The sequence below is a fragment of the Pseudomonas sp. SAS7 genome (genome assembly GCF_052112345.1).
Classification (GTDB): Bacteria; Pseudomonadota; Gammaproteobacteria; order Pseudomonadales; family Pseudomonadaceae; genus Aquipseudomonas; species Aquipseudomonas putida_Q.
This window is the reverse complement of the sequence record NZ_JBEGGO010000010.1, coordinates 168894-226564: the sequence shown is the minus strand read 5'-3', so window position 1 is coordinate 226564 and position 57671 is coordinate 168894. Positions and strand designations below refer to the sequence as shown.

General features: G+C 63.2%; 49 protein-coding genes (1 of these 49 only partly in view). 15 read left to right on the top strand and 34 right to left on the bottom strand.

Going from position 1 to position 57671, the window contains the following annotated elements; genetic code table 11:
• The 6 genes from ABI582_RS18010 to ABI582_RS17985 all read right to left on the bottom strand — a co-directional run.
• On the bottom strand, positions 1-248 hold the 5' portion of the coding sequence (locus ABI582_RS18010) for a protein-L-isoaspartate(D-aspartate) O-methyltransferase (protein WP_015269209.1). It extends 391 nt beyond the left edge of the window; 248 of the gene's 639 nt are visible here — the first part of the coding sequence; the start codon lies at positions 246-248; its stop codon lies off the left edge, out of view.
• 35 nt (positions 249-283) lie between these two features.
• A complete protein-coding gene (gene surE, locus ABI582_RS18005; protein WP_059396237.1) occupies positions 284-1033 on the bottom strand; it encodes a 5'/3'-nucleotidase SurE in 750 nt (249 codons plus the stop codon).
• Positions 1021-2079 carry a tRNA pseudouridine(13) synthase TruD gene (gene truD / locus ABI582_RS18000; protein ID WP_258655532.1) on the bottom strand — a complete coding sequence of 353 codons (1059 nt, stop codon included), beginning with the start codon at positions 2077-2079 and terminating at the stop codon, positions 1021-1023. The genes surE and truD overlap by 13 nt, the downstream gene beginning before the upstream one ends.
• A complete protein-coding gene (gene ispF, locus ABI582_RS17995; protein ID WP_019472208.1) occupies positions 2076-2549 on the bottom strand; it encodes a 2-C-methyl-D-erythritol 2,4-cyclodiphosphate synthase in 474 nt (157 codons plus the stop codon). The genes truD and ispF overlap by 4 nt, the downstream gene beginning before the upstream one ends.
• Positions 2550-2723: 174 nt before the next feature.
• Complete coding sequence (fghA, locus tag ABI582_RS17990) at positions 2724-3578, bottom strand: S-formylglutathione hydrolase (RefSeq protein ID WP_442119857.1); 855 nt, start codon at positions 3576-3578, stop codon at positions 2724-2726.
• A gap of 8 nt (positions 3579-3586) precedes the next feature.
• Positions 3587-4699, bottom strand: a complete 1113-nt coding sequence (locus ABI582_RS17985) for an S-(hydroxymethyl)glutathione dehydrogenase/class III alcohol dehydrogenase (RefSeq protein WP_110746066.1) — start codon at positions 4697-4699, stop codon at positions 3587-3589.
• A 107-nt stretch (positions 4700-4806) separates the two neighbouring features.
• Between ABI582_RS17985 and ABI582_RS17980 the strand changes: the two genes are divergently transcribed.
• On the top strand, positions 4807-5703 hold the full coding sequence (locus ABI582_RS17980) for a LysR substrate-binding domain-containing protein (RefSeq protein ID WP_338746313.1): 897 nt from the start codon (positions 4807-4809) through the stop codon (positions 5701-5703).
• Positions 5704-5835: 132 nt separating this feature from the next.
• On the opposite strand, the gene ispD is transcribed toward ABI582_RS17980, so the two are convergent.
• From ispD to rpsB, 23 genes are all read right to left on the bottom strand, one after another.
• A complete protein-coding gene (ispD, locus tag ABI582_RS17975) occupies positions 5836-6543 on the bottom strand; it encodes a 2-C-methyl-D-erythritol 4-phosphate cytidylyltransferase (protein ID WP_442119856.1) in 708 nt (235 codons plus the stop codon).
• Positions 6540-6821 (bottom strand): cell division protein FtsB, encoded by a 282-nt coding sequence (gene ftsB / locus ABI582_RS17970; protein WP_004375443.1) that lies wholly within the window; start codon positions 6819-6821, stop codon positions 6540-6542. Before ftsB ends, ispD begins: the two co-directional genes overlap by 4 nt.
• Positions 6822-6988: 167 nt before the next feature.
• A complete protein-coding gene (gene eno / locus ABI582_RS17965) occupies positions 6989-8278 on the bottom strand; it encodes a phosphopyruvate hydratase (protein WP_019472204.1) in 1290 nt (429 codons plus the stop codon).
• A gap of 154 nt (positions 8279-8432) precedes the next feature.
• Positions 8433-9278: a 3-deoxy-8-phosphooctulonate synthase gene (gene kdsA, locus ABI582_RS17960; RefSeq protein ID WP_012270852.1), complete on the bottom strand. Its 846-nt coding sequence runs from the start codon at positions 9276-9278 to the stop codon at positions 8433-8435.
• 3 nt (positions 9279-9281) lie between these two features.
• A complete protein-coding gene (locus tag ABI582_RS17955) occupies positions 9282-10910 on the bottom strand; it encodes a CTP synthase (RefSeq protein WP_016501153.1) in 1629 nt (542 codons plus the stop codon).
• A 269-nt stretch (positions 10911-11179) separates the two neighbouring features.
• Positions 11180-12463: a tRNA lysidine(34) synthetase TilS gene (gene tilS / locus ABI582_RS17950; RefSeq protein WP_442119855.1), complete on the bottom strand. Its 1284-nt coding sequence runs from the start codon at positions 12461-12463 to the stop codon at positions 11180-11182.
• Between the two features lie 140 nt (positions 12464-12603).
• Positions 12604-13551 (bottom strand): acetyl-CoA carboxylase carboxyl transferase subunit alpha, encoded by a 948-nt coding sequence (gene accA / locus ABI582_RS17945; RefSeq protein ID WP_338746310.1) that lies wholly within the window; start codon positions 13549-13551, stop codon positions 12604-12606.
• Between the two features lie 107 nt (positions 13552-13658).
• Positions 13659-17183, bottom strand: a complete 3525-nt coding sequence (dnaE, locus tag ABI582_RS17940; protein ID WP_442119854.1) for a DNA polymerase III subunit alpha — start codon at positions 17181-17183, stop codon at positions 13659-13661.
• 210 nt (positions 17184-17393) lie between these two features.
• A complete protein-coding gene (rnhB, locus tag ABI582_RS17935; RefSeq protein WP_442119853.1) occupies positions 17394-18017 on the bottom strand; it encodes a ribonuclease HII in 624 nt (207 codons plus the stop codon).
• A gap of 1 nt (position 18018) precedes the next feature.
• Positions 18019-19146 (bottom strand): lipid-A-disaccharide synthase, encoded by a 1128-nt coding sequence (gene lpxB, locus ABI582_RS17930; RefSeq protein ID WP_338746307.1) that lies wholly within the window; start codon positions 19144-19146, stop codon positions 18019-18021.
• Position 19147: 1 nt separating this feature from the next.
• On the bottom strand, positions 19148-19924 hold the full coding sequence (gene lpxA, locus ABI582_RS17925) for an acyl-ACP--UDP-N-acetylglucosamine O-acyltransferase (RefSeq protein ID WP_019473001.1): 777 nt from the start codon (positions 19922-19924) through the stop codon (positions 19148-19150).
• Positions 19921-20361 carry a 3-hydroxyacyl-ACP dehydratase FabZ gene (gene fabZ, locus ABI582_RS17920; RefSeq protein ID WP_008094893.1) on the bottom strand — a complete coding sequence of 147 codons (441 nt, stop codon included), beginning with the start codon at positions 20359-20361 and terminating at the stop codon, positions 19921-19923. The genes lpxA and fabZ overlap by 4 nt, the downstream gene beginning before the upstream one ends.
• Positions 20362-20475: 114 nt before the next feature.
• Positions 20476-21531, bottom strand: coding sequence for a UDP-3-O-(3-hydroxymyristoyl)glucosamine N-acyltransferase (lpxD, locus tag ABI582_RS17915; protein ID WP_338746306.1), 1056 nt, complete (start codon positions 21529-21531; stop codon positions 20476-20478).
• 1 nt (position 21532) lies between these two features.
• Entirely contained in the window at positions 21533-22036 is a 504-nt protein-coding gene (locus ABI582_RS17910) for an OmpH family outer membrane protein (RefSeq protein WP_012270843.1), read from the bottom strand.
• A gap of 44 nt (positions 22037-22080) precedes the next feature.
• The gene (gene bamA / locus ABI582_RS17905; protein ID WP_442119852.1) at positions 22081-24444 is read right to left on the bottom strand and encodes an outer membrane protein assembly factor BamA; all 2364 of its coding nucleotides are present in this window, start codon (positions 24442-24444) and stop codon (positions 22081-22083) included.
• Between the two features lie 73 nt (positions 24445-24517).
• On the bottom strand, positions 24518-25870 hold the full coding sequence (rseP, locus tag ABI582_RS17900) for an RIP metalloprotease RseP (protein ID WP_338746304.1): 1353 nt from the start codon (positions 25868-25870) through the stop codon (positions 24518-24520).
• 70 nt (positions 25871-25940) lie between these two features.
• A complete protein-coding gene (gene ispC / locus ABI582_RS17895; protein WP_442119851.1) occupies positions 25941-27131 on the bottom strand; it encodes a 1-deoxy-D-xylulose-5-phosphate reductoisomerase in 1191 nt (396 codons plus the stop codon).
• Positions 27128-27943, bottom strand: coding sequence for a phosphatidate cytidylyltransferase (locus ABI582_RS17890; RefSeq protein WP_442119850.1), 816 nt, complete (start codon positions 27941-27943; stop codon positions 27128-27130). The genes ispC and ABI582_RS17890 overlap by 4 nt, the downstream gene beginning before the upstream one ends.
• Complete coding sequence (uppS, locus tag ABI582_RS17885) at positions 27943-28698, bottom strand: polyprenyl diphosphate synthase (protein WP_016485210.1); 756 nt, start codon at positions 28696-28698, stop codon at positions 27943-27945. Before uppS ends, ABI582_RS17890 begins: the two co-directional genes overlap by 1 nt.
• 15 nt (positions 28699-28713) lie before the next feature.
• A complete protein-coding gene (gene frr, locus ABI582_RS17880; RefSeq protein WP_016501165.1) occupies positions 28714-29271 on the bottom strand; it encodes a ribosome recycling factor in 558 nt (185 codons plus the stop codon).
• Positions 29268-30011 carry a UMP kinase gene (gene pyrH / locus ABI582_RS17875; protein ID WP_009686950.1) on the bottom strand — a complete coding sequence of 248 codons (744 nt, stop codon included), beginning with the start codon at positions 30009-30011 and terminating at the stop codon, positions 29268-29270. Before pyrH ends, frr begins: the two co-directional genes overlap by 4 nt.
• Positions 30012-30190: 179 nt before the next feature.
• The gene (gene tsf, locus ABI582_RS17870; protein WP_016485208.1) at positions 30191-31054 is read right to left on the bottom strand and encodes a translation elongation factor Ts; all 864 of its coding nucleotides are present in this window, start codon (positions 31052-31054) and stop codon (positions 30191-30193) included.
• Positions 31055-31239: 185 nt separating this feature from the next.
• Positions 31240-31977 carry a 30S ribosomal protein S2 gene (gene rpsB / locus ABI582_RS17865; RefSeq protein ID WP_016501167.1) on the bottom strand — a complete coding sequence of 246 codons (738 nt, stop codon included), beginning with the start codon at positions 31975-31977 and terminating at the stop codon, positions 31240-31242.
• 345 nt (positions 31978-32322) lie between these two features.
• On the opposite strand from rpsB, the gene map reads away from it, so the two are divergent.
• From map to dapC, 3 genes are read left to right on the top strand one after another with little or no spacing between them, the layout of a single operon-like run.
• Positions 32323-33105 carry a type I methionyl aminopeptidase gene (gene map, locus ABI582_RS17860; protein WP_258655522.1) on the top strand — a complete coding sequence of 261 codons (783 nt, stop codon included), beginning with the start codon at positions 32323-32325 and terminating at the stop codon, positions 33103-33105.
• Positions 33106-33146: 41 nt separating this feature from the next.
• A complete protein-coding gene (locus tag ABI582_RS17855; protein WP_442119849.1) occupies positions 33147-35849 on the top strand; it encodes a [protein-PII] uridylyltransferase in 2703 nt (900 codons plus the stop codon).
• Between the two features lie 30 nt (positions 35850-35879).
• Positions 35880-37076 (top strand): succinyldiaminopimelate transaminase, encoded by a 1197-nt coding sequence (gene dapC, locus ABI582_RS17850; RefSeq protein ID WP_442119848.1) that lies wholly within the window; start codon positions 35880-35882, stop codon positions 37074-37076.
• 142 nt (positions 37077-37218) lie between these two features.
• On the opposite strand, the gene ABI582_RS17845 is transcribed toward dapC, so the two are convergent.
• On the bottom strand, positions 37219-38865 hold the full coding sequence (locus ABI582_RS17845; protein WP_442119847.1) for a Na+/H+ antiporter: 1647 nt from the start codon (positions 38863-38865) through the stop codon (positions 37219-37221).
• Between the two features lie 561 nt (positions 38866-39426).
• On the opposite strand from ABI582_RS17845, the gene ABI582_RS17840 reads away from it, so the two are divergent.
• The 4 genes from ABI582_RS17840 (at position 39427) to ABI582_RS17825 (ending at position 42530) form a co-directional block, all read left to right on the top strand.
• The gene (locus tag ABI582_RS17840) at positions 39427-39774 is read left to right on the top strand and encodes an ArsC family reductase (RefSeq protein ID WP_003252272.1); all 348 of its coding nucleotides are present in this window, start codon (positions 39427-39429) and stop codon (positions 39772-39774) included.
• 31 nt (positions 39775-39805) lie between these two features.
• Positions 39806-40840, top strand: coding sequence for a 2,3,4,5-tetrahydropyridine-2,6-dicarboxylate N-succinyltransferase (gene dapD, locus ABI582_RS17835; RefSeq protein ID WP_016485200.1), 1035 nt, complete (start codon positions 39806-39808; stop codon positions 40838-40840).
• A 77-nt stretch (positions 40841-40917) separates the two neighbouring features.
• Positions 40918-42123 carry a cysteine desulfurase gene (locus ABI582_RS17830; protein WP_258911999.1) on the top strand — a complete coding sequence of 402 codons (1206 nt, stop codon included), beginning with the start codon at positions 40918-40920 and terminating at the stop codon, positions 42121-42123.
• The gene (locus tag ABI582_RS17825) at positions 42120-42530 is read left to right on the top strand and encodes a SufE family protein (protein WP_258912000.1); all 411 of its coding nucleotides are present in this window, start codon (positions 42120-42122) and stop codon (positions 42528-42530) included. The genes ABI582_RS17830 and ABI582_RS17825 overlap by 4 nt, the downstream gene beginning before the upstream one ends.
• 160 nt (positions 42531-42690) lie before the next feature.
• Here ABI582_RS17825 and tcdA read toward each other — a convergent pair whose 3' ends face one another.
• On the bottom strand, positions 42691-43500 hold the full coding sequence (tcdA, locus tag ABI582_RS17820) for a tRNA cyclic N6-threonylcarbamoyladenosine(37) synthase TcdA (protein ID WP_442119846.1): 810 nt from the start codon (positions 43498-43500) through the stop codon (positions 42691-42693).
• Between the two features lie 119 nt (positions 43501-43619).
• Here tcdA and ABI582_RS17815 point away from each other — a divergent pair, with 119 nt between their 5' ends.
• The 4 genes from ABI582_RS17815 (at position 43620) to ABI582_RS17800 (ending at position 48770) form a co-directional block, all read left to right on the top strand.
• Positions 43620-46211: a glycosyltransferase gene (locus tag ABI582_RS17815; protein ID WP_016501175.1), complete on the top strand. Its 2592-nt coding sequence runs from the start codon at positions 43620-43622 to the stop codon at positions 46209-46211.
• A gap of 200 nt (positions 46212-46411) precedes the next feature.
• Entirely contained in the window at positions 46412-47563 is a 1152-nt protein-coding gene (gene dapE, locus ABI582_RS17810; RefSeq protein ID WP_338746296.1) for a succinyl-diaminopimelate desuccinylase, read from the top strand.
• The gene (locus ABI582_RS17805; protein WP_338746295.1) at positions 47563-48375 is read left to right on the top strand and encodes a putative RNA methyltransferase; all 813 of its coding nucleotides are present in this window, start codon (positions 47563-47565) and stop codon (positions 48373-48375) included. Before dapE ends, ABI582_RS17805 begins: the two co-directional genes overlap by 1 nt.
• Positions 48376-48392: 17 nt before the next feature.
• Positions 48393-48770: a hypothetical protein gene (locus ABI582_RS17800; protein WP_019471071.1), complete on the top strand. Its 378-nt coding sequence runs from the start codon at positions 48393-48395 to the stop codon at positions 48768-48770.
• A 122-nt stretch (positions 48771-48892) separates the two neighbouring features.
• Here ABI582_RS17800 and ABI582_RS17795 read toward each other — a convergent pair whose 3' ends face one another.
• Positions 48893-49102: a cold-shock protein gene (locus ABI582_RS17795; protein ID WP_016501179.1), complete on the bottom strand. Its 210-nt coding sequence runs from the start codon at positions 49100-49102 to the stop codon at positions 48893-48895.
• A 232-nt stretch (positions 49103-49334) separates the two neighbouring features.
• Here ABI582_RS17795 and plsB point away from each other — a divergent pair, with 232 nt between their 5' ends.
• The 3 genes from plsB (at position 49335) to ABI582_RS17780 (ending at position 53020) form a co-directional block, all read left to right on the top strand.
• Positions 49335-51821 (top strand): glycerol-3-phosphate 1-O-acyltransferase PlsB, encoded by a 2487-nt coding sequence (gene plsB, locus ABI582_RS17790; protein WP_442119845.1) that lies wholly within the window; start codon positions 49335-49337, stop codon positions 51819-51821.
• Positions 51822-51898: 77 nt separating this feature from the next.
• Positions 51899-52297 carry a YbaY family lipoprotein gene (locus ABI582_RS17785; RefSeq protein ID WP_300024963.1) on the top strand — a complete coding sequence of 133 codons (399 nt, stop codon included), beginning with the start codon at positions 51899-51901 and terminating at the stop codon, positions 52295-52297.
• A gap of 33 nt (positions 52298-52330) precedes the next feature.
• Entirely contained in the window at positions 52331-53020 is a 690-nt protein-coding gene (locus ABI582_RS17780) for a DUF4197 domain-containing protein (RefSeq protein WP_234227319.1), read from the top strand.
• Positions 53021-53154: 134 nt separating this feature from the next.
• Here ABI582_RS17780 and ABI582_RS17775 read toward each other — a convergent pair whose 3' ends face one another.
• Positions 53155-56220: an efflux RND transporter permease subunit gene (locus ABI582_RS17775; RefSeq protein WP_442119844.1), complete on the bottom strand. Its 3066-nt coding sequence runs from the start codon at positions 56218-56220 to the stop codon at positions 53155-53157.
• Positions 56221-56226: 6 nt separating this feature from the next.
• Positions 56227-57327, bottom strand: a complete 1101-nt coding sequence (locus ABI582_RS17770; protein ID WP_442119843.1) for an efflux RND transporter periplasmic adaptor subunit — start codon at positions 57325-57327, stop codon at positions 56227-56229.
• Between the last annotated feature and the right edge of the window lie 344 nt (positions 57328-57671).

Sequence of the window (57671 nt, the reverse complement as noted above, 5' to 3'; positions counted from 1 at the left end):
TCCAGCACCTTGTCCAGCGGACCGGCTTCGAGCAGCAGCTCGCTCATGTGGGCAACCATGAATGGCTGGGAGATGGTCTGGTTGTGGCCGATCGGCAGCGCGGTGTCTTCGTAGGCACGATGCGCCAGTGCCTCGTCGACGAACAGGTGGCGCGGGGTACGGCGGATCACGTCGAGCACCTTGGTATTCGACACACCCTCTTCGCACAAGCGCTGGATCAGCCGCTCCCGGGTACGCTGGGAGGTCATGCCGATGCCACGCCGCAGCATATCGTCCTCGCGCATCAGAGCAAGCCCTCCAGCCAACCGTCGAGCTGCTCGAAGGCATCGTTGAAGGTGCGGTCGAGCTGCAACGGAGTGATCGATACGAAGCCTTGCATCACCGCATGGAAGTCGGTGCCCGGGCCGCCATCCTCGGCATCACCGGCCACGGCGATCCAGTAGCCTTCCTTGCCGCGCGGGTTGACCACCTTGGTCGGTGCCGCCGCCCGCGCCCGGTGACCGAGGCGGGTGAGCTGGATGCCACGGATGTGCTCCAGCGGCAGGTTGGGGATATTGACGTTGAGCACGGTACGCGGCGGCAGCACCAGACGCGACTGTGCCTCGACCAGACGACGGGCGATGTAGGCCGCCGTCGGCAGGTTGTCCGGCTGACGCGACAACAGCGAAAACGCCAGTGATGTGGTGCCCAGGAAACGGCCCTCCAACGCAGCGGCGACCGTACCGGAGTACAACACGTCATCACCCAGGTTGGCACCGAGGTTGATCCCCGACACGACCATGTCCGGCACCTGCGGCAACAACCCATTGAGCCCCAGGTGCACACAGTCGGTCGGTGTGCCGTTGAGGCTTATGAAGCCGTTGGCCAGGGTCTGCGGGTGCAGTGGCCGGTCCAGCGTCAGTGAGCTGCTGGCGCCGCTCTTGTCTTGATCCGGGGCAATCACCGCGCACTCGGCGTAATCCGCCAGCGCAGCGTGCAGCGCGGCGAGGCCGGGTGCGGTAACACCGTCGTCGTTCGAAATCAGAATACGCATGGGCTGTCCGTCTGCCCTGCCGACACCAGATCCAAGACTTCGCGCACAACTACGGTGGCGAAGCATCCGGCCGGCAGGACGAATTCCAGTTGCAGGATATCAGGCTCGGGATAATGCCATGTCAGGCCGCCAATAGGGAGCCGCAAAATACGCCGTTCGTGATCCATGCCCGCCTGGGCCAACCACTGGCAAAGTGCCGGCTGCCGTGCGCCGACGGCATTTTCCAGCTGCGCGGTGGCGCCGCCTGCAGGCGAGTCGCCCTCGCCCCACATCGGGCCGGTCGGGTGCAGGTCGAGAATCGCCAGGCGTGGGTCGGCGCATTCCGCCTCGCCAGCCGGGAAGAAGCTACGGCTGTCGGTGAACGCCAGCAGGTCGCCGACCTGGGCCTGCGCCCAGCTACCTTCGGCGACACGTGCCGCCAGCACCTGGTTGAACAGGTAGCTGCGCCCTGCCGAAAGCAGCCGCGAACGCACGTTGCGCTGCTCGGGTAATGCTTTGCGCGCGGCCCAGTCGAGGGCGTCATGGACGTTGCCCCCGCCGTGACCGAAGCGCTGGGTGCCGAAATAGTTGGGCACACCGTGCTGCTTGAGCTGTGCCAGGCGTGCATCCACAGCCTGGTGGTCCGCAGCCAGGGCCGTCAGGCGCAGGGTGAAGCCGTTGGCCGAATGCGCACCACGCTGCAGCTTGCGCTGGTGGCGCACCTGCTTGAGCACGCGCAGGCTGGCATCTTCAGCGCGCGACAGGTCCGGGTCGGCCTTGCCCGGCAGGTGCAGGCTGAACCACTGGCGGGTCAGGGCCTGACGGTCCTTGAGCCCGGCGTAGCTGATCGAGCGCACCGGCACGCCTGCGGCGCGCGCCAGGCGGCGGGCAGCCTCTTCGGTGTTCAGGTCACGCTTTTCGACCCACAGCCACAGGTGCTCGCCCTGGCCGGACAGCGGAATGTCCAGCACTTCGTCGACCTGGAAGTCTTCAGCCACCGCCTTGAGGACGGCAGTGCCCAAGGGTTCGCCCGATGCGCGCGGGCCCAGCAGTTCCAGTTCGGTCATGCTGCCAGCAACAGGGCGACCGAATGCACGGCAATCCCCTCCTCACGGCCGGTGAAGCCCAGCTTTTCAGTGGTGGTGGCCTTGACATTGACCTGGTCGAGTTCGACCTGCAGGTCTTCGGCGATCAGCTGGCGCATGGTCTCGATGTGCGGGGCCATCTTCGGCGCCTGGGCGACGATGGTGGCGTCGACATTGCCGACCTTCCAGCCCTTGGCCTTGACGATGCCGACTACATGGCGCAGCAGCACGCGGCTGTCGGCACCCTTGAATTGTGGGTCGGTGTCGGGGAAGTGCTTGCCGATATCGCCCAGCGCCGCGGCGCCCAGCAGGGCATCGCTCAGGGCGTGCAGCAGCACGTCGCCGTCGGAATGGGCCAGCAGGCCGTATTTGTGGGGGATACGCACCCCGCCCAGGGTAATGAAATCACCGTCGCAGAAACGGTGCACATCGTAGCCATGGCCAATACGCATAGAAAAACGCCCTGAATGAGTCAGGGCGTGATTCTACCTGCTTTTGAAGCATTGGGGCTGCTTCGCAGCCCATCGCCGGCAAGCCAGCTCCCACCTGGACCCCATGGCCCTCGAGCCATGCACAGTACCTGTGGGAGCTGGCTTGCCGGCGATGGGGCAAACCCCAGCTATGCCTTACACCCGCCCCAGTGCCACCGCATGATGGCGCAGGTGATCCTCGATGAAACTGGCAATGAAGTAGTAGCTATGGTCGTAGCCCGGCTGCAAACGCAGGGTCATTTCATGGCCCCCTTTGCGTGCCGCCTGCTCCAGCGCTTCAGGCTTGAGCTGCTTTTCAAGGAAGTCGTCACGGTCGCCCTGGTCGACCAGCAACGGCGGGCATTGGCCAGCAGGGGTTTCGGCCAGCAGCACGCTGGCATCCCACTCGCGCCAGCGCGCCCGGTCTTCACCCAGGTAGCGGCTGAAGGCCTTCTCGCCCCACGGGCAATCCATCGGGTTGCTGATCGGCGAGAACGCCGACACCGAGCGGTAGCGCCCCGGGTTGCGCAAGGCGCACACCAGTGCGCCGTGCCCACCCATGGAGTGGCCGCTGATGCTGCGCTCGCCCGACGCCGGGAAGTGCGCCTCGATCAGCGCCGGCAACTCCTCCACCACATAGTCGTGCATGCGGTAGTGCTGGGCCCAGGGTTGCTGGGTGGCGTTGAGGTAGAAGCCGGCCCCCAGGCCGAAGTCCCAGGCGCCATCGGGGTCGCCCGGCACCTGCTCGCCACGCGGGCTGGTGTCGGGGGCCACGATGATCAGCCCAAGCTGCGCAGCCATGCGCTGGGCGCCGGCCTTCTGCATGAAGTTCTCGTCGGTGCAGGTGAGGCCGCTAAGCCAGTACAGCACCGGCAGCTTCTCGCCCTGCTCGGCCTGCGGTGGCAGGTACACGGCAAACACCATGTCGCAGCCCAGCACCTTGGAGTGATGCCGGTAACGCTTGTGCCAGCCGCCGAAACTTTTCTGGCAGGAGATGTTATCCAGGCTCATGGCATACCTCAGAAGTGGATCACGCTGCGGATGCTCTTGCCTTCGTGCATCAGGTCGAAGGCTTTGTTGATGTCCTCCAGGCCCATGGTATGGGTGATGAAGGTATCCAGCGGAATCTCGCCCTTCTCGGACATTTCCACGTAGCTTGGCAGCTCGCTGCGGCCACGCACGCCGCCGAACGCCGAACCACGCCAGACGCGGCCGGTGACCAGCTGGAACGGACGGGTGGCGATTTCCTGGCCGGCACCGGCTACGCCGATGATGACCGACTCGCCCCAGCCCTTGTGGCAGCATTCCAGGGCAGCGCGCATCAGTTGCACGTTGCCGATGCACTCGAAGGAGAAGTCCACGCCACCGTCGGTGAGGTCGACGATCACTTCCTGGATCGGGCGGTCGTATTCTTTCGGGTTGATGCAGTCGGTGGCACCCAGTTGGCGGGCGATCTCGAACTTGGCCGGGTTGATGTCGATGGCGATGATGCGCGAGGCCTTGGCCTTGACCGCCCCGATCACCGCCGACAGGCCGATGCCGCCCAGGCCGAAGATGGCCACGGTGTCACCGGGTTTGACCTTGGCGGTGTTGAGCACCGCGCCGATACCGGTGGTGACGCCACAGCCCAGCAGGCAGACCTTTTCCAGTGGGGCTTCTTTCTGGATCTTGGCCACGGAGATTTCCGGCAGCACGGTGTACTCGGAGAAGGTCGAGGTGCCCATGTAGTGGAACAGCTGCTGGCCCTTGTACGAGAAGCGCGTGGTGCCGTCCGGCATCAGGCCCTTGCCCTGGGTAGCGCGGATGGCCTGGCACAGGTTGGTCTTGCCCGACAGGCAGAACTTGCACTTGCCGCATTCCGGGGTGTACAGCGGGATCACGTGGTCGCCGACGGCCACCGAGGTCACGCCCTCGCCTACCGCTTCGACGATCGCCCCGCCTTCATGGCCGAGGATCGACGGGAAGATGCCTTCCGGGTCGGCACCGGACAGGGTGTAGGCATCGGTGTGGCAGACACCACTGGCGACCACACGCAGCAGCACTTCACCGGCCTTGGGCATGGCCACGTCGACTTCGACGATTTCCAGGGGTTTCTTGGCTTCGAAGGCTACGGCAGCACGGGACTTGATCATCAAAGGTCTCCAGACAGAGGGTCGATTCAGGATCACAGTGTAATTCACCGCCTTTTGATGAATAATCCGGCCAAAGACAAAACATTATTGCCATACAGGGACAATCCATGAGCAGCCGCTGGGAAGGCATCGATGAATTCGTCGCCGTGGCCGAATCGGGCCAGTTCACGGCAGCAGCCGAACGCCTGGGGGTTTCCTCGTCGCACATCAGCCGCCAGATCGCCCGGCTGGAGGAACGCCTGCAAACGCGCTTGCTGTACCGCAGCACCCGCCGGGTAACCTTGAGCGAGGCCGGGCAGACCTTTCTGCAACATTGCCAGCGCTTGCAGGATGGCCGCGAGGAAGCCCTGCGCGCCATGGGTGACCTGGCCAGCGAACCCAAAGGGTTGCTGCGCATGACCTGCGCGGTCGCCTACGGCGAGCGCTTCATCGTGCCGCTGGTAACACGGTTCATGGCGCTATACCCGCAGTTGCGGGTGGATGTGGAACTGAGCAACCACACCCTCGACCTGCTGCATGAGGGCATGGACCTGGCCATCCGCCTGGGCCGCCTGGCCGACTCCCGGCTGGTGGCCACGCGCCTGGCGCCGCGGCGCATGTACCTGTGCGCCTCGCCGGCCTACCTGGAACGTTATGGCCGGCCGCACAGCCTGTCGGAACTGGCGCGGCACAATTGCCTGGTGGGCAGTTCGGACTTGTGGGCACTGCAACAGGACGGCCGCGAGATCAGCCAGCGGATACAGGGCAACTGGCGCTGCAACAGTGGCCAGGCAGTGCTGGACGCGGCGCTGCAAGGGATAGGGTTGTGCCAGTTGCCGGATTACTACGTGCTGGAGCACCTGAACAGTGGTGCGCTGGTGTCCTTGCTGGAGGCGCACCAGCCGCCGAATACGGCAGTGTGGGCGCTGTATCCGCAGCAGCGGCACCTGTCGCCGAAGGTGCGGCGATTGGTGGACTACCTGAAGGAAGGGTTGGCGGGGTTGCCGGAATATAAGTTTGGCTGAGGGGATACATTTGCTGTACCGGCCCCTTCGCGGGTGAACCCGCTCCCACAGGTATTCCACAGGTTTCAGATCCGGTAGAGATCCTGTGGGAGCGGGTTCACCCGCGAAGAGGCCGGTACAGAAGAGCGACGTTCAGCTCCTACCCGCCCAGCGCTGGCGCAACCATTCCAGGTCTTCGGGCCGGGTCACCTTGATGTTGTCACTGCGCCCTTCCACCAGCCGCGGCGCCTGGCCGGACCATTCGATGGCAGAGGCCTCATCGGTCACCACCACGTCCGACACCAGGCACTCGGCCAGCGCCCGGTGCAACGCCCCAAGGCGAAACATCTGCGGGGTGTAAGCCTGCCAGATAGTGCTGCGGTCCACGGTGGCGCTCACCCGGCCATTGCTGTCGGCACGCTTGAGGGTGTCGCGCGCCGGCACGGCCAGCAGGCCACCCACCGGGTCGTTTGCCAGCTCCGACAACAACTTGTCCAGGTCGCTGCGCGCAAGGTTCGGCCGCGCGGCATCGTGCACCAGCACCCAGTCGCTGTCCGAGGCCCCTTGGGCATGCAGCAACAGCAACGCGTTAAGCACCGAGTCGGCGCGCTCACGCCCGCCCGCTGCGCGCTGGATGCGCGAGTCGCTGGCGCAACGCAGGGTGGGCCAGAACGGGTCATCTTCAGCAATGCTGACCACCACCCCGTTAAGCCCCGGATGGCCAAGAAAACAGTCGAGGCTGTGCTCGAGAAGGGTCTGCCCGGCCAGCTCCAGGTATTGCTTGGGGCGGTCGGCAGCCATGCGGGCACCGACGCCCGCAGCAGGAATCACGGCCCAGAAGGCCGGCAAGGTATCGATCATTTCTGTGGCAACTGGAAGAGGGTTTCGCCCTCTTTGACCATTCCCAATTCGTGGCGAGCCCGTTCTTCAACGGTCTCCATGCCTTTTTTCAGCTCCAGCACTTCGGCATCGAGCACACGGTTACGCTCGAGCAGGCGCTCGTTCTCGGCATGCTGCTCGGCAATCTGCTGCTTCAGCTCGGTCACTTGCGCCAGGCTGCCATTACCCACCCACAGGCGGTACTGCAGGCCACCCAGCAGCAGGAGCAGGACGAGGAACAACCAATAAGGACTGCGCATCTAGGTATCCAGGTTAAAAAGACCGCCGCACACTATGCATTTCGGGGTCTCAAATAGCACGAAGCCTGGCCGAGGCCAGGCTTCGTAAACAGAAACCCGTTGGAACGCAGTAACGTTCAGTACGAACGTCCTACAGCTCCGGCTGCTGTCTTTTTACCATCTCTTGCTTAGCCGCGAAACTCGGCACGACCACGGTAAACCGCTTTGGCACCCAGTTGCTCTTCGATGCGCAGCAGTTGGTTGTACTTGGAAACGCGGTCGGAACGGCACAGCGAACCGGTCTTGATCTGGCCGGCAGCGGTACCCACGGCCAGGTCGGCGATGGTCGAATCTTCGGTTTCACCGGAACGGTGCGAGATCACCGCAGTGTAGCCGGCAGCCTTGGCCATCTGGATGGCTTCCAGGGTTTCGGTCAGCGAGCCGATCTGGTTGAACTTGATCAGGATCGAGTTACCGATGCCCTTCTCGATGCCTTCCTTGAGGATCTTGGTGTTGGTCACGAACAGGTCGTCGCCAACCAGCTGTACCTTCTCGCCGATCTTGTCGGTGAGGATCTTCCAGCCAGCCCAGTCGGACTCGTCCAGGCCGTCTTCGATCGAGATGATCGGGAAGCGCTCGGTCAGGCCTTTCAGGTACTCGGCGAAGCCTTCGGCATCGAACGACTTGCCTTCGCCGGACAGGTTGTACTTGCCGTCTTCGTAGAATTCGGAAGCCGCGCAGTCCAGGGCCAGGGTCACGTCGGTGCCCAGCTTGTAGCCGGCTTTCTCGACCGCTTCGGCGATGGCAGCCAGGGCGTCTTCGTTGGAAGCCAGGTTAGGCGCGAAGCCACCTTCGTCACCCACGGCGGTGTTCAGGCCACGGGCCTTCAGCACGGCTTTGAGGTGGTGGAAGATTTCGGTACCCATGCGCAGGCCGTCGGAGAAGGTCTTGGCGCCAACCGGCTGAACCATGAACTCCTGGATGTCGACGTTGTTGTCGGCGTGCTCGCCACCGTTGATGATGTTCATCATCGGAACCGGCATCGAGTACTGGCCTGGGGTGCCGTTCAGGTTGGCGATGTGCGCGTACAGCGGCAGGTCCTGGTCCTGGGCAGCGGCCTTGGCGGCAGCCAGGGAAACAGCCAGGATGGCGTTGGCGCCCAGCTTGGCCTTGTTCTCGGTACCGTCCAGTTCGATCATGGCACGGTCCAGAGCCTTCTGGTCGGAAGGGTCCTTGCCCAGCAGCAGGTCACGGATCGGGCCGTTGATGTTGCCGACGGCTTTCAGCACGCCCTTGCCCAGGTAACGGCTCTTGTCGCCATCACGCAGCTCCAGCGCTTCGCGCGAGCCGGTGGAAGCACCGGACGGCGCGCAAGCGCTGCCGATGATGCCGTTGTCGAGCAGTACATCGGCTTCCACGGTGGGGTTGCCACGCGAATCGAGAACTTCACGACCTTTGATGTCGACGATTTTTGCCATTGTTGTAAGCACTCCAGAATTGACGAAAACAACCTAGCTTAAGAAATTCTTGCCGTTCACCAGGCGGACTTTGCAATGGGCAGGCCGGGTGAAGGGAGCCCCTGACCGATTGGTCAGGGGTGGATCGGGCGGTACTTTACCCGAGAAATGAGCTTTACGCGGTTTCTACCGTCGGAAAACTTTTCACCAGGTCGTCCAGTTGCTTGAGCTGGGCCAGGAATGGCTCCAGTTTGTCCAGACGCAGGGCGCATGGGCCATCGCATTTGGCGTTGTCCGGGTCGGGGTGGGCTTCGAGGAACAGGCCGGCCAGGCCCTGGCTCATGCCGGCCTTGGCCAGGTCGGTGACCTGGGCGCGACGACCTCCGGCGGAATCGCTGCGACCACCCGGCATCTGCAGGGCGTGGGTCACGTCGAAGAACACCGGGTACTCGAACTGCTTCATGATGCCGAAGCCGAGCATGTCCACTACAAGGTTGTTGTAGCCGAAGCTCGAACCGCGCTCGCAGAGGATCAACTGGTCGTTACCGGCCTCTTCGCACTTGGCCAGGATATGTTTCATTTCCTGGGGTGCGAGGAACTGGGCCTTCTTGATGTTGATCACCGCGCCGGTCTTGGCCATGGCCACCACCAGGTCGGTCTGCCGCGACAGGAAGGCCGGCAGCTGGATGATGTCGCATACCTTGGCAACGGGCTCGGCCTGATAAGGCTCGTGCACGTCGGTGATCACCGGCACGTTGAAGGTGCGCTTGATCTCTTCGAAGATCTTCAGCCCTTCTTCCATGCCAGGGCCACGGTAGGACGTCACCGACGAACGGTTGGCCTTGTCGAAGCTGGCCTTGAACACGTACGGGATACCGAGTTTCTCGGTCACCCGCACGTACTCTTCGCAGACCTTCATTGCCAGGTCACGGGACTCCAGGACGTTCATGCCGCCGAACAGGACGAACGGCTTGTCGTTGGCGATCTCGATGTTACCGACGCGAATGATCTTCTGGGTCATTGATCAGGCCTTGTTCTTCTGAGCCAGGGCTGCCTTGACGAAACCACTGAACAGCGGGTGGCCGTCACGCGGGGTGGAGGTGAATTCCGGGTGGAACTGGCAGGCGACGAACCATGGGTGGTCCTTGGACTCGACCACCTCCACCAGCGCGCCGTCTTCGGAACGACCGGAAACCACCAGGCCGGCATCGACCAGTTGCGGCAGCAGGTTGTTGTTCACTTCGTAGCGGTGACGGTGACGCTCGGTGATCACGTCCTTGTTGTAGCAGTCGTGCACCTTGGAGCCGGCTGCCAGCTGGCAGTCCTGTGCGCCCAGGCGCATGGTGCCGCCCAGGTCGGAAGCCTCGGTACGGGTCTCGACGGCACCGGTGGCATCAGCCCACTCGGTAATCAGGCCGACGACCGGGTGGCCGCTGTTGCGGTCGAACTCGGTGGAGTTGGCGTCTTTCCAGCCCATCACGTTACGGGCGAACTCGATCACGGCCACCTGCATGCCCAGGCAGATACCCAGGTACGGTACCTTGTTCTCACGGGCGTATTGCACCGCAGTGATCTTGCCTTCCACGCCGCGCAGGCCGAAACCGCCCGGTACCAGGATGGCATCGGCGCCTTCCAGCAGGCTGGTGCCCTGGTTCTCGATGTCTTCCGAATCGATGTAGCGCAGGTTGACCTTGGTGCGGTTGGTGATGCCGGCGTGGCTCATCGCTTCGATCAGCGACTTGTACGCATCCAGCAGCTCCATGTACTTGCCGACCATGGCGATGGTCACTTCGTGCTCAGGGTTGAGCTTGGCATCGACCACTTTGTCCCACTCGGACAGGTCGGCGCCATTGCACTGCAGGCCGAAACGCTCGACGACGAAGTCGTCCAGGCCCTGTGCGTGCAGCACGCCCGGGATCTTGTAGATGGTGTCGACGTCTTCCAGCGAAATCACCGCACGCTCTTCAACGTTGGTGAACAGCGCGATCTTGCGACGCGACGAGGCATCGACCGGGTGGTCGGAGCGGCAGATCAGCACGTCAGGCTGCAGGCCGATGGAGCGCAGCTCCTTGACCGAGTGCTGGGTCGGCTTGGTCTTGGTTTCGCCAGCGGTGGCGATGTACGGGACCAGGGTCAGGTGCATCAGCATGGCGCGCTTGGAGCCCACTTCGACGCGGAGCTGGCGAATGGCCTCGAGGAACGGCTGCGACTCGATGTCACCCACGGTACCGCCGATTTCCACCAGGGCCACGTCGGCATCGCCGGCACCCTTGATGATGCGACGCTTGATTTCGTCGGTGATGTGCGGGATGACCTGGATGGTCGCGCCCAGGTAGTCACCACGACGCTCTTTACGCAGCACGTGCTCGTAAATGCGACCAGTGGTGAAGTTGTTGTTCTGGGTCATGGTGGTGCGGATGAACCGCTCGTAGTGGCCCAGGTCGAGGTCAGTCTCGGCGCCATCGTGGGTGACGAACACTTCACCGTGCTGGAACGGGCTCATGGTGCCCGGATCGACGTTGATGTACGGATCCAGCTTGAGCATGGTGACCTTCAGGCCCCGCGCTTCCAGGATGGCCGCCAGGGAAGCCGAGGCAATGCCTTTCCCCAATGAAGAAACAACACCGCCCGTGACGAATATGTAGCGCGTCATGAAAAACCCTAGAAGTCTGCGTTAAGGCGGCCAGCGCCGCCGGAGAAAGCGAAGGAAGGCCGAAGCCCCCGATCACCTGCGTCAGTCACAGTGCATCTCGAAAAACTGTCGCGTCTGTACAGACCAGGGGTATCCCCGGCATGGAGCTCGCTCGTCATTTTCAGAATCAGCCCAGCAAAAAACTGCTTGGTAACCGGCAACCCCTGTGTTTTCGCGGAAGCCACAGAAGTTGTATCAAGAAGGGAGGGTAGTCTACCGGAATGTACCCTTCATCTCAAACCTTGCGCGCTCGTCGGCAACTGCCAATGCAGCTGGCAATCCGCCTGCACCAGCCCGGGCAGGTTGGCCACCGCCAGCAGGCGCTCGCCCTGATACAGCAATGGCAGGCGCGGACGCAGGAACTGCGGCACCCGCTGCTCGTTGAGCAGGCGCTTGAGGTCGCGCTGGCCGCGGCCGGGGACCTGCAGCATTTCGCCGCCCTGGCGGTAGGCAATGCGCAGGCCAGCCAAGCGCTCGGCGACATCAAGACGCACCCTGCCGTTACCCGGCAGCACCAGGGGCGCAGCTGCATTCAGCCAGGCCATTTCGCCGACAGGCTGCTGCAGCCAGTCGCCGCTCAGCCACCAGATGCGTCCTTGGCTGCGCACCAGCTGCCCATCGGCAAGCCGCCAGACCGGCTGGGCATCGGCGGCGGCATCGCGCAGGTCTGTCCAGCCGGCCCAATGCCGGGTGTCGGGCAAACGAGTGCGCCGGCTCAGCCAATACTGCAAGGCGTTGCGCTGACGGGCCGGCGATAGCGACATCAGGGCGGCCAGATCCAGGGATTCCAGCCCCGACCAGGCAACGGGTGCGCCCTCCTGCGCAAGTGCCAGGTCGCCCTGGGCCAGTTCGTCCAGCAAGCCCTGCGCTTCACCCAGGTGCTCTGCGGCGCGGGCGAGGTTCTGCGCGGCCTGTGGCCAGCGTTGTTGCAAGCGCGGGAACACTTCGCCGCGCAGGTAGTTGCGGGCAAATTGTGTGTCGGTGTTTGACGGGTCTTCGATCCATGCAAGCCCATTGACCTTGGCATAGTCATGCAGTTGCTGGCGTGAACAACCCAGCAACGGCCTGACCAGGGTGCCCTGCCCTAGCGCCCGCTGCCCGGGCATCGCCGCCAGACCACGCAGGCCGGCGCCGCGCAACAGGCGAAAGAGCAGGGTCTCGGCCTGGTCGTCGCGGTGCTGCCCGGTGAACAGAATGTCGCCTGGGCCCAGGGTTTGCCTGAAAGCGGCATAGCGGGCGTCGCGGGCAGCCTGTTCCAGGCTCGCGCCGGGGCTGACCTGGACGTGGATAACCTGGAGTTCGATGCCGAGATTGTCACAGACGGCTTTGCAATGGGCAGGCCAGGCGTCGGCAGCAGCTTGCAGGCCGTGGTGGATATGGATGGCGCGCAGTGGGGGGGATGCGTGGTTGCGGGCGTGGCTGACCAGCAGGTGCAGGAGGACGGTGGAGTCGAGGCCGCCGGAAAATGCGATGCACCAGGTGGGGGCTTGCAGCCAGGGGGTGAGGTTGATCATGAGGGCCTCACATGGCTTGAGATTGCCGGGGGTGCTTTGCACCCCTTTCGCCGGCAAGCCAGGCTCCCACAGTGAGCCTTGTGGGAGCCTGGCTTGCCGGCGAATGGGCCGCGAAGCGGCCCCAGGGCTGAATCAGCGGATCAGAGGCCGTAGCTCATCAGACGCTCGTAACGGCGAGCCAGCAGCGCGTCGCTATCGAACTTGCCGAGCATGTCCAGCTGTTCGATCAGGTCAGCACGGATGCTTTCCGACACTTTCACCGGGTCACGGTGGGCGCCGCCCAACGGCTCCTGGATGACCTTGTCGACGATGTTCAGGCTCTTCAGGCGTTCGGCAGTGATGCCCATGGCCTCAGCGGCGTCGGCCGCCTTGTCGGCAGTCTTCCACAGGATCGACGCGCAACCTTCCGGCGAGATCACCGAGTAGGTGGAGTATTGCAGCATGTTCAGCTGGTCGCACACGCCAATGGCCAGGGCACCGCCCGAACCACCCTCACCGATCACGGTAGCAATGATCGGGGTTTTCAGGCGCGCCATCACGCGCAGGTTCCAGGCGATTGCCTCGCTCTGGTTGCGCTCTTCGGCATCGATACCCGGGTAGGCACCCGGGGTGTCGATGAAGGTCAGGATCGGCATCTTGAAGCGCTCAGCCATTTCCATCAGGCGGCAAGCCTTGCGGTAGCCTTCAGGGCGCGGCATACCGAAGTTGCGGCGTACCTTCTCGCGCACTTCACGGCCCTTCTGGTGGCCGATGACCATGACCGGCTTGCCATCCAGCCGCGCAGTACCACCGACGATGGCGGCGTCGTCGGAGAAGTGGCGGTCACCGTGCAGCTCTTCGAACTCGGTGAAGATGTGCTCCAGGTAGTCCAGTGTGTAAGGACGACGCGGGTGACGTGCCAGGCGGGCGATCTGCCAGCTGGTCAGGTTGCCGAAGATGCTTTCGGTCAGTGTGTTGCTCTTGTCTTGCAGACGGGCAATTTCATCGCTGATGTTCAGCGAGTTGTCGTTACCTACCAGGCGCAGGCCTTCGATCTTGGCTTGCAGGTCGGCAATCGGCTGTTCGAAATCGAGAAAATTCGGGTTCATAGTCATCCGTCTTGGGTCTACGGCCAGGCGGCCGGCCGGTTGATCCGTTTGGCGCCCTACCTTAAGGGATCAGGCGCATTCAGGTCGAGATTAAATTTTTTGTCGGTTCAACGATATTGCAGGAAGACGTTCTCACGCCCGAACTGGTCACGCAGCGCCTGAATCAGCCCGTCGGCCGGGTCGATCGACCACTGCTCACCGAACTGCAGCATGGCCTTGGCGTCGCTGCCGGTGTATTCCAGGGTGATCGGGCAAGCACCGCGATGGCGGGTGATCAGCTCGCCCAGCCACTTCAGCCGGTCGCCTTTCAGCGCCTCGTGCGCCACCTTCAGGCGCAGGCTCTCGGCCAGCTTGGTGCGCGCGTCTTCCATGGTCATCACCTGCTTGACCCGCAGGCGCAGGCCGCCGGAGAAGTCGTCGTTGCTGACCTCGCCTTCGACGACCACCATCGCATCGGCCTGCAGCAAGGACTGTGCCGCCATGAAGGAATCGGCGAACAGCGAAGCCTCGATGCGCCCGGAGCGGTCATCCAGGGTGACGAAGCCCATCTTGTCGCCCTTCTTGTTCTTCATTACCCGCAAGGCAATGATCATGCCGGCGATGGTCTGGGTTTCGCGGGACGGCTTGAGGTCGATGATGCGCTGGCGGGCGAAGCGGCGGATCTCGGCCTCGTACTCGTCGATAGGGTGCCCTGTGAGGTACAGCCCCAGGGTATCCTTCTCGCCCTTCAGGCGCTCCTTGAGGGTCAGCTCGCGCACCTTGCGGTGGTTGGCATAGACGTCGACTTCCACCTCGTCGAACATGCTGCCGAAAAGGTCGACATGGCCGCTGTCAGCCGTATGGGCTGCCTGCTCCGCCGCCTTGATGGCTTCACCCAGCGCCGAGAGCAAGGTTGCACGGTTGATGTCGATGTTGGCCTGGTAAGCCTTGATTTCGTCATGGAAGTGCGGGCCCAGGCGGTCCAGTGCGCCGCTGCGTACCAGTGCATCCAGGGTGCGCTTGTTGACCCGCTTGAGGTCGATGCGCTCACAGAAGTCGAACAGGTCCTTGAACGGGCCACCTTGGGCACGCGCCTCGACGATCGCTTCCACCGGGCCTTCGCCGACGCCCTTGATGGCGCCCAGGCCATAGACGATACGGCCGTCGTTATTGACCGTGAACTTGAAGTCGGAGAAGTTCACGTCCGGCGCGTCGAGGCGCAGCTTCATGCTGCGCACCTCTTCGACCAGCACCACCACTTTATCGGTGTTGTGCATGTCCGCCGACAGCACGGCAGCCATGAACGGCGCCGGGAAGTGGGTTTTCAGCCAGGCGGTCTGGTAGGACACCAGGCCATAGGCGGCGGAGTGGGATTTGTTGAAGCCATAACCCGCAAACTTCTCCACCAGGTCAAAGATGTTACCAGCCAGGTCGGCATCGATGCCGTTGTTGGCGCAGCCTTCGATGAAGCCACCACGCTGCTTGGCCATTTCCTCGGGCTTTTTCTTACCCATGGCCCGACGCAGCATGTCTGCACCACCGAGGGTGTAGCCTGCCATCACCTGGGCGATCTGCATCACCTGTTCCTGGTACAGGATGATGCCGTAGGTAGGCGCCAGCACCGGCTGCAGGCCGTCATACTGGTAATCGGGGTGCGGGTAGGCCAGCTCGGCGCGGCCGTGTTTGCGGTTGATGAAGTCGTCCACCATGCCCGACTGCAGCGGGCCCGGGCGGAACAGCGCCACCAGTGCGATAAGGTCTTCGAGGCAGTCGGGCTTGAGCTTCTTGATCAGCTCCTTCATGCCACGGGATTCAAGCTGGAATACCGCAGTGGTTTCGGCTTTTTGCAGCAGCTCGTAAGTCTTGCGGTCATCCAGCGGGATGAAGTCGATGTTGAGATCTGGCAGGTTTTTCTTGGCCTGCTCGCGGTTGATGATCTCCATCGCCCACTTGATGATGGTCAGGGTCCGCAGGCCGAGGAAGTCGAACTTGACCAGGCCGGCGGCCTCGACGTCGTCCTTGTCGAACTGGGTTACCAGGCCGCCGCCCTCTTCGTCACAGGCGATCGGCGAAAAATCGGTGAGCTTGGTCGGCGCGATAACCACACCACCGGCGTGCTTGCCGGTACCACGCGTAACGCCTTCCAGCTTCAGTGCCATGTCCCAGATTTCGCGGGCGTCTTCGTCGCCCTTGAGGAAGTCGCGCAGGATTTCTTCCTGCTCGTACGCCTTCTCCAGGGTCATGCCCACTTCGAACGGGATCATCTTCGACAGGCGGTCGGCCAGGCCGTAGGACTTGCCCTGCACCCGCGCCACGTCTCGCACTACCGCCTTGGCGGCCATGGTACCAAAGGTGATGATCTGGCTGACCGCATTGCGCCCGTAGGCATCGGCCACGTATTCGATCACCCGATCCCGGCCGTCCATGCAGAAGTCGACATCGAAGTCGGGCATGGAAACACGTTCAGGGTTGAGGAAGCGCTCGAACAGCAAGTCGTAGGCCAGCGGGTCGAGGTCGGTAATCTTCAGCACGTAGGCCACCAGCGAGCCCGCACCCGAACCACGGCCAGGTCCGACCGGCACGCCGTTGTTCTTGGCCCACTTGATGAAGTCCATCACGATCAGGAAGTAACCGGGGAAGCCCATCTGGATGATGATATCCAGCTCGAACTTCAGGCGGTCCAGGTACACCTGGCGCTTCTCTTCGTAATTGGGTGTGGTGTCTTTCGGCCACAACACCGCCAGGCGCTCTTCCAGGCCTTCGTGGGACACAAGCCGCAGGTAGTCGTCAATGCCCATACCGTTCGGCGTGGGGAAGTCGGGCAGGAAGTGCTTGCCCAGCTGCACCTGGATGTTGCAGCGCTTGGCAATCTCGACGGTGTTGGCGATGGCGTCGGGCAGGTCGCTGAACAGCTCGGCCATTTCCTCGGACGATTTCAGGTACTGCTGGTCACTGTAGCCACGCGGGCGGCGCGGGTCATCAAGGGTCCAGCCCTCGCCAATGCACACGCGGGTTTCGTGGGCGTCGAAGTCCGCCTGCTTGATGAAACGCACGTCGTTGGTGGCCACCAGCGGGGCGCCAAGCTTGTCGGCCAGGGCCACCGCCGCGTGCACATATTCTTCATCGCGGGCGCGGTTGGTGCGCTGTACTTCAACGTAGAAGCGCTCGGGGAACATGCCCATCCAGTCTTGCAGCAAGGCGTGCGCTTCTTCGTCCCGGCCGGACAACAAGGCCATGCCGATCTCGCCTTCCTTGCCCGCCGACAGGGCAATCAGGCCCTCGCTGGCAGGGGCGATCCATTCACGCTGAAGGATGACCAGGCCGTTGCGCTGGCCGTCTGTCCAGCCGCGCGAGATCAACTCGGTGAGGTTGCGGTAACCCTTGGGGTCCATGGCCAGGAAGCAGATGCGCGACAGCGGGGCTTCCGGGTCGGCACCGGCCAGCCACAGGTCGGCACCACAGATCGGCTTGATGCCCGCGCCCATGGCGGTCTTGTAGAACTTCACCAGCGAGCACATGTTGCTCTGGTCGGTGATCGCCACCGCCGGCATGTTCATCCCGGCCAGCGCCTTGGCCAGCGGCTTGATCCGCACCAGGCCGTCGACCAGCGAGAATTCGGAGTGGACGCGCAGGTGAACGAAGGGAACCGACATGGAAGATCCTGTAGCAGTGCTTAACGACAAGGGCGGGATTGTAGCTTAAATGGGGAAGAGATTTGGGGCTGCTTGCACCCTCCCTGTAGGAGCAGCCTTGTGCTGCGAAAGGGCCAGTACCGGCACAGCAACTTCATTTACCTGACTGGCGCTTTCGCAGCACAAGGCTGCTCCTACAAGAGCGAAAGGGCCGCGAAGGGCCCTGGCAGGTCAGATCAGGGAATCGGTGACGCCTTCGCGGGCGTCCCAGGCCGCCCGCACCGGGGCAAAGGAACGCCGATGAATGGGCGTAGGCCCCAGGCGCGCCAGCGCCTCAAGGTGCACCGGGGTCGGGTAACCCTTGTGCCCGCCAATGCCATACCCGGGGTAGATCAGCTCGAACGCACTCATCTCACGGTCACGGCTTACCTTGGCCAGGATCGAGGCAGCCGCAATAGCCGGCACCTGGCTATCGCCTTTGATCACCGGTGACGCCGGCACAGCCAGTTTCGGGCAGCGGTTACCATCGATCAGGGCCAGCTTGGGGGTAATGTGCAGGCCTTCCACCGCACGCTGCATGGCCAGCATCGTGGCCTGCAGGATGTTCAGGCGGTCGATTTCCTCGACCTCGGCGCGGGCGATGCAGAAGCTCAGGGCCTTTTCACAGATCTCGTCGAACAGCGCCTCGCGCTTGGCTTCGGTGAGTTTCTTCGAGTCGTTCAGGCCGAGGATCGGGCGCGCCGGATCAAGGATCACCGCCGCCGTCACCACTGCGCCGCACAGCGGGCCGCGGCCCACTTCGTCGACGCCGGCGACCAGGTCTTCGACCAGGTTGAAGTCCAGTCCAATTTGCATGTCAGCGGTCCTTGAGCAAGGCCAGTACCGCCTCGGCCGCCTGGTTGGAGGCGTCACGGCGCAGGGTGCGGTGTATTTCGTCGAAACGTTCGGTCTGCTGGCTGCCATCGCGTACCAGCGGCGCAAGCGTGTTGGCCAGGGCATCGCTGGTGGCGGCGTCCTGCAACAGTTCGGGCACCAGTTCACGCTGGGCGAGCAGGTTCGGCAATGACACGTATGGGCTCTTTACCAGGCGCTTGAGGATCCAGTAGGTCAACGGCGCCAGGCGGTAGGCCACCACCATTGGCCGCTTGTACAGCAACGCTTCAAGGGTGGCTGTACCCGAAGCGATCAAGACCGCATCACAAGCCGCCAGCGCCTGGTGCGACTGGCCATCGAGCAGGGTCAGTGGCAGTTGGCGCCCTTCGAGCATCTGCTCGACCTGGGCACGCCGCGCGGCGTTGGCGCAGGGCAGCACGAAGTGCACGCCTGGCACCTGCTGCTGCAGGCGCTCGGCGGCGTCGAGGAACAACGCTCCCAGGCGCCCTACCTCGCCACCCCGGCTGCCAGGCATCAGTGCAACCACCGGCCCCTCGCCCAGGCCCAGCGCAGCACGTGCTGCCGGGCGGTCGGTTTCAAGCGGTATGGTGTCGGCCAGCGGGTGACCGACAAAGCGCACCGGCACCCCCTGCTCTTCATAGAACCGCGCCTCGAACGGCAACAGCGTCAGCATCAGGTCGCAGCCTTCGCGAATCTTCAGCACGCGCTTCTGCCGCCAGGCCCAGACCGACGGGCTGACGTAATGCACGGTCTTGATGCCGACCTGACGCAGTTTCAGTTCGATATTGAGGGTGAAGTCGGGGGCGTCGATGCCGATGAAGACATCCGGCTTTGCGTCGATCAGTGTCTGGATCAGCAGCTTGCGGCGCTTGAGCAGCTCGCGCAGGCGCCCCAGCACTTCGACCAGGCCCATGACCGCCAGGCGCTCCATGGGGAAGTACGATTGCAGGCCTTCGGCTTCCATCAAAGGGCCGCCAACGCCAATGAAACGTACATCGGGGTGGCGTGCCTTGAGGGCACGCATCAAGCCTGATCCAAGAATATCGCCGCTGGCCTCACCAGCGACCAAGGCTACGCAAAGCGGGGCCATGTCAGCGGGTGATGCCGCGGGCGGAGTTCACGATCGACTGACGGAACAGATCGACCTCAGGGTGCTTCGCCGCCATTTCGGCCAGTTCCTTGAGCGCGTCTTCGACGGTCAGGCCCTGACGATAGACAATCTTGTAGCAACGGCGCAGTACGTGGATCACCTCGTCGCTGAAACCGCGGCGGCGCATGCCCTCGAAGTTCATGCTGCGGGCTTCGGCCGGGCTGCCGAACACGGTGACGAAGGCCGGCACGTCCTTGCCAATTGCCGTACCCATGCCGGAAAACGCGTGGGCACCGATATGGCAGTACTGATGCACCAGGGTGTAGCCGGACAGGATCGCCCAGTCACCCACGTGCACATGGCCGGCAAGGGCCGTGTTGTTGACCAGGATGCAGTGGTTGCCGATGACGCTGTCGTGGCCGATGTGGGCATAGGCCATGATCAGGTTGTGGTCGCCCACGGTGGTTTCCGCACGGTCCTGGACGGTGCCGCGGTGAATGGTCACCCCTTCGCGAAACACGTTGTGATCGCCGATTACCAGGCGCGTCGGCTCACCCTTGTACTTGAGGTCCGGGGTATCTTCGCCAATCGAGGAAAACTGAAAGATACGGTTGTGCTTGCCGATACGGGTCGGCCCTTTGAGCACAACATGCGGGCCGATAACGGTACCCTCCCCGATTTCCACATCGGGGCCAACGATCGACCAAGGGCCGACCTCGACACCGTCGGCCAGCTTGGCCGATGGGTCGATAATGGCCCGAGGATCAATCGAATTCATAGGGAGCGTTCCGCGCATGTGATCTGTGCCGAGCAAACCGGCTTGCCGTCGACCAGCGCGCGGCACTCGAACTTCCAGATCATGCTCTTGCGGCTGAGGAACTTGGCTTCCAGCACCAACTGGTCTCCCGGCAGTACCGGCTGACGGAAACGCAGCTTGTCGGAGCCGACGAAGTAGTACAGGGTGCCATCAGCCGGCTTGGCGTCGAGCATCTTGAAACCGAGGATGCCGGCCGCCTGGGCCATGGCTTCGATGATCAAAACGCCCGGCATGATCGGGTGCGCCGGGAAATGGCCGTTGAAGAACGGCTCGTTGATGCTGACATTCTTGTAGGCACGAATGCTCTGAGCCTCGAAGTCCAGATCCGTCACCCGGTCCACCAGCAGGAACGGGTAACGGTGAGGCAGGTATTCGCGAATCTCGTTGATGTCCATCATTTCGGGGGGGAAGCCTGTAATAAGAATAAGGAGCGCAGGTGCTGAACACACGCTCCTTTAGCAATCCAAAGAGGAGCCAGCTAGCGACTGTTCACTCTTGCTCAGGGAATGGTATCAGCCTTCTGATGTCGGCTGGCCACCTGAGGTCACGGTATCGACGCGTTTTTCCAGCTGCTGGAGACGCTTGGCCATGTCGTCCAGCTGGCGGATCCGCGCAGCGCTCTTGCGCCAGTCAGCCAAAGGCTGCATGGCTGTGCCGGATGAATAGGAACCGGGTTCAGTGATCGAACGGGTTACCATTGTCATCCCGGAAACAAATACGTTATCGCAAATATCAATGTGCCCTACCAAGCCCACGCCCCCGGCCAGCATGCAATGCTTGCCGATGCGCGTACTGCCGGAAATGCCCACACAAGCGGCCATGGCCGTGTGGTCACCGATCTGAACGTTGTGGGCGATCTGGATCTGGTTGTCGAGCTTGACCCCGTCGCCGATCCGCGTGTCGGACAGCGCGCCACGGTCGACGGCAGTGTTGACGCCGATCTCCACGTCATCACCAATGGTGACGCCGCCGATCTGGGCGATCTTGCGCCAGATACCCTTCTCATTGGCAAAGCCGAAGCCTTCGCCGCCGATCACAGCGCCCGACTGGATGACCACGCGTTTGCCGATGATGACGTCGTGATACAACGTCACCCGTGGCGCCAGCCAGCCGCCTTCACCTACAACGCAACGCGCACCGATGAAGCAATGCGCGCCGATGCTGACATCAGCCTCGATGCGCGCACCGCTTTCGATCACCGCGAACGGCCCGATGCTGGCGCTGGCGTCCACCTGCGCGTCCTCAGCCACCACGGCGCTGGGATGGATTCCCGCCACAGCCTTGGGTTTGGGGTCGAACAGGTGGGAAATACGCGCATACGCCTGGTACGGGTCGGCCACGATCAGGGCATTGCCAGCGAAACTTTCGGCATCCGCAGCCTTGAGCAATACCGCACCCGCCTGGCACTTATCCAGGTACTTGCGGTACTGCGGGTTGGCGAGGAAGCTCAATTGACCGGGGCCAGCCTCCTGCAAGGTGGCCAGTCCGGTAATCTGCAACCCCTCGGGCCCCTTGAGGGTGGCACCGAGGGCCTCGGCCAGCTGGCCTAGCGTCATGGTCACACTCATATCAACGGGCTTGGTTCATGCGCTCGATGACCTGGCGGGTGATGTCGTACTGAGGTTTGACATCGATGACCGCACCACGCTCGAGGACCAAGTCGAAACCACCTTTCTTGATCACTTCCTCGACAGCGCCATCCAGCTTAGGCTTCAGTTGCTTGAGCATGTCGCGGTCAGCAACGGCTTTGGCTTCGTTCAGTTCCTTGGACTGGAACTGGAAGTCACGGGCCTTTTGCTTGAACTCGAGCTCAAGGCGCTCACGCTCCTGCTGCTGCATCTTGTCGCCGCCCTTGATCAGGCGGTCCTGGATGCCCTTGGCGCTGCTCTCCAGGCTTTTCAGCTTGGTCAGTTGCGGACCGAACTTCTTCTCGGCATCGACCGCGTATTTCTTGGCGGCATCCGATTCGAGCAGGGCCATCTGATAGTTCAGCACGGCAACCTTCATTTCGGCGAATGCCGGGGTGGCGACCAGCGCCGCGGCCACTACGGCCAGTTGAGCCAATTTACGCACGATGCACTCCTGGATAAACCGTTGTCATTAAGCAAGGGCCGACCTTAGAAGGTCTGGCCCAGAGAGAATTGGAACACCTGGGTATCGGCATCGTCCGGCTTCTTGACCGGCATTGCCAGGCTGAAGCTCAACGGGCCCAGTGCGGTAATCCAGGTCACACCCAAGCCGACCGAACTGGCCATGCCCGAGAAGCCGACCTTCTCGCAATCAGGCTTGTTGCCGCAATTGGTGTCGAACACGTTACCCACGTCCCAGAACACGGAGGTGCGCAGCGAACGCTGGTCCTTGACGAACGGCAGCGGGAACAGCAACTCGACGCCACCTTGCACCAGCACGTTGCCACCGAACGGCAGCGGATCCTGATCCGGGTCACGGATAGTACCCGGCTTACCGTTGGGATCGTCTGCCCCACGGCTCGGGGTGCTGCGCGGGCCAAGGCTGCTGTCCTTGAAGCCACGGACAGAGTTGAAACCACCTGCGAAGTAGTTCTCGTAGAACGGCAGGCCCGAAGTGCTGCCATAACCATCACCATAGCCCAGCTCGGTGTGCAGGCGCAGGGTGTAGTCGTTGCTGATCGGCTGGAACAGCTGGCCACGGTAGTCGAGCTTGAAGAACGACAGGTCGCTGCCCGGAATGGTGGATTCCAGGGTCAGGCTTTGCGAGTGGCCACGGGTGGCCAGCACGCCTTTGTTGAGGGTGGACTCGGACCAGCCGATCGAGGCCTTGAAGTTCAGGAAGTTCTCGCCTTCCTGGTCAAGGAAATCGAAGATCTCGTCAACGGTGTACTTACCGGTCTTGATCTTGTCCTGCTGCACGCTCAGCCCGTAGGTCAGGCGCGAGGTTTCGCTGATCGGGTAGCCCAGGCTGACGCCGGCACCCAGGCTGTCCACTGCGTAGCTGGCCACGTCGACGTCGAGGTCGTCGTAGTCGGTGCTGCGGTAGAAGGCGTTGTAGCCCAGGCTGACGCCATCGGCAGTGAAGTAGGGGTCCACGAAGCCGAAGTTGTAGCGGGTCTGGTATTCCGAACGGGTCAGGCCGACGGATACCTTGTTACCGGTACCGAGGAAGTTGCTCTGGCTGATCGAACCACCGAGGATCAGGCCGGCGCTCTGGGCGAAACCGACACTGGCAGTGATCGAGCCGGAGGCTTGCTCTTCGACGCTGTAGTTGACGTCGACCTGGTCGTCGGTGCCTGGCACTGGCGGGGTCTCGACGTTGACTTCCTTGAAGAAGCCCAGGCGTTCCAGACGGGTCTTGGACTGGTCGATCAGGTAGGTCGAAGCCCAGCCGCCTTCCATCTGGCGCATTTCGCGACGCAGCACTTCGTCTTCGGTCTTGGTGTTGCCGCGGTAGTTGATGCGGTTGACGTAGGCACGCTTGCCCGGGTCGACCACGAACATGATGTCGACCGTGTGGTCCTCGTCGTTAGGCTGTGGCACGCCGTTGACGTTGGCGAAGGTGTAGCCTTCGTTGCCCAGACGGCGGGTGATCAGCTCGGAGGTGGTGGTCATCACCTTGCGCGAGAACACCTGGCCCGGCTGCACCAGCAGCAGCGACTTGACCTGGTCTTCCGGCACTTTCAGGTCACCGGACAGCTTCACGTCGCGAACGGTGTACTTCTCGCCTTCGTTGATGTTGACGGTGATGTAGACGTGTTTCTTGTCTGGCGTGATGGACACCTGGGTGGAGGCGATGTCCATGTTGATGTAGCCGCGGTCCAGGTAGTAGGAACGCAGGCGCTCCAGGTCACCGGACAGTTTTTCGCGGGCATACTTGTCGTCGTTCTTGAAGAACGACAGCCAGTTGGTGGTCTTCAGCTCGAACAGCTGGCCCAGGGTGTCATCATCGAACACGTTGTTGCCAACGATGTTGATGTGCTGGATGGCAGCGACGGTGCCTTCGTTGATCTTGATCTTCAGCGCAACGCGGTTGCGCGGCTGCGGCACGACTTCGGCGTCGACCTCGGCCGAATAGCGGCCCTGGGCCACGTACTGGCGCTGCAGCTCGTTACGCACACCTTCAAGGGTGGCACGCTGGAAGATCTCGCCCTCGGCCAGGCCCGATTGCTTCAGGCCCTTCATCAGGTCTTCGGTGCTGATCGCCTTGTTGCCTTCGATCTCGATGCTCGACACCGACGGGCGCTCGACCACGTTGATGATCAGCACATTGCCATCGCGGTTCAGCTGGATGTCCTGGAAGAACCCGGTCTTGAACAGGGAACGGGTCGAGTCCACCAGGCGGCGGTCATCGGCCTGATCGCCGACGTTCAGCGGCAAGGCACCGAAGACACTGCCAGCGGAAACCCGCTGCAGGCCGTTGACGCGAATATCGGAGATGGTGAAGGACTCGGCGTGAACTTCAGCGATCATCAGTGCGGACATGACCGCAGTTAGCAGCAGACGTTTCATGAAGTCCTTTTATTCCAACTGGCAATAAACAACCTGCCGCGACAACGCGGCAGGTTCGCAATTGAGCGAAGCTTTATAGTCGACCCAGATCGTTGATCAGGGCGAGCAACATCACCCCTATGACCAAACTGATACCGATCTGGACCCCCCAACCTTGCACCCGATCTGACAGCGGACGACCGCGCGCCAACTCGACCAGGTAAAACAGCAAATGCCCCCCATCCAGTACCGGGATGGGCAGCAAGTTAAGAACCCCCAGGCTTATGCTCAGGTAGGCCAGGAAATTCAGGAAATCCCCCACGCCGGACTGGGCTGAAGCGCCCGCCACTTTAGCAATGGTTATCGGTCCACTCAAGTTTTTTACCGAGAGCTCCCCGAACAGCATTTTCTTCAGCGATTCAAGGGTCAGCACGCTCATGTTCCAGGTGCGGGACAAGCCCTCACCCACCGCCTCGAGCGGGCCGTAGCTGATTTCGCGGAGCATGCTGGCCGGCCATTCGCCACCTTTTACCCCGGCGCCAAGATAGCCACCGGCAGCCTTGCCCTCACCCTTGCGCGCCAGGGTCACCGGCACATCCAAGGCAGCGCCGTCACGCTCTACACGCACGACCACTTTGGCATCCGGGCGGGCACGCACGCTGTCGACAACCTGCTGCCACTCCGTCACCGGCACGCCATCGACGCTCAGCAACTTGTCGCCTGTCTTGAGGCCCGCAGCGGCAGCCGGCCCCTTCGGATCAATCTCGGCCAGCACTGGCACTATCGCCGGGCGCCAAGGGTGCAGCCCCAGGGACTGGATAGGGTCCGGCTCGTCAGCGCCTTTGAGCCAGCTGTCCAGCTTGACCTGCAGCTGGCGCTCGGCCGTGGCGCCTTCGTCGCGCACGCCAACCTGCAACGTGCCGCTTTCGCCCAGGCGACGAACCAGCTGCAGGTTGACCGCCGACCAACCGTTGGTCGGCTTGCCGTCGATAGAAACGATTTCCTGACCTGCGGTCAGGCCGGCCGATGCGGCCAGGCTGCCAGCATCGACCGTACCGATCACGGGACGGACCTGCTGGGTACCCAGCATCGCCAGCACCCAGAAGAACAGGATGGCCAGCAGGAAGTTGGCAATCGGGCCCGCCGCGACAATCGCGATACGCTGGCCCACGGACTTGCGGTTGAACGATTGATCAGCCAGCGCGGGCGGTACATCGCCCTCGCGCTCGTCGAGCATCTTCACGTAGCCGCCCAGCGGAATGGCTGCGACCACAAATTCGGTGCCATGGCGGTCATGCCAGCGCAGCAGCGGCGTGCCGAAGCCCACCGAGAAGCGCAGCACCTTGACGCCGCAGCGGCGTGCCACCCAGAAGTGGCCGAATTCATGAAAAGTGACCAGCACACCCAAAGCCACGAGGGTGCCGATAATCATGTAGAGCGCTGTCATGTCCATCTCCGAATGATGTTCAGCGGGCCGGCATCATGCCAACCCCCTCACGAACCTGGGCGGGCTTGCATCAGCGACCGTGACGCCTCAGCCACTCACGGGAAAGCTCCCGGGCACGCTGGTCGGCGGCAAACACCGCGTCCAGCGACGGCAGCGGCACGACGGGCTCCTGATCGAGCACCTGTTCGATCATACCCGCGATCTCCGGGAAGCGGATACGCCGCTCAAGAAATGCCTCGACAGCCACTTCGTTGGCCGCATTGAGTACCGCGGGTGCGCTGTTGCCGGCCTCGGCAGCCTGCCGCGCCAGGCGCAGGCAAGGGAAGCGCTGTTCGTCGGGCGCCTGGAAATCCAGACGGGCGATGGCGAACAGGTCCAGCGGAGGCACCCCGGAATCGATGCGTTCAGGCCAGGCCAGGGCATTGGCGATGGGCGTGCGCATGTCCGGGTTACCCAGCTGCGCCAACACCGAGCCATCCACGTAATCGACCAGGGAGTGGATGACACTCTGTGGGTGCACCACCACCTCGACCTTGGCCGGCGCGGCATCGAACAACCAGCAAGCCTCGATCAGTTCGAGCCCCTTGTTCATCATGCTGGCCGAATCCACGGAAATCTTGCGCCCCATCGACCAGTTGGGGTGCGCACAGGCCTGCTCCGGCGTCACATTGAGCAACGCCTCGACCGGCGTTTCACGGAACGGGCCACCGGAAGCAGTAAGCAGTATCCGGCGTACGCCAACCGCGCTCAGGCCGCGAGCGTAGTCGCCGGGCATGCACTGGAAGATCGCATTGTGCTCGCTATCGATCGGCAACAATACGGCGCCGCTGCGCCTTACTGCCTCGATGAACAGCGCACCGGACATCACCAGGGCTTCCTTGTTGGCCAGCAACACCTTCTTGCCCGCCTCCACGGCAGCCAAGGTGGGGCGCAGCCCGGCGGCGCCAACAATCGCTGCCATCACCGCATCCACTTCGGCCGCCGAAGCCACCTGGCAAAGCCCGGCCTCGCCTTCCAGCACCTCGGTGGCGCAGCCGGCCGCTGCCAGGGTTTCGCGCAGCCGTACGGCTGCCTCGGCGCTCGGCACTACAGCGAACGCAGGACGATGGCGTACACACAGGGCCAGCAACTCGTCGATCCGCGAATACCCGCTGAGGGCGAACACCTGGTAGCGATCGGGGTGGCGCGCGATCACATCCAGCGTGCTCAGGCCGATGGAGCCGGTGGCCCCGAGCACGGTAATACGTTGCGGGCGACTCACATCACACCCCATTCGGCAGCCCACAACAACACGGCGAAAATCGGGATCGCCGCCGTAAGGCTGTCAATGCGGTCGAGCACGCCGCCATGGCCGGGCAGCAGGTTGCTGCTGTCCTTGATACCGGAACGGCGCTTGAACATGCTCTCTGTCAGGTCACCCACCACCGAGGACATGACCAGCAGCGCGGCACCCAGCAGGCCCAGCAGGATCTGGCCGAAACCCCAGTCGCGGCTGATGCCGACCACCAAGGTAATTGCCAGGCTGACCGCCAGGCCGCCATACACGCCTTCCCAGCTCTTGCCCGGGCTGACCTGCGGCGCCAGCTTGCGCTTGCCGAAAGCCCTGCCAGAGAAGTAGGCGCCAATATCGGCAGCCCACACCAGCACCATGACCGACAGGATCAGCCAGTTGCCCAGCGGCCAGTGCTTGAGCAGCACCAGCCCCTGCCAGGCCGGCAGCAATACCAGCAGGCCGATCAGCAACCGGCAGGCCGCACTGGCCCACAGCTCGCTGCTGCGCGGGTAGGTAAGCACCAGCCAGGTGGCCAGCCCCCACCAGATCACCGCGGCACCCAGCACCCAGGGCGCCAGCTCCGGAAGGATGTACAGCAACATCAGCGCTCCGGCGACCACTGCGGCATAGGCGAGACGCAGCGGCTGGGCCATCAACCCGGCGAGGCGGGCCCATTCCCAGGCGCCAAGGGTCACCACGAAGCCGATGAACAGGGCGAAATCCCCGCCGTTGAGCAGGAAGAAGCCACCCAGCGCAATCGGCAGCAGGATCAGCGCAGTAATGATGCGTTGTTTAAGCATTAAGCACGAGCTCCAGCCTCGACCTGCTCGCTGGTCTTACCAAAGCGGCGCTGGCGCGAAGCGAAATCGGCCAGGGCATTGCGCATGGCCTCGTGTTTGAAGTCCGGCCAGTACAGGTCGGAGAAGTACAACTCGGCGTAGGCCAGCTGCCACAACAGGAAATTGCTGATGCGGTGCTCGCCACCGGTGCGAATGCACAGGTCCGGCAACGGTAGCTCGCCGGTTGCCAGGCAGGTCTGCAGCAGGCCCGGGGTGATGTCTTCCGGACGCAGGTGCCCGGCCTGCACTTCCCGCGCCAGCCGCTGTGCGGCCTGGGCGATGTCCCACTGGCCACCGTAGTTGGCTGCGATCTGCAGGATGAAGCGGTTGTTGCCGGCGGTCAGCGCCTCGGCCTCGCGCATGGCAGCCTGCAGCTCGGGATGGAAGCGCGAGCGGTCACCGATGATGCGCAAGCTGATGTTGTTCTCGTTGAGGCGCTTGGCTTCACGGCGCAAGGCCGAGAAGAACAGCTCCATCAGCGCACCGACCTCTTCGGCGGGGCGCTGCCAGTTTTCGCTGGAGAACGCGAACAGGGTCAATACCTCGACCCCGGACTTGGCACACACCTCGATGACCGCGCGAACGGCGTCGACACCCGCCTTGTGCCCGGCAACGCCGGGCAGCAGGCGTTTTTTCGCCCAGCGGTTGTTGCCATCCATGATGATCGCGACATGACGCGGCACCGAGGACGGCGCCACTGGCTTGGTCTTTTCCATTAAGAAACCCCGGCCTTAGACGGCCATCAGGTCCTTTTCCTTGGCCTTGAAGGCAGCATCGACTTCGGCAACGAACTTGTCGGTAAGCTTCTGGATCTCGTCAGCGGCGCGACGTTCTTCGTCCTCGCTGATTTCCTTGTCCTTGGTCAGCTTCTTCAGGTCGGCCAGGGCGTCGCGGCGCACGTTGCGCACGGCCACCTTGGCATCCTCGCACACGCCGCTGGCCTGCTTGGTGTAGCCCTTGCGGGTTTCCTCGGTCAGGGCTGGCATCGGCACGCGAATGGTGGTGCCGGCGCTGGACGGGTTCAGGCCCAGGTCGGAGGTGAGAATGGCCTTCTCAATGGCAGCGCTGAGGTTCTTGTCGTGAGCGACAATCTTCAGGGTGCGGGCATCTTCGACGCTGATCGCAGCTACCTGGTTCAGCGGCATTTCGCTACCCCAGGCAGTGACTTTGACGCTGTCCAGGATGCTTGGGTGGGCACGACCGGTACGGATCGCCGCCAGGTGACGACCCAGCGCCTCGATGGACTTGCCCATGCGGTCCTGGGCGTCTTTCTTGATGTCGTTGATCATTTTTGAACTTCCTCGATCAGGGTTCCTTCCGCGCCGCCGTGCACGATGTTCAGCAGGGCGCCGGGCTTGTTCATATTGAAGACGCGCAACGGCATCTTGTGGTCGCGGCAAAGACAGATTGCCGTCAGATCCATCACACCCAGCTTGCGATCCAGCACTTCATCGTAGGTCAGATGATCGAACTTCTCGGCATGCGGGTCCTTGAATGGATCAGCAGTGTATACACCATCGACCTTGGTTGCCTTCAATACCACGTCGGCATCGATTTCGATGGCGCGCAGGCAGGCAGCAGAGTCGGTGGTGAAGAACGGGTTGCCGGTACCGGCAGCGAAAATTACGACTTCTTTGGCGTTCAGGTGGCGCATGGCTTTGCGGCGATCATAGTGATCGGTCACGCCAACCATGGAAATAGCCGACATGACAATGGCGGTAATGTTCGCCCGCTCCAGCGCGTCACGCATGGCCAGGGCGTTCATTACGGTCGCCAGCATGCCCATGTGGTCGCCGGTGACGCGGTCCATGCCGGCTGCACTGAGCGCCGCACCACGGAACAGGTTGCCACCGCCGATCACCAGACCTACCTGAACACCGATGCCGACCAGTTGGCCGACTTCCAGCGCCATGCGATCCAGGACCTTGGGATCGATCCCGAACTCTTCCGAGCCCATCAGGGCCTCGCCGCTAAGTTTGAGTAGAATGCGTTTATAGCGAGCCTGATGACCACTGCCCTGCTGAGCCATTGCGAATCTCTCCTGCGGCGTTTGTAAAAAATTCTGGCGGGCTGCTTGAGCCTGCATGTAACTCTAACGTGACGCAGCGACTGCGTCAGCGAGCGACGGTCTCGTAAACCGCTCCCGCTTTGACAAAGAGGCTGCGCGCGTGAGCGGGCAGCCTCTTTGGGGCGACAGACGGGGCTGTCTTACTGCTTGGCAGCAGCTACCTGAGCGGCAACTTCAGCAGCGAAGTCGTCGACTGGCTTCTCGATGCCTTCGCCTACTTTGAAGTAGGTGAACGAAACGATTTCAGCGCCGGCTTTCTTGGCCAGCTCGCCAACCTTGACTTCCGGGTTCATGACGAAAGCTTGCTCTTTCAGCGAAGCTTCGGCCTTGAACTTGGTGATGCGGCCGTTGATCATGTTCTCAACGATGTTTTCCGGCTTGCCGGCGATCTTGTCGGCGTTCAGCTGCAGGAAGACATTCTTCTCGCGCTCGATGGCCTCGGCGGAGATTTCCGACGAATCCAAGAACTCAGGGTTCGACGCTGCAACGTGCATGGCGATGTTCTTCGCCAGCTCGACGTCACCGCCTTTCAGAACGACGACAGCGCCGATCTTGTTGCCGTGCAGGTAGGCACCAACAACGTCACCCTCAACGCGCACCAGGCGACGGATGTTGACGTTTTCGCCACACTTGGCAACCAGGGCTTCACGAGCAGCTTCACGCGAGGCGATCAGCGGAGCGGCGTCGGTCAGCTTCTGAGCAAAGGCTTCTTCAAGGCTTTCGGCAACGAAGTTCTTGAAGTCGTCTTGCAGGGCCAGGAAGTCGGTCTGCGAGTTCACTTCCAGCAGAACGGCGGATTTACCGTCGGTCTTGACCGCGATAGCGCCTTCAGCAGCGACGTTGCCAGCCTTTTTGGCGGCCTTGATGGCGCCCGAGGCACGCATGTCGTCAATGGCTTTTTCGATGTCGCCGCCAGCCTTTTCCAGGGCTTTCTTGCAATCCATCATGCCTTCGCCAGTACGCTCGCGCAGTTCTTTTACCAGCGCTGCAGTAATTGCTGCCATTTCAAAATCCTCTTGGAAAGTTTTTCAACCATTCCACCCGCTCGACACGGGCGTTAAATTCTGCGAATCCGCTGTTGTTATCTCAGCCAACCCATAATGCGGGGCCCATGCTGACAGCAGGATTTCAAGGTGGCAAAAAGGGGGCAAAGCCCCCTTTTTGCGTGCCAAGTAGACGCTAGCGCCTATTACTCAGCAGCAGGTGCAGCCGCTTCTTCAACATAGACTTCGGTGCCGCCAGCAACGTTGTTGCGGCCGCGGATGATGGCGTCGGCCATCGAAGTCATGTACAGCTCGATGGCGCGGATGGCGTCGTCGTTGCCTGGGATGATGTAGTCAACACCTTCCGGGCTGCTGTTGGTATCGACAACGCCGATAACCGGGATGCCCAGCTTGTTAGCTTCGGTGATAGCAATGCGCTCGTGATCAACGTCGATCACGAACAGGGCATCAGGCAGACCGCCCATGTCCTTGATACCACCCAGGCTGCGGTCCAGCTTTTCCAGATCGCGCGAACGCATCAGGGCTTCTTTCTTGGTCAGCTTGGCAAAGGTGCCATCTTCGGCCTGGGTTTCCAGGTCGCGCAGACGCTTGATCGAAGCACGGATGGTTTTGTAGTTGGTCAGCATGCCGCCCAACCAGCGGTGGTCAACGTATGGCGAACCGGCACGAGCAGCTTGCTCGGCGACGATCTTGCCGGCGGAACGCTTGGTGCCGACGAACATGATCTTGTTCTTGCCCTGAGCCAGACGCTCTACGAAAGCCAGAGCTTCGTTGAACATTGGCAGGGTTTTTTCCAGGTTGATGATGTGGATCTTGTTACGCGCGCCGAAAATGTACTTGCCCATTTTCGGGTTCCAGTAACGGGTCTGGTGGCCGAAGTGCACACCGGCCTTCAGCATATCGCGCATGTTGACTTGGGACATGATAGTTCCTTGATAAGTCGGGTTGGGCCTCCACGCATCCCAATGACCAACCCGCAAATTCGAGAATCCGGGGCACCCAGGTCATCGTGTCGACACGTGTGTGGGTTTAAGCTGACGGGGTCGTCCCCGAAAGCGGCGCATGTTATACCACAGACCGCGAGCGAACGAAACCCGAATGAGGTTGCGTCTGTCAGCGGTTTTTGCAGCGCCCCGCCAAACAGGCCAGAATGCCTCCTGTAGACAGCAGCATGGCCGCCTTTATCCCGACAGAGTGCCGCCCTGCTCTGCTAGAATCCGGCCTTTCCCGTTTGTTCGCGCCGCGTGCGGCGCCGTAGAGAGCCTGTAATGACCGTCAACATCAAGACCGCAGAAGACATCGAGAAGATGCGCATCGCCGGCCGCCTGGCCGCTGACGTGCTGGAAATGATCGAAGAGCACGTCAAGCCCGGTGTTACCACCGAAGAGCTCGACCGCCTGTGCCACGACTATATCGTCAACGTCCAGCAGGCCATCCCGGCGCCCCTCAACTACAAGGGCTACCCGAAGTCGATCTGCACCTCGATCAACCATGTGGTCTGCCACGGCATCCCCAACGACAAGCCGCTCAAGGACGGTGACACGCTGAACATCGACGTCACCGTGATCAAGGACGGCTACCACGGCGATACCAGCCGCATGTTCCACGTCGGCACTGTGCCGGTGTGGGCCGAGCGCCTGTCCAAGGTTACCCAGGAGTGCATGTACAAGGCCATCGAGCTGGTAAAGCCGGGCTGCCGCCTGGGCGATATCGGCGAAGTGATCCAGAAGCACGCTGAAAAGAACGGCTTCTCGGTGGTGCGCGAGTTCTGCGGCCACGGCATCGGCAAGGTGTTCCACGAAGAGCCGCAGATCCTGCACTACGGCCGCGCCGGTACCGGCATGGAGCTTAAAGAAGGCATGACCTTCACCATCGAACCGATGATCAACCAGGGCAAGGCCGACACCAAGGTGCTGGGCGACGGCTGGACCGCCATCACCAAGGACCGCAAGCTCTCGGCCCAGTGGGAACACACCCTTGTGGTGACCGCGACCGGCTACGAGATCTTCACCCTGCGCAAGGACGACACCATCCCGCGCACCTCGGCCTGACCGCACCGAGACAGGCCACCCGACGACAGGAACGTGACGCGATGCCCCAGGTGGACCCCGAGCTGTTCGATCGCGGCCAGTTCCAGGCGGAACTGGCCCTCAAGGCGAGCCCCATCGCCGCCTTCAAGAAAGCCATCCGCCAGGCCGGCGAGGTGCTCGACAAGCGTTTTCGCAGTGGCAGCGAAATCCGACCGCTGATCGAAGCCCGCGCCTGGCTCGTCGACAATATCCTGCAACAGGCCTGGAACCAGTTCGACTGGGGCGACCACAGCGGTATCGCCCTGGTCGCAGTGGGTGGCTACGGGCGTGGTGAACTGCACCCGCATTCAGACATCGATCTGCTCATTTTACTGAGCGCCGCCGAGCACGAGCAGTACCGCAACGCCATCGAGCGTTTTCTCACCCTGCTGTGGGACATCGGCCTGGAAGTGGGCCAAAGCGTGCGCACCGTCGACGAATGTGCCGAACAGGCCCGCGCCGACCTGACGGTAATCACCAACCTGATGGAAAGCCGCACCATTGCCGGCCCCGAAGCCCTGCGCCAGCGCATGCTGGAGGTGACCAGCACCGCGCACATGTGGCCGAGCAAGGACTTCTTCCTGGCCAAGCGCGCCGAACTCAAGGCCCGTCACCACAAGTACAACGACACCGAGTACAACCTCGAACCTAACGTCAAGGGCTCGCCCGGTGGTCTGCGCGACATCCAGACGGTGCTGTGGGTGGCCCGCCGCCAGTACGGCACCCTGAACCTGCACGCGCTGGCCGGCGAAGGTTTCTTGCTGGAAAGCGAAAACGAACTGCTGGCTTCTTCCCAGGACTTTCTGTGGAAAGTGCGCTACGCCCTGCACATGCTGGCCGGTCGCGCCGAGGACCGCCTGCTGTTCGACCACCAGCGCAGCCTCGCCGCACTGCTGGGCTACAGCGACGAGAACCCCAAGCGGGCAATCGAGCAGTTCATGCAGCAGTACTACCGGGTGGTGATGAGCATCAGCCAGTTGTGCGACCTGATCATTCAGCACTTCGAAGAGGTCATCCTCGCCGACGAAGACAGCGGCACCACCCAGCCGCTGAATGCACGCTTTCGCCTGCATGACGGCTATATCGAGGCTACCAGCCCGAACGTGTTCAAGCGCACACCGTTCGCCATGCTGGAAATTTTCGTGCTGATGGCCCAGCACCCCGAAATCAAGGGCGTGCGTGCCGACACGGTGCGCCTGCTCCGTGAGCACCGCCACCTGATCGACGACACCTTCCGCACCGATATCCGCAACACCAGCCTGTTCATCGAGCTGTTCAAGTGCGAAATCGGCATCCACCGCAACCTGCGGCGGATGAACCGCTACGGCATCCTTGGCCGCTACCTGCCGGAGTTCGGCCTGATCGTTGGGCAGATGCAGCACGACCTGTTCCACATCTATACGGTCGATGCGCACACGCTCAACCTCATCAAGCACCTGCGCAAGCTGCAGTACACGCCGGTGTCCGAGAAATTCCCGCTGGCCAGCAAGCTGATGGGGCGCCTGCCCAAGCCCGAGCTGATCTACCTGGCCGGCCTTTACCACGACATCGGCAAGGGGCGCCAGGGCGACCATTCCGAGCTGGGCGCAGTGGATGCGCAGAAGTTCTGCGAGCGCCACCAGCTGCCGGCCTGGGACAGCCGGCTGATCGTCTGGCTGGTGCAAAACCACCTGGTGATGTCGACCACCGCCCAACGCAAGGACTTGTCCGACCCGCAGGTGATCAACGACTTTGCCCTGCACGTGGGCGACGAGACGCGCCTGGACTACCTGTATGTGCTGACCGTGGCCGATATCAACGCCACCAACCCCAGCCTGTGGAACTCGTGGCGGGCCAGCCTGCTGCGCCAGCTCTACAGCGAGACCAAGCGCGCCTTGCGCCGCGGGTTGGAAAACCCGCTGGACCGCGAAGAGCAGATCCGACAGACCCAGTCTTCGGCACTGGATATCCTGGTGCGCGAGGGCACCGACCCGGACGATGTCGAGCAGCTGTGGTCGCAACTGGGCGATGACTACTTCCTCAAGCACACTGCCGCCGACGTGGCCTGGCACACCGATGCGATCCTGCAGCAACCGGCCGATGGCGGGCCGCTGGTGCTGATCAAGGAAACCACCCAGCGCGAGTTCGAAGGCGGCACGCAGATCTTCATCTACGCCCCTGACCAGCACGATTTCTTCGCCGTGACGGTGGCGGCCATGTCGCAGCTGAACCTGAACATCCACGATGCACGCATCATCACGTCGAGCAGCCAGTTCACCCTCGACACCTACATCGTGCTGGACAACGACGGCGGCTCTATCGGCGACAACCCGCAGCGGGTCAAGCAGATTCGCGACGGCCTGACCGAAGCGCTGCGCAACCCCGAGGACTACCCGACCATCATCCAGCGCCGGGTACCGCGCCAGCTCAAACACTTCAACTTCCCGCCGCAGGTGACCATCCTCAACGATGCCCAGCGGCCGGTGACGATCCTCGAAATCACCGCACCAGACCGCCCAGGCCTGCTGGCCCGGCTGGGGCGGATCTTCCTGGAGTTCGACCTGTCGCTGCAGAACGCCAAGATCGCCACCCTCGGCGAACGGGTGGAAGACGTGTTCTTCATCACTGATGCCGACAACCAGCCGCTGTCCGACCCGCAACTGTGCAGCCGCCTGCAGGAGGCCATCGTCCAGCAGTTGCAGGCCGGCCAGGCCAGCGATGCCAGCCCTACCCGCGTGACCTTTTAACGACTAGACGATTGACGAGACCTTGCGCCGATGAACCATGCCTTGACCCAGCTTCAGCCCTACCCGTTCGAGAAACTCCGTGCCCTGCTGGGCAGCGTGAAGCCTGCGGCAGACAAACGCGCCATCGCCCTGTCAATCGGTGAGCCAAAGCACGAATCACCAGCGTTCGTCGCCCAGGCCATGGCCGACAACCTCGACAAGCTGGCGGTATACCCAAGCACCATCGGCCTGCCCGCCCTGCGCCAGGCCATCGGCCAGTGGTGCGAGCGGCGTTTTGGCGTGCCGGCCGGCTGGCTGGACGCCGACCGCCACATCCTGCCGGTCAATGGTACCCGCGAGGCGCTGTTCGCCTTCACCCAGGCCGTGGTCAACCGCGACGATGATGGGCTGGTGGTCAGCCCCAACCCGTTCTACCAGATCTACGAGGGCGCAGCCCTGCTCGCCGGTGCCACCCCGCACTACCTGCCGTGCCTGGAAGCCAACGGGTTCAACCCGGACTTCGATGCCGTGCCTACGGAAGTCTGGAAGCGTTGCCAGATCCTGTTCCTGTGCTCGCCGGGCAACCCCACCGGTGCGTTGGTGCCGATGGACACCCTGAAGAAGCTGATTGCCCTGGCCGACGAGCACGACTTCGTGATCGCCGCCGACGAGTGCTACAGCGAGCTTTACTTCGATGAAGACGCGCCACCACCGGGCCTGCTGACCGCCTGCGCCGAGCTCGGCCGCAGTGACTTCAAGCGCTGCGTGGTGTTCCACAGCTTGTCCAAGCGCTCCAACCTGCCGGGCCTGCGTTCGGGCTTCGTGGCTGGCGACGCTGAGATCATCAAGCCGTTCCTGCTGTACCGCACCTACCATGGCTGCGCCATGCCGGTGCAGACCCAGCTGGCCAGCATCGCCGCCTGGCAGGACGAGGCGCATGTACGCGCGAACCGCGACCAGTACCGCGCCAAGTACGATGCCGTGCTGGACATCCTGCAGCCGGTGCTGGACGTGCAGCGCCCGGACGGCAGCTTCTACCTTTGGGCCAAGGTGCCGGGCTGTGATGCCGAGTTTACCCGCGACCTGTTCGAAGCCCAGCATGTGACCGTGGTACCGGGGTCGTACCTGTCGCGTGAGGTGGACGGTGTAAACCCTGGCGCAGGGCGCGTGCGCATGGCGCTGGTTGCACCGCTGGCCGAATGCATCGAGGCGGCCGAGCGGATTCGCGCCTTCCTGCAGAACCGCTGATTCAGCAATGCTTTAATTCTGTGCAGAACCTGTGGGAGCGGGTTCACCCGCGAACACCGGCGCAGCCGGTGCCATACACCGCGTCGTCTGATTCGCGAGTGAACTCGCTCCCACAGGGCCGCAAAGCGGCCCCCCTGCGGGTCTACCTGACCTGCCCCAGGTTTGCCTCACTCATATCGAGTTCCCCCAGCACCTGCCGCACCACCTCATCGCCCACCAGGTGCTGGCGATGCAGGTTATACAACTCCAGCCGCTGCGCCCTCAGCGCACGCAAGCGCAAGCGCCGCTCCAGCAAGTCCATCTGCTCTGCCAGGGCCTTGGCTTCGGCACTGTCGTTGTAGCTGTTCAGCTCATCCCGGTACTCAGCCATCAAGCGCGCCTTCAGCTCGGTCGCCAAGGTTGCCTGTGCAGCATCCTGCGGGGCATTGGCGTCGATCACTTCTTCTGCTTCCAAGGCATGGATCGCCGCCTCGGCAGTGCGCCGCCAGGCTTCCTGCACTTCCTGGTGCAAGCGCTCGTCCGGGCTCTTGGTCACTCCGCGCAGCAATATCGGCAGCGCGATGCAGGCGCTGATCAGCGACAGCAGGATCACCCCGGCAGCGATGAAAATCAGCAAATCACGCTCTGGGAAGACCTTGCCCGCGCCCATCAGCAACGGCACCGACATCACACCCGCCAGGGTCACCGCACCGCGCACACCGCCCAGGGTCAACAGCCAGCAGGAACGCGCAGTAGGCATCAGCACCAGCGCCGGTTTGCCCCGCCAGCGGCGCACCACGCCAATCGCCCGCCAGATACTCTGCACCCAGATGAACCGCAGCAGGATCAGCGCAGCAAAGATCGCCACCACATCCAGGCATCGGTAGGCCAGGGTCGGCCACACGGTGGCTTCGTGACTGACCACCGCCTTGATGATGTCCGGCAACTGCAGGCCCAATAGCAGGAAGATCAGGCCATTGAAGGCGAACTCCAGCAACGACCAGACGCTGCGGTTGAGCAGGCGGGTGCTGGTCTGGCGCGGCAGCAGGTCGAGCCAGCTTTGCATCATGCCCGCCGCCACCGCCGAAAGGATGCCCGAAACGCCCAGGCGCTCGGCCAGCACGTAGGCGGCGAACGGCAACAGCAGCATGAACACCACGTGGGTGGCCGGGTCGTCCCAGCCACGGGCGATCATCCATGCGCGCAGGCGGCCGACCAGCCAGCTCAGCCCCACACCCACCGCCAGGCCGCCAAGCGCGACAAGCACAAAGCTGAAGCTCGCATCGGCCAGCGAGAACACCCCGGTGATCGCCGCCGCCAGGGCGAACTTGAAGGTGACCAGGCCCGATGCATCGTTCATCAGGGCCTCTCCCTGCAACATATGCATCAACGGAGTGGGCAGGCGGTCCTGGGCGATGGCCGAAACCGCCACCGCATCGGTCGGCGAGAGTACCGCCGCCAGGGCGAAGGCTACCGGCAGCGGGATGCTCGGCAGCAGCCAGTGAATGAAGTAGCCGGCGCCGACCACGGTGAACAGCACCAGACCAACGGCCAGCGCCACCACTGGCCCGCGAATGCGCCACAACTCACGCTTGGGGATGCGCCAGCCATCGGCAAACAGCAGCGGCGGCAAGAACAGGAACAGGAACAACTCGGGGTCCAGGACCACATGCAGGCCCAGGGTCGGCAAGGCCAGCAAGGCGCCGGCAGCGATCTGCACCAGCGGCAGGGGCAGCGGAATCATGCGGCCGACCAGCTTCGACAGGCTGACCAGCGTCAGCAGGATGAGGACGGTGTAGGCGGACTGCATCCGGGAAAGCTTCCTTTGTGAACCAGAAACGATAGCAAGGCGAAACATCGCCATTGGAACAATATGTTAGCGGCGACCGACGGTTCGGGGCCGCTGCACGATAGTCGCAGGTGACGGGGGAATATGTAACATGATGATACTTCAGAAGGGTGGTGGTGCCGGGTGGATACCTTGTCGATGAGGAGGTGTAGGCCTTGATGCTTGCAGCGCCCATGAGATCGAGCGCCGCCCGCGCGGCGCTTCGCAGCACAAGGCTGCTCCTACATTTGTTTCGGGCCAATTATTCCTGTGACCGAGGCGCGCGGCCCCATGGCGTCCACCTCAATAGCGCGCTGGACGAACAAGGCGGCCGGGTGCTTTGGAAAAGGCGTTATTGGCCCGAAATAAATGTAGGAGCAGCCTTGTGCTGCGAAGCGCCGCGCGGGCGGCGCTCGATCTCCGATACGCTGCAAGGCTCAAGGCAAGCACACCCGTGGCGCTCACTGTTTCGTTCCCGCATAATCCCGCGACTGATATCGAAAAACGGAGAGATTGGGGCAACCTGCAACCCCAATGTACACAATGACCTACACGCTCTACGGCATCAAAGCCTGTGACACCATGAAAAAGGCGCGTACCTGGCTCGAAGACAAAGCCATCGCCTACGAATTCCACGATTACAAAACCCAAGGCATCGACCGTGACAGCCTGAACCGCTGGTGCGACGAACACGGCTGGGAAGTCATCCTCAACCGTGCCGGCACCACCTTCCGCAAGCTGGACGACGCCAGCAAGGCAGACCTCGACCAGGCCAAGGCCGTCGAGCTGATGCTGGCCCAGCCGTCGATGATCAAACGCCCGGTGCTGGACCTTGGCGCGCGTACCCTGGTCGGCTTCAAGCCCGACCTGTATGCCGCTGCCCTGGCCTGAGCCCCCACCCTATTTCGCACGAGGTAATCACATGTCCAATACCCTGTTCAGCCTGGCCTTCGGTGTCGGCTCCCAGAACCGCCAGGGCGCCTGGCTGGAAGTGTTCTACGCACAACCACTGCTCAACCCGAGCGCCGAACTGGTCGCTGCGGTAGCCCCTGTTCTCGGTTACGAAGGCGGCAACCAAGCCATCGCCTTCAGCAACGGCCAGGCCTTGAAATTGGCCGAAGCCCTGAAAGGCGTTGATGCTGCCCAGGCCGCCCTGCTGACCCGCCTGGCCGAGAGCCACAAGCCGCTGGTCGCCACCCTGCTGGCCGAAGACGCTGCCCTGACCTCCACCCCAGAGGCCTACCTCAAGCTGCACCTGCTATCGCACCGCCTGGTCAAGCCGCACGGCCTGAGCCTGGCCGGTATCTTCCCGCTGCTGCCGAACGTGGCCTGGACCAACCAGGGCGCGGTCGACCTGGCCGAACTGGCCGAGCTGCAACTGGAAGCGCGCCTGAAGGGCGAGCTGCTGGAAGTGTTCTCGGTGGACAAGTTCCCGAAAATGACCGACTACGTGGTGCCGGCCGGCGTGCGCATCGCCGATACCGCCCGTGTACGCCTGGGCGCCTACATCGGCGAAGGCACCACCATCATGCACGAAGGCTTCGTCAACTTTAACGCTGGCACCGAAGGCCCGGGCATGATCGAAGGCCGCGTATCTGCCGGCGTATTCGTTGGCAAAGGCTCCGACCTGGGCGGCGGCTGCTCCACCATGGGCACCCTGTCCGGTGGCGGCAACATCGTCATCAAGGTGGGCGAAGGCTGCCTGATCGGCGCCAACGCCGGTATCGGCATCCCGCTGGGCGACCGCAATACCGTTGAAGCCGGCCTGTACATCACCGCTGGCACCAAGGTGAACCTGCTGGACGAAAACAACGAGCTGGTCAAAGTGGTCAAGGCCCGCGACCTGGCCGGCCAGACCGACCTGCTGTTCCGCCGCAACTCGCTGAACGGCGCGGTAGAGTGCAAGACCCACAAGTCGGCCATCGAGCTGAACGAGGCGCTGCACGCTCACAACTGAGCATTCTCGGCGTTTGAAATGTTAAGATCGGGTCTGGCACCACGCCAGACCCGATTTTCATTCCAGGCCCCGTGAACATGTTCCAGCCCTCCCCCTGGCGTGCCGACTTCCCCGCCATCGCCGCCCTGCAACGGCAGCACCAGACCTACCTGGACAGCGCCGCTACCACCCAAAAGCCGCAAGCCCTGATCGATGCCTTGAGCCATTACTACGGCCATGGCGCGGCCAACGTACACCGTGCCCAGCACCTGCCCGGTGCACTGGCGACCCAGGCCTTCGAAACCAGCCGCGACAAGGTCGCCGCCTGGTTGAATGCTGCGGACTCACGGCAGATCGTGTTCACCCACGGTGCCACCTCGGCCTTGAACCTGCTGGCCTATGGCCTTGAGCACCGCTTCGAAGCCGGTGACGAAATTGCCATCAGCGCGCTGGAGCACCATGCCAACCTGCTGCCTTGGCAACAGCTGGCACGCCGGCGCAACCTGCGCCTGGTGATACTGCCGCTGGATGCCTTTGGCCGCATCGACCTGAACCAGGCACTGCAACTGATAGGCCCGCGCACCCGGGTGCTCGCCGTCAGCCAGCTGTCCAACGTACTGGGTACCTGGCAACCGCTGCCGGCCCTGCTTTCCCATGCCCGCGCACAAGGCGCGCTGACAGTGGTCGACGGTGCCCAGGGCGTGGTGCATGGTCGCCACGATGTGCAGCAACTGGGCTGCGACTTCTATGTGTTCTCCAGCCACAAGTTGTACGGCCCGGATGGGGTTGGCGTGCTGTACGGCCACACTCGGGCGCTGGAGCTGCTACGCCATTGGCAGTTCGGTGGCGAGATGGTGCAACTGGCCGAGTACCAGAGCGCCAGCTTCCGGCCCGCACCGCTGGGGTTCGAGGCGGGTACGCCGCCAATCGCCGGGGTGATAGGCCTGGGGGCAACCCTGGATTATTTGGCCAGCCTTGACGCCCAGGCTGTCGAAGCCCACGAAACCAGCCTGCACCAGCACCTGCTGCGTGGCCTGGCTGACCGTGAGGGCGTGCGGGTATTGGGGGCACCGCAGACGGCGCTGGCCAGCTTCGTCATCGAGGGCGTGCACAACGCCGATATCGCCCACCTGCTCACCGAGCAAGGGATAGCCGTGCGTGCCGGGCACCACTGCGCCATGCCGCTCTTGCAAGGGCTGGGGCTGGAGGGCGCAATCCGCGTATCGCTGGGCTTGTACAACGACAGCGACGACTTGCAGCGCTTCTTCGCTGCGCTTGATCAGGGACTGGAGTTGCTGCGATGAGCATGCCGGAACAGGCGCGCCAGGCGCTGGAAGCGTTTGAGCAGGGCAAGGGCTGGGAACAGCGCGCACGGCTGCTGATGCAGTGGGGCGACCGCCTGGAGCCGCTGGCCGAAACTGACAAGACCGAAGCCAACCGGGTGCATGGCTGCGAAAGCCTGGTCTGGCTGGTCGCCGAACTCGTCGATGGGCAGTGGCGGTTCAAGGCCAGTAGCGATGCACGCTTGTTGCGCGGGCTGCTGGCGTTGTTGCTGGTGCGGGTGCAGGGTTTGACCAGTGAAGAGCTGGCCAGGCTTGATCTGCGCGAGTGGTTCACCCAACTGGGCCTTGAGCGCCAACTGTCACCGTCACGCAGCAATGGGCTGCATGCGGTGTTACAGCGGATGGCGGAGCTGGCGTCCAACCACTGAATCCAAGGCATACGCTGCTCCCTGTAGGAGCGGCCTTGTGCCGCGAAAGGGGCGCGCAGCGGCCCCAGCAATCTTCGTGGAGAGGCTGAAATGGGGCCGCTATGCGGCCCTTTCGCGGCACAAGGCCGCTCCTACAAGGACCGAGTAGGCCTGTGAATGATTACTCAGGCTTGATCCGCTCCGAAGGGCGTCGCGCACCGGCCACCAGTTTCTCGATCGCCTTGCTCGCCGCCACCATGCCAAAGGTCGCGGTCACCATCATCACCGCACCAAAGCCACCCGAGCAGTCCAGCCTTACCCCCTCCCCCACAAAGCTTTTTTGCAGGCAAACGCTGCCATCACCCTTGGGATAACGCAGCTGTTCGCTGGAGAACACGCATGGCACGCCATAGTTGCGGCTGACATTACGCGAGAAGTTGTAGTCGCGGCGCAGGGTGGAGCGCACCCGCGAGGCCAGCGGGTCGTTGAAGGTCTTGTTCAGATCGGCGATCTGGATCTGTGTCGGGTCGATCTGACCACCAGCGCCACCTGTGGTCACGATGGCGATCTTGCGCCGCCGGCACCAGGCAATCAACGCAGCCTTGGCCATGACGCTGTCGATGCAGTCGATTACACAGTCCAGCTGCTCGTGGATGTGCTCGGCCATGGTTTCACGGGTGACGAAGTCGGCCACCGCATGCACCGTGCACGCCGGGTTGATCGCCCGCAGGCGCTCGGCCATGACCTCCACCTTGGGCCGCCCCACCTGCCCCTCCAGGGCATGGGCCTGGCGGTTGATGTTGCTGACGCAGACGTCGTCCAGATCAAACAGGGAAATTTCACCCACGCCGCTGCGGGCCAGCGCTTCGGCCACCCACGAGCCAACCCCGCCAATACCGACCACGCCCACATGGGCCTGGCTCAGGCGTTGCAGCCCCTGGTCGCCATACAGCCGGGCAACGCCGGCGAAGCGTGGATCTTCTGTGCTCATGCTCATACCCCAAAAAACCGGCGCGCATTATATGCCAGCGGGCCCATGGCCTGCATCGTTAGGAAAGACACTACCAACCCTGCTTTAATGTCCTATCACTTCGACACAAATGGACGACAATGTCTTCACGTAAATTCGGCCTGAACCTGGTTGTGGTGCTGGCCATCGCCGCGCTGTTCACCGGGTTCTGGGCACTGATCAACCGCCCGGTCTCCGCACCCGCCTGGCCAGAGCAAATCTCTGGCTTTTCGTATTCGCCTTTCCGCCTGGGCGAAAGCCCGCAGAAGGGCCAGTACCCCACTGACGACGAGATGCGCCAGGACCTGGAGCAGTTGAGCAAACTGACCGACAGCATCCGTATCTATACGGTGGAAGGCACCCAGGCCGATATCCCGCGTCTGGCCGAGGAGTTCGGCCTGCGCGTGACCCTGGGGATATGGATCAGCCCGGACCTGGAGCGCAACGAACGCGAAATTGCCACGGCCATCCAGTTGGCCAACACCTCGCGCAGCGTGGTGCGAGTAGTGGTCGGCAACGAGGCGCTGTTCCGTGAAGAAGTCACCCCGGAAAACCTGATCAAATACCTGGACCGGGTACGCGCAGCCGTCAAGGTACCCGTGACCACCAGCGAGCAGTGGCACATCTGGAAGGAAAACCCGGAGATCGCCAAGCACGTCGACCTGATTGCCGCGCACATCCTGCCCTACTGGGAATTCGTGCCGATGAAGGATTCGGTCGAGTTCGTGCTCGACCGCGCCCGTGAGCTGAAGCACCAGTTCCCGCGCAAACCGCTGCTGCTGTCGGAGGTGGGCTGGCCGAGCAACGGCCGCATGCGCGGTGGTGCCGATGCCAGCCAGGCCGACCAGGCCATCTACCTGCGTACCTTGGTCAACACCCTCAACCGCCGTGGCTACAACTACTTCGTCATCGAAGCCTATGACCAGCCGTGGAAGGCCAGCGACGAAGGCTCGGTAGGCGCCTACTGGGGCGTATACAACGCCGAGCGCCAGCAAAAATTCAACTTCGACGGCCCCGTGGTGGCGATCCCGCAGTGGCGCGCCCTGGCGGTGGCGTCAGTGGTGCTGGCAATGATCGCGCTGATGGTGCTGTTCATCGACGGCTCGGCGCTGCGCCAGCGCGGCCGTACATTCCTCACCTTCATCACGTTCCTGTGCGGGTCGGTGCTGGTATGGATTGCCTATGACTACAGCCAGCAATACAGCACCTGGTTCAGCCTCACCGTGGGCGTGCTGCTTGCCCTTGGCGCGCTGGGCGTGTTTATCGTGCTGCTGACCGAGGCCCATGAACTGGCCGAGGCAGTATGGATTCACAAGCGCCGACGCGAGTTCCTGCCGGTGCAGGCCGACAGCGCCTACCGGCCCAAGGTGTCGGTGCATGTGCCGTGCTACAACGAGCCACCCGAGATGGTGAAGCAGACCCTCGACGCCCTGGCCGCGCTGGACTACCCCGACTACGAAGTGCTGGTGATCGACAACAACACCAAGGACCCGGCCGTATGGGAGCCGCTGAAAGCCCACTGCGAGAAGCTCGGTGAGCGCTTCAAGTTCTTCCACGTCGCGCCACTGGCTGGCTTCAAGGGCGGCGCGCTGAACTACCTGCTCCCGCACACGGCCAAGGACGCCGAAGTGATCGCAGTGATCGACTCGGACTACTGCGTCGACCGCAACTGGCTCAAGCACATGGTGCCGCATTTCGCCGACCCGAAAATTGCCGTGGTGCAGTCGCCGCAGGACTATCGCGACCAGCACGAAAGCGCCTTCAAGAAGCTGTGCTACAGCGAGTACAAGGGCTTTTTCCACATCGGCATGGTCACCCGCAACGACCGTGACGCCATCATCCAGCACGGCACCATGACCATGACCCGGCGCACGGTACTGGAAGAGCTGGGCTGGGCCGAATGGTGCATCTGCGAGGACGCCGAGCTGGGCCTGCGCGTGTTCGAGAAGGGGCTTTCGGCCGCCTACGCCCACAACAGCTACGGCAAGGGCCTGATGCCCGACACCTTCATCGACTTCAAGAAGCAGCGCTTCCGCTGGGCCTACGGCGCCATCCAGATCATCAAGCACCACGCCAGTGCCCTGCTGCGCGGCAAGGGCAGCGAACTGACCCGTGGCCAGCGCTACCATTTCCTGGCCGGCTGGCTGCCGTGGGTCGCCGACGGCATGAACATCTTCTTCACCATCGGCGCGCTGCTGTGGTCGGCGGCGATGATCATCGTGCCGCACCGGGTCGACCCGCCGCTGATGATCTTCGCCATCCCGCCGCTGGCGCTGTTCTTCTTCAAGGTCGGCAAGATCATCTTCCTTTACCGCCGCGCGGTGGGGGTCAACCTCAAGGACGCCTTTGCCGCAGCGCTGGCCGGGCTGGCGCTGTCGCATACCATTGCCAAGGCGGTGCTGTACGGCTTCTTCACCAGCAGCATGCCGTTCTTCCGCACGCCAAAGAATGCCGACAGCCATGGGCTGCTGGTGGCACTTTCCGAAGCGCGGGAAGAGCTGTTCATCATGTTGCTGCTGTGGGGTGCGGCGCTGGGTATCTACCTGGTGCAGGGGCTGCCGAGTTCGGACATGCGCTTCTGGGTGGCGATGCTGCTGGTGCAGTCGTTGCCTTACGTGGCGGCGCTGGTGATGGCGTTGCTGTCGTCGCTGCCCAAGCCAGTGGAGAAGGCTGCCGAGCCGCAACAGGCTTGAGATTGCCGGGGCTGCTTTGCAGCCCTTTCGCGGCACAAGGCCGCTCCTACAGGGGACCGCGGCAGCCAGATGACCCGCGATCGCCTGTGGGAGCGGCCTTGCGTCGCGACAGGGCCGCAAAGCGGCCCCATTGGCCCTTCGGTTTGATATAAGATAACGCCCCTCAGATTTCCCCGCCTTGCCTTGCCCCGGAGTCCCCCATGACGGCCCCTGCCGAGCTCTCGCCTACCCTTCAACTGGCCTGCGACCTGATCCGTCGCCCCTCGGTCACCCCTGTCGACGCCGACTGCCAGGCGCAGATGATGAAACGCCTGGGCGCCGTGGGCTTTGCGCTGGAGCCGATGCGCATTGAGGACGTAGACAACTTCTGGGCCACCCACGGCAGCCAGGACGGCCCGGTGCTGTGCTTTGCCGGCCACACCGACGTGGTGCCCACCGGCCCGGTGCAGCAATGGCAGCACGAACCGTTCGAAGCGCTGATCGACGCTGACGGCATGCTCTGCGGCCGCGGCGCCGCCGACATGAAAGGCAGCCTGGCCTCCATGGTGATTGCCAGCGAGCGCTTCGTGCACGACTACCCGAACCACCGCGGCAAGGTCGCCTTCCTGATCACCAGCGACGAGGAAGGCCCGGCCCACCACGGCACCAAGGCAGTGGTCGAGCGCCTGAAAGCACGCAACGAACGCCTGGACTGGTGCATCGTCGGCGAACCCTCCAGCACCACCCTGCTGGGTGACGTGGTCAAGAACGGCCGCCGTGGCTCGCTGGGTGCCAAGCTGATTGTGCGCGGCAAGCAGGGCCACGTGGCCTACCCGCACCTGGCCCGCAACCCGATCCACCTGGCCGCCCCGGCCTTGGCGGAACTGGCAGCCGAGCACTGGGACGAAGGCAACGCGTTCTTCCCACCGACCAGCTTCCAGATCTCCAACCTCAATTCGGGTACCGGCGCCACCAACGTGGTACCGGGCGACCTGACCGCGCTGTTCAACTTCCGCTTCTCCACCGAGTCGACTGTCGAAGGCCTGCAGGCGCGGGTGTCGGCGATTCTCGACAAGCATGAACTGGACTGGTCGATCGACTGGGCGCTGTCGGGCCTGCCGTTCCTCACCGAACCTGGTGAACTGCTCGACGCCGTGGCACACAGCATCAAGGGCGTCACCGGCCGCGATACCCAGCCATCCACCAGCGGCGGCACCTCCGATGGCCGCTTCATTGCCACTATGGGCACCCAGGTGGTCGAGCTTGGCCCGGTCAACGCCACCATTCACCAGGTGGACGAGCGGATCCTGGCCAGCGACCTCGACCTGCTGACCGAAATCTACTACCAGACTCTGGTCCGGTTGCTCGCCTGATGCTCGCCTGCCCCCTTTGCCAGGCGCCGCTGAGCTGGCTCGACAACAGTGTGGTGTGCCCGGCCGGCCACCGCTTCGACCGCGCCCGCCAGGGTTACCTGAACCTGCTGCCGGTGCAGCACAAGAACAGCCGCGACCCAGGTGACAACCAGGCCATGGTCGAGGCCCGCCGCGACTTCCTCGACGCTGGCCACTACGCGCCGGTCGCCCGCCGCCTGGCCGAGCTTGCCGCCGAGCGCCAGCCCGGCGCCTGGCTGGACATCGGCTGCGGCGAGGGTTACTACACCGCGCTGCTCGCCCAGGCCCTGCCGGCTGCCGACGGTTATGCCCTGGACATCTCTCGCGAGGCGGTCAAGCGTGCATGCCGCCGCGCGCCCCAGGTTACCTGGATGGTCGCCAGCATGGCCCGCGTGCCGCTGGCCGACGCCAGCTGCCAGTTCATCGCCAGCGTGTTCAGCCCGCTGGACTGGGCGGAGGCCAAGCGCCTGCTCAGCCCCGGCGGTGGCCTGATGCGGGTGGGCCCGACCAGCGGCCACCTGATGGAGTTGCGCGAGGTGCTGTACGATGAAGTACGCCCTTACGCCGACGACAAGCACCTGGCCCTCGTCCCCGAAGGCATGGCCCACGCCCACAGCGAAACCCTCGAGTTCCGCCTGAGCCTGGCCGTGCCCAAGGCGCGCGCCGATCTGCTGGCCATGACCCCGCACGGCTGGCGCGCCAGCGCCGAAAAACGCGCCCGGGTGATCGACCAGCCCGAGCCGTTCGAGGTCACGGTTTCCATGCGTTATGACTATTTCGTGCGCCAAGACTGAGCACACCCGGAGCCCTTATGCGCCAACCCGATATCGAGATCTACCTGAAGGACGCCGACGTCGACCACAAGCAGATTGCCGAGTGGCTCGCCCAGGCGATTGGCCCCTGCAGCGAATGGCAGCAGAAAGGTCAGACGTTCAAATGCAAGGCCGGTAACATTCCGGTCACTTGGTTACCCAAGGCTGTAGGGAAATGGAACAGCCTGTACCTGGAAAGCGACCAGACGCCATGGGCCGATGATGTCGCCTGCGCCCGCGCTGCATTCGCCGCACTGGGTGTGGAAGTGCGCTGCGCGCCGGGTGGCTGGGTCGAGGAAGACGGGGAAGAAGATGCCGACCGCTGGGTCCGCATCAGCGCCGACGGTGAAGAGGAAATCACCTGGCGCACAACCTGAAAATACAGCCTTGCTCGTTTCTGTAGGAGCGGGCTTGCCCGCGAACACGGGCCATGCCCGTGGCAGCCACCGTGGTGGCTGCTTTGCGGGCAAGCCCGCTCCTACGGCTTGAAACTAGAGGCTCAGAGCCCTACTACGTCTTCGGCTTGCAGGCCTTTCTGGCCCTGCACGCAGGAGTACTCAACCCGCTGCCCCTCGACCAGGGAACGATGCCCCTCACCGCGGATCGCCCGATAGTGGACGAACACATCCGCACCACCTTCGCGCTGAATGAAGCCAAAGCCTTTGGCATCGTTGAACCACTTTACATTCCCAGTCTCACGAGACGACATCTGAACTACTCCGGATTTTTATTGTGAAGATCGCCTTGCAGGCATGAGCTCACGGTCCCCTGCCAACGCCGCTTGCTGAAATATCCTGCAAGTGGCAGGCCGAGTATATGACAGAGAACAAAAAAAATTGATGACGGCCCCGCAGTTGGCCGATTTTTGCTGAACTTACGCCGATACGGCAGACTAAATAGCTGGATACTCACCTGAAAATCACACCCAGGGCACACACCCCATGACCCGTTCCCCCCTGCACCGCCTGATCTTCGGCGGCCTGCGTCGCCTGTTGTACCTGTGGGTGCGCTCCGAGACCATCAACCAGTCTTCCATGTCCCTCAACCTCGACCGCAGCCGGCCGGTGTTCTATGCGCTGCCCTCACCCTCGCTCACCGACCTGGCCGTGCTCGACCACGAGTGCACCAAGGCGGGGCTGCCGCGCCCGGTGCTGCCGGTGGCTGTCGGCCCGCTGCAGGAGCCGGCCGGGTTCTTCTACCTGACCCCCGACCCGGACTGGCTCGGCCGCCAGGACAAAAGCGGCGCCCCGCCCACGCTTGAGCGCCTGGTGGCTGCCGTCAGCCAGCATGCCGAAGAAGATGCGCAGATCATCCCGGTCAGCGTGTTCTGGGGCCAGACCCCGGCCAGTGAGTCCAGCCCATGGAAGCTGCTGTTCGCCGACAGCTGGGCGGTGACCGGGCGTCTGCGCCGGCTGCTGACCGTGCTGATCCTGGGGCGCAAGACCCGGGTGCAGTTCTCCGCGCCCATCCACCTGCGTGAACTGGTGCAGCACAACAAGGGCCACGAGCGCACCGTGCGCATGGCCCAGCGCCTGATGCGCGTGCATTTTCGCAACCTAAAGACCGCCGTCATCGGCCCGGACATCTCGCACCGGCGCAACCTGGTCAAAGGCCTGATCCATGCCCCGCAGGTGCGCCAGGCCATCGCAGACGAGGCTAAGCGCGAGAACCTGCCGCTGGCCAAGGCCGAAGCACAGGCCCTGCGTTATGGTAACGAGATCGCCTCGGACTACACCTACACGGTCATCCGCTTTCTCGAAGTGGTGCTCAGCTGGTTCTGGAACAAGATCTACGACGGCATCAAGGTTAACCATATCGAACAGGTTCAGGGCATAGCCCCCGGCCACGAAGTGATCTACGTGCCGTGCCACCGCAGCCACATCGATTACCTGCTGCTGTCGTACCTGCTGTTCCGCAACGGCCTTACCCCACCGCACGTGGCCGCAGGCATCAACCTCAACATGCCGGTGGTGGGTAACCTGCTGCGCCGTGGCGGCGCCTTCTTCATGCGCCGCACGTTCAAGGGTAACCCGCTGTACACCGCCGTGTTCAACGAGTACCTGCATACCCTGTACACCAAGGGTTTTCCGGTCGAGTACTTCGTCGAAGGTGGCCGCTCGCGTACCGGGCGCATGCTGCAGCCGCGTACCGGGATGCTGGCCATTACCCTGCGCAGCTTCCTGCGCTCGTCACGCACGCCGGTGGTGTTCGTGCCGGTGTACATCGGCTACGAGCGCGTGCTCGAAGGCCGCACCTACCTGGGCGAGTTGCGCGGTGCCAGCAAAAAGAAGGAGTCGGTGTTCGACATCTTCAAGGTGTTTGGCGCGCTCAAGCAGCGCTTTGGCCAGGTCTACGTCAACTTCGGCGAACCGATCCGCCTCGCCGGTTTCCTCGATGAGCAACAGCCCGGCTGGCGTGAACAGGATCACGGCCCGCAGTACCGCCCAGCCTGGCTCAACGCCGCCACTACTCGCCTGGGCGAAACCGTGGCCCGTCACCTCAACGAGGCGGCCGCCATCAACCCGGTCAACCTGGTGGCCCTGGCGCTGCTGTCCACCAGCCGCCTGGCCCTGGACGAACGCGCCCTGACCCGCGTGCTCGACCTTTACCTGGCCTTGTTGCGCCAGGTGCCCTATTCGCCGCACACCACCCTGCCCGACGGCGACGGCCAGGCACTGATCGAACACGTGCGCAGCATGAACCTGGTGGCCGAGCAGAAGGACGCCCTGGGCCGCATCCTCTACCTGGATGAAGGCAATGCGGTACTGATGACCTATTACCGCAACAACGTGCTGCACATTTTCGCCCTGCCGGCGCTGCTGGCCAGCTTCTTCCTCAGCAGCTCGCGCATGAGCCGCGAACTGCTGGGCCAGTATGTGCACGCGTTGTATCCGTACCTGCAGGCCGAACTGTTCCTGCGCTGGACGCCAGAGCAACTGGACGAGGTGATCGACCAATGGCTGGCCGCACTGGTCGAGCAAGGCCTGCTGCGCCAGGAGAACGACGTGTACGTACGCCCGGCGCCCAGCTCGCGGCAGTTCGTGCTGCTGACCCTGCTCGCCCGCACCATCACCCAGACCCTGCAGCGCTTCTACATGGCCACCTCGCTGCTGCTCAACAGCGGGCAAAACACGCTCAGCGCCGAAGCGCTGGAAGACCTCTGCGTGATGATGGCCCAGCGCCTGTCGATCCTGCATGGCCTGAATGCCCCGGAGTTCTTCGACAAGACGCTGTTCCGCCACTTCATCCAGACCCTGCTCCAGCAAGGCGTGGTGCATGCAGACGGGCAAGGCAAGCTGGGTTATCACGACAAGCTGGGCGAGCTGGCCGAGGGCGTGGCCAAGCGTGTGCTGTCGGCCGAGCTGCGCCTGTCGATCCGCCAGGTGGCCCTGCACCGTGACGATGGCCTGGAAACTTCGACCCTCTAACGGTTCATCTACCGGGAAAATCCGCTAAAGTCCCTGGGGTTGGCCACAAGCCAGCTCCAAGGACCTATGGAGATTCCATGAAAAAGCTCTTTATGCTGTGTTGCGCATCCCTGCTCGCAGCCTGTTCCAGCCAAACCCCATCCACCCAGGCCAGCCTGGACGGTGAAGTCTTCTACCTGCAGCGTATCGCCCTGCCGCCTGCGGCTACCTTGAGCGTGGAGCTGCAGGATGTTTCGCTGATGGACGCTCCTGCCGTGACCCTCGCCCGCCAGGCCGGCCCGGTCAAAGGCAACGTGCCGCTGCCGTTCCACCTCAGCTACGACCCAGCCCAGGTCAAACCCGGCCACCGCTATGCAGTGAGTGCGCGCATCGAGCTGGATGGCAAGCTGCTGTTCATCAATACCGAACACCATGGTGTCATGCTCGACGGCAGTGACCCGAAATCTGTACGCATCAAGGTCGACCAGGTTCGCTGACACCCGTATTCATCTGTTTACAAGGAAAGCTTCATGATCCGCACTTCCCTGCGTTTCACCACCCTGTGCGCCGGCCTGCTGCTGTCGGCCAGCGCACTGGCCCTGTCGCTGGGCGACCTGAGCCAGAAAGACGCCACTGGCGGCCTGAAAGATACCCTGACCCAGGGCGCGCAGCTGGCCGTCAAGCAGTTGAGCACCCCGGGTGGTTTCAGCAATAACCCCGACGTGCGCATCGAATTGCCCGGCAACCTGGGCAAAGCGGCCAAGGCCATGAAGATGTTCGGCAAAGGTGCACAGGTCGATGCCCTTGAAGCCAGCATGAACAAGGCCGCCGAAGCCGCCGTGCCGCAGGCCCAGGCGATTCTGGTGGATGCCGTGAAGAACATGAGCGTGACGGATGCCAAGGGCATCCTCAGCGGCGGTGACGACTCGGCTACCCAGTACCTGAACAAGAGCAGCCGCGAGCAGATCCGCGCCAAGTTCCTGCCAATCGTCAAGCAGGCCACCGACAAGGTCGGCCTGGCCCAGCAGTACAACAACTTCGCCGGGCAGGCCGTGGCACTGGGTGTGGTCGACGCCAAGAGCGCCAGCATCGAGAACTACGTGACCGAGAAGGCGCTGGACGGCCTGTTCGAGATGATTGGCAAGCAGGAACAGAGCATTCGCCAGAACCCGGCGCAGGCCGCAACCAGCCTGGCCAAGAAGGTCTTCGGCGCCCTCTGATCCGCAACGCGGCCGCATTACCCTCGTAGGAGCAGCCTTGTGCTGCGAAGAGGCCGGTGCAGCAAATGAAAATTCATCTTGCTGTCCCGGCCTCTTCGCAGCACAAGGCTGCTCCTACAGGGCGGTGAGGTCAGTCAGGTTTTCTTCACCCTGAACCACGCCGCATACAACGCCGGCAGGAACAACAGGGTCAACGCCGTGGCCACGATCAAGCCACCCATGATCGCCACCGCCATCGGCCCGTAGAACACGCTACGCGACAACGGGATCATCGCCAGCACCGCCGCCAGCGCCGTCAGCACGATCGGCCGGAAGCGCCGCACCGTGGCTTCGATGATCGCCTGCCAACGCTCCATCCCTGCCGCAATGTCCTGCTCGATCTGGTCCACCAGGATCACCGAGTTGCGCATGATCATGCCTGCCAAGGCAATAGTGCCCAGCATGGCGACAAAGCCGAACGGCTGGCGGAACACCAGCAGGAACAGGGTCACGCCAATCAGCCCCAGCGGTGCGGTGAGGAACACCATTACCGTGCGCGAGAAGCTGCGCAGCTGGATCATCAGCAGGCTCAGCACCACCACCACGAACAACGGCATGCCGGCGTTCACCGACTTCTGCCCACGCTCGGAGTCTTCAACCGTGCCGCCCACTTCCAGCAGGTAGCCATCCGGCAGCTTGGCGCGTATCGCCTGCAGGGTCGGCTCTATCTGTTTCACCAGCGTGGCCGGTTGCTCCTTGTCGTAGATATCGGCGCGCACGGTCACCGTCGGCAGGCGGTTGCGGTGCCAGATGATGCCTTCCTCGAAGCCGTACTCCAGGGTCGCTACCTGCGACAGCGCCACGCTCTGGCCATTGTCGGTCGGCAACGCCAGGCTGCCGAGGTTACCCAGGTCACCGCGCTCCTGCTGGGTGCCGCGCAGCAGGATCTCGATCAGCTCGTTGTCCTCGCGGTACTGGCTGACCGTGGTCCCAGTCAACGAGCTTTGCAGGAAGCTGGCAAGGTGCGCGGTGCTCACGCCCAGGGCGCGGGCGCGGTCCTGGTCGATTTCGAGGAATACGGCCTTGCTGGGTTCTTCCCAGTCCAGGTGCACGTTCACCACATGCGGGTTCTCGCGCACCTTGTCGGCCACTTCGCGGGCCAGCGCACGGGCCTTCTCGATGTGCTCGCCGGTGACCCGGAACTGCACCGGGTAACCCACGGGCGGGCCGTTTTCCAGGCGCGTGACGCGGGCACGCAGGTCGGGGAATTGCTGGTCCACGGTGCTGATCAGCCAGCTACGCAGGCGCTCGCGGTCCTCCATCGACTTGGCCAGCACCACAAACTGGGCAAAGCTGGCGGCAGGCAGTTGCTGGTCCAGCGGCAGGTAGAAGCGCGGCGAGCCGGTGCCCACGTAGGCCACGTAGTTATCGATGCCGTCCTGCTGCTTGAGCAGGGCCTCCAATTGCTTGACCCGCTCGGCGGTATTGGCCAGCGAGGCGCCTTCGGCCAGCTTCAGGTCAACCATCAGCTCTGGCCGCCCGGAGGCCGGGAAGAACTGCTGGGGCACGAAGCGGAACAGCAGGATGCTGCCGACAAAGGCCGCGATGGTGAGCAGGATCACCGTCTTGCGCCGCCGTACGCACCACTCCACCACCCGCCGTACACGCTGGTAAAACGGCGTGGCGTAAGGGTCTGGCGCGGGGCCGTCCTTGCCATGGCGCGCAGCGTGCAGCTTGGCCAGGTCTGGCAGCAGGCGCTCGCCCAGGTAGGGCACGAACACCACTGCCGCCACCCACGAGGTCAGCAGGGCAATGGTCACCACCTGGAAGATCGAGCGGGTGTATTCGCCAGTGCTGGAAGCAGCAGTGGCGATGGGCAAGAAGCCTGCCGCAGTGATCAGGGTACCGGTCAGCATCGGGAAGGCAGTGCTGCTCCAGGCATAGCTGGCTGCCTTGAGCCGGTCGTAGCCCTGCTCCATCTTGATCGCCATCATTTCCACGGCAATGATCGCATCGTCCACCAGCAGGCCCAGCGCCAGCACCAGCGCGCCGAGGGAAATCTTGTGCAGGCCGATGCCAAAGTAGTGCATGGCAGCAAAGGTCATGGCCAGCACCAGCGGGATGGCCAGCGCCACCACCAGGCCGGTGCGCAGGCCCAGCGAGAAGAAGCTCACCAGCAGCACGATGACCAGCGCCTCGACCAGCACCTGGACAAATTCGCCCACACCGGCCTTGACCGCCGCAGGTTGGTCCGAGACCTTGCGCAGCTCCATGCCGGCCGGCAGGTTGCGCGCCACGCGCTCGAACTCGCCTTCCAGGGCCTTGCCCAGCACCAGGATGTCGCCGCCGTCCTTCATCGACACGGCCAGGCCAATGGCGTCCTCGCCCATGAAGCGCATGCGCGGCGCGGGTGGGTCGTTAAAGCCACGGTGCACTTCGGCCACATCGCCGATGCGGAAGGTTCGGTCCCCCACGCGGATGGGGAACTGGCGAATCTGCTCCACGCTGTCGAAGCGCCCGCTCACCCGCAGTTGCAGGCGCTCGCTGGGCGTCTCGAAGAAGCCGGCGGTGCTCACCGCGTTCTGCTCCTGCAGGGCCTGCTGCACAGCCTCCAGGGGTACGCCGAGGGTGGCCAGCTTGAGGTTGGACAGCTCGATCCAGATTTTTTCGTCCTGCAGGCCCACCAGCTCGACCTTGCCCACATCCTTGACCCGCTGCAGCTGGATCTGGATGCGGTCGGCGTAGTCCTTGAGCACCGCGTAGTCGAAGCCCTTACCGGTCAGCGCATAGATATTGCCGAAGGTGGTGCCGAACTCATCGTTGAAGAACGGGCCCTGGATCTCCGGTGGCAGGGTGTGGCGAATGTCCGCGACCTTCTTGCGGATCTGGTACCACAGCTCGGGGATGTCCTTGGAATGCAGCGAGTCGCGGGCCATGAAGGTGACTTGCGATTCGCCGGGGCGCGAGAACGAGACAATCTTCTCGTACTCGCCGGTTTCCATCAGCTTTTTCTCGATACGTTCGGTGACCTGGCGCGACACTTCCTCGGCGCTGGCGCCCGGCCACAGGGTACGAATGACCATGGCCTTGAAGGTGAACGGCGGGTCCTCGCTCTGGCCGAGCTTGGTGTAGGACATGGCGCCAATGGCCGCCAGCAGGATCATCAGGAACAGGACGATCTGGCGGTTGCGCAGCGCCCAGGCAGAAAGGTTGAAACCCATCGGGACTTACTCCTTGGCCGTCAGCTTCACTACACGGTTGCTGCGGTCCACAGGGCGTATTTCCTGGCCCTCACGCAGTACATGGCCACCGGCGGCGACCACCCAGTCGCCGGCGGCGAGGCCCTCGAGCACTGGCACGCTGTCGCTGCCGTACGCCCCCAGGCGCACCACGGCCCGCTCGAGGCGGCTGTCCTTGTTGACCCGCCACACATAGGCCTGGCCGTTTTCCGCAGTAACCGCTGACAGCGGCACTGCCAACGGGATCAGCCCCTCGTGAGCGATGAACACCCGGGCACTCTGGCCCAGTTCCGCCGGCGTGGCAGTCGAGGTAAAGGCGATGCGCGCAGCGAAGGTGCGCGAGCGTGGGTCGGCGGCTGGCGACAATTCGCGGATGCGCCCCTGGAAGCGCTCTTGCGGGTGCGACCAAAGCTCCACGCTCACCGGTTGGCCCACCGCAAAGCGGGCAAACTGCTGCTCCGGCAGGCCGATCACCACTTCGCGCTCGCCATCGGCGGCCAGGGTGAAAACGGTTTGCCCGGCGGCAACCACCTGGCCCACTTCGACCTGACGCTTGGCAACCACCCCGGCCTGCGGCGCGCGCAGCACGGCATATTCGGCCTGGTTGCCAGCCACATCGAACTCGGCTTTGGCCTGTTTCAGCCGGGCAAGGCCGGCGCGGTACAGGTTTTCGGCATTGTCGAACTGGGAATGGCTGACCATCTGCCGGTCCAGCAGCTTCTGGTAGCGGTCACGCTCGGCGCGCACCAGCGCCAGGTTGGCCTCGGCAGCCGCCATCTGGGCGCGGTTGGCTTCCAGTTGCAGGCGCACGTCCTGCGGGTCCAGCTCAGCCAGCGGCTGGTCGGCCTTGACCCGCTGCCCCTCCTCCACCAGGCGCTTGGTGACCTTGCCGCCAATGCGGAAGGCCAGGTCCGGCTCGAAGCGCGCACGCACTTCGCCGGGGTAACTGTCGGCAGCGGCTTCGGCCGGCTGCGGCTGCACCACCAGCGCCGGGCGCGGCGCGGCAGGTGGGGCGGCTTCCTGACCGCAGGCCGTCAGTAACAACGCGGCAACGGCGGGCAAGGCGATGGACAAGGCATGGCGCAACATGATGAATCCTTTCGCGGAGGGCACTTCGAATATTTGTACTGGAAAGTATATTAAATCAGGCCGCCGGTGCCGGGAAGGGTTTTGCGGTGGTTTTTCAGGGGTACGGCTGGAGTCTTTTGGCGCCTGAGAGATCGAGCGCCGCCCGCGCGGCGCATCGCGAGCGAAGCTCGCTCCTACATTTGTTTCGGGCCAATTATTCCTGTGGGAATTGCGCGCGAACGCTTTGGAGTTCGGCTGGATATCGCGTCGCACAAACAAGGCGGTCGCGCGCGCCTCTCACAGGCGCTACTGGCCCGAAACAAACGTAGGAGCGAGCGCAGCTCGCGATGCGCCGCGCGGGCGGC

Excerpts from the sequence above, each read along its gene's own strand:
- ABI582_RS17830 (WP_258911999.1), top strand. The coding sequence starts at position 40,918 with ATGTTCCAGCCCTCCCCCTGGCGTGCCGACTTCCCCGCCATCGCCGCC.
- ABI582_RS17770 (WP_442119843.1), bottom strand. The coding sequence starts at position 57,327 with ATGTTGCGCCATGCCTTGTCCATCGCCTTGCCCGCCGTTGCCGCGTTG.
- rpsB (WP_016501167.1), bottom strand. The coding sequence starts at position 31,977 with ATGTCCCAAGTCAACATGCGCGATATGCTGAAGGCCGGTGTGCACTTC.
- ABI582_RS17825 (WP_258912000.1), top strand. The coding sequence starts at position 42,120 with ATGAGCATGCCGGAACAGGCGCGCCAGGCGCTGGAAGCGTTTGAGCAG.
- ftsB (WP_004375443.1), bottom strand. The coding sequence starts at position 6,821 with ATGCGCAGTCCTTATTGGTTGTTCCTCGTCCTGCTCCTGCTGCTGGGT.
- rseP (WP_338746304.1), bottom strand. The coding sequence starts at position 25,870 with ATGACAGCGCTCTACATGATTATCGGCACCCTCGTGGCTTTGGGTGTG.
- ABI582_RS17985 (WP_110746066.1), bottom strand. The coding sequence starts at position 4,699 with ATGATCAAGTCCCGTGCTGCCGTAGCCTTCGAAGCCAAGAAACCCCTG.
- ABI582_RS17775 (WP_442119844.1), bottom strand. The coding sequence starts at position 56,220 with ATGGGTTTCAACCTTTCTGCCTGGGCGCTGCGCAACCGCCAGATCGTC.
- ABI582_RS17805 (WP_338746295.1), top strand. The coding sequence starts at position 47,563 with ATGCTCGCCTGCCCCCTTTGCCAGGCGCCGCTGAGCTGGCTCGACAAC.
- ABI582_RS17980 (WP_338746313.1), top strand. The coding sequence starts at position 4,807 with ATGAGCAGCCGCTGGGAAGGCATCGATGAATTCGTCGCCGTGGCCGAA.
- ABI582_RS17845 (WP_442119847.1), bottom strand. The coding sequence starts at position 38,865 with ATGCAGTCCGCCTACACCGTCCTCATCCTGCTGACGCTGGTCAGCCTG.
- ABI582_RS17855 (WP_442119849.1), top strand. The coding sequence starts at position 33,147 with ATGCCCCAGGTGGACCCCGAGCTGTTCGATCGCGGCCAGTTCCAGGCG.
- fabZ (WP_008094893.1), bottom strand. The coding sequence starts at position 20,361 with ATGATGGACATCAACGAGATTCGCGAATACCTGCCTCACCGTTACCCG.
- ABI582_RS17795 (WP_016501179.1), bottom strand. The coding sequence starts at position 49,102 with ATGTCGTCTCGTGAGACTGGGAATGTAAAGTGGTTCAACGATGCCAAA.
- fghA (WP_442119857.1), bottom strand. The coding sequence starts at position 3,578 with ATGAGCCTGGATAACATCTCCTGCCAGAAAAGTTTCGGCGGCTGGCAC.
- pyrH (WP_009686950.1), bottom strand. The coding sequence starts at position 30,011 with ATGGCTCAGCAGGGCAGTGGTCATCAGGCTCGCTATAAACGCATTCTA.
- ABI582_RS17785 (WP_300024963.1), top strand. The coding sequence starts at position 51,899 with ATGAAAAAGCTCTTTATGCTGTGTTGCGCATCCCTGCTCGCAGCCTGT.
- dapD (WP_016485200.1), top strand. The coding sequence starts at position 39,806 with ATGTCCAATACCCTGTTCAGCCTGGCCTTCGGTGTCGGCTCCCAGAAC.
- ABI582_RS17815 (WP_016501175.1), top strand. The coding sequence starts at position 43,620 with ATGTCTTCACGTAAATTCGGCCTGAACCTGGTTGTGGTGCTGGCCATC.
- plsB (WP_442119845.1), top strand. The coding sequence starts at position 49,335 with ATGACCCGTTCCCCCCTGCACCGCCTGATCTTCGGCGGCCTGCGTCGC.
- ABI582_RS17800 (WP_019471071.1), top strand. The coding sequence starts at position 48,393 with ATGCGCCAACCCGATATCGAGATCTACCTGAAGGACGCCGACGTCGAC.
- tsf (WP_016485208.1), bottom strand. The coding sequence starts at position 31,054 with ATGGCAGCAATTACTGCAGCGCTGGTAAAAGAACTGCGCGAGCGTACT.
- ABI582_RS17890 (WP_442119850.1), bottom strand. The coding sequence starts at position 27,943 with ATGCTTAAACAACGCATCATTACTGCGCTGATCCTGCTGCCGATTGCG.
- dapC (WP_442119848.1), top strand. The coding sequence starts at position 35,880 with ATGAACCATGCCTTGACCCAGCTTCAGCCCTACCCGTTCGAGAAACTC.
- ispD (WP_442119856.1), bottom strand. The coding sequence starts at position 6,543 with ATGATCGATACCTTGCCGGCCTTCTGGGCCGTGATTCCTGCTGCGGGC.
- frr (WP_016501165.1), bottom strand. The coding sequence starts at position 29,271 with ATGATCAACGACATCAAGAAAGACGCCCAGGACCGCATGGGCAAGTCC.
- eno (WP_019472204.1), bottom strand. The coding sequence starts at position 8,278 with ATGGCAAAAATCGTCGACATCAAAGGTCGTGAAGTTCTCGATTCGCGT.
- truD (WP_258655532.1), bottom strand. The coding sequence starts at position 2,079 with ATGACCGAACTGGAACTGCTGGGCCCGCGCGCATCGGGCGAACCCTTG.
- rnhB (WP_442119853.1), bottom strand. The coding sequence starts at position 18,017 with ATGCAAATTGGACTGGACTTCAACCTGGTCGAAGACCTGGTCGCCGGC.
- ABI582_RS17840 (WP_003252272.1), top strand. The coding sequence starts at position 39,427 with ATGACCTACACGCTCTACGGCATCAAAGCCTGTGACACCATGAAAAAG.
- accA (WP_338746310.1), bottom strand. The coding sequence starts at position 13,551 with ATGAACCCGAATTTTCTCGATTTCGAACAGCCGATTGCCGACCTGCAA.
- dapE (WP_338746296.1), top strand. The coding sequence starts at position 46,412 with ATGACGGCCCCTGCCGAGCTCTCGCCTACCCTTCAACTGGCCTGCGAC.
- dnaE (WP_442119854.1), bottom strand. The coding sequence starts at position 17,183 with ATGTCGGTTCCCTTCGTTCACCTGCGCGTCCACTCCGAATTCTCGCTG.
- map (WP_258655522.1), top strand. The coding sequence starts at position 32,323 with ATGACCGTCAACATCAAGACCGCAGAAGACATCGAGAAGATGCGCATC.
- tilS (WP_442119855.1), bottom strand. The coding sequence starts at position 12,463 with ATGATCAACCTCACCCCCTGGCTGCAAGCCCCCACCTGGTGCATCGCA.
- lpxA (WP_019473001.1), bottom strand. The coding sequence starts at position 19,924 with ATGAATTCGATTGATCCTCGGGCCATTATCGACCCATCGGCCAAGCTG.
- ABI582_RS17955 (WP_016501153.1), bottom strand. The coding sequence starts at position 10,910 with ATGACGCGCTACATATTCGTCACGGGCGGTGTTGTTTCTTCATTGGGG.
- surE (WP_059396237.1), bottom strand. The coding sequence starts at position 1,033 with ATGCGTATTCTGATTTCGAACGACGACGGTGTTACCGCACCCGGCCTC.
- ispF (WP_019472208.1), bottom strand. The coding sequence starts at position 2,549 with ATGCGTATTGGCCATGGCTACGATGTGCACCGTTTCTGCGACGGTGAT.
- bamA (WP_442119852.1), bottom strand. The coding sequence starts at position 24,444 with ATGAAACGTCTGCTGCTAACTGCGGTCATGTCCGCACTGATGATCGCT.
- lpxD (WP_338746306.1), bottom strand. The coding sequence starts at position 21,531 with ATGAGTGTGACCATGACGCTAGGCCAGCTGGCCGAGGCCCTCGGTGCC.
- uppS (WP_016485210.1), bottom strand. The coding sequence starts at position 28,698 with ATGGAAAAGACCAAGCCAGTGGCGCCGTCCTCGGTGCCGCGTCATGTC.
- tcdA (WP_442119846.1), bottom strand. The coding sequence starts at position 43,500 with ATGAGCACAGAAGATCCACGCTTCGCCGGCGTTGCCCGGCTGTATGGC.
- ABI582_RS17780 (WP_234227319.1), top strand. The coding sequence starts at position 52,331 with ATGATCCGCACTTCCCTGCGTTTCACCACCCTGTGCGCCGGCCTGCTG.
- kdsA (WP_012270852.1), bottom strand. The coding sequence starts at position 9,278 with ATGACCCAGAAGATCATTCGCGTCGGTAACATCGAGATCGCCAACGAC.
- lpxB (WP_338746307.1), bottom strand. The coding sequence starts at position 19,146 with ATGGCCCCGCTTTGCGTAGCCTTGGTCGCTGGTGAGGCCAGCGGCGAT.